Origin of the sequence: Nocardiopsis listeri NBRC 13360 (assembly GCF_001570765.1) — a bacterium.
Lineage (GTDB): Bacteria > Actinomycetota > Actinomycetes > Streptosporangiales > Streptosporangiaceae > Nocardiopsis > Nocardiopsis listeri.
The window spans coordinates 1-53543 of record NZ_BCSH01000007.1; the positions used below are offsets into that span (position 1 = coordinate 1).

The following is a 53543-nucleotide window of genomic DNA, read 5'->3' on the forward strand; positions in this document are numbered from 1 at the left end:
CTAGGGGGTTTCTCCGTAGGCGGCGCGGAAGCTGCGGGAGAAGTGTCCGGTGGACATCAGGGCCTGGCGGGCCAGGGCGGGTACGTCCAGGGGCTGGGCGTAGTCGCGGTCCATGCGGTCGCGGGCGCGGCGTAGGCGTACCAGGTCGTCCAGGTCGGGGCGTTTCACGTTGTCAGTTTCGCACGGGGGTGCGACATCGATCCGTGGGGGCGCGGGGTGGTGTTCAGGGTGTGCTCTTGCGGCCGTGGGTGGCGGTGTAGGTGGTTTCCAGCCAGGGGGCCAGGTCGTCGAGTAGGCGGTGGAGCGGGGTGGGGTCGGGGGTAGGGCGGGTGGCGGTTCGTAGGGCCAGGCGCATCAGGTCGGTCTGGTGGGGGTGGTGGTGGGAGAACAGGTCGGTGGCCAGGTGCAGGTCGCTGGTCCAGCCACCCCAGGTGGGCATGGTGAGGGTGAATCCGGTGCGGACCAGACGTCGTCCGACGCGGCGGGCCAGGACGCTCAGGTCGGTGTCGGTGCGGGCCTGGGTCAGGGCGTGGCGCCAGCGGGGCAGGACGCGGTGCAGGTCACCGTTGGTCTGGCGGGCCAGCAGGGTGGTGGGCCGGTAGGCGGGTAGGTGGTGGGCCAGGTCGGGGCCGGTCAGTGGTGTGCACAGGCAGGCCACGAAGAAGCCGCCGTCTTGCGCGGTCAGGGGGCGCAGGATCTGGTCGGTGTGTTCCAGGAGGATGTCGCCGCCGTCGATGGTGGGGAAGGCGGCGTTCAACTCCGCCATCAGGGCGCTGGCCAGCGCGTGGTCCTGGGGGGTGGGTGGGGTGTGCAGCAGGGCCAGGGCGTCCAGGTCCGAGACCGCGGGGGTGGCGGTGCCGCGGGGGATGCCGCCGTACAGGTAGGCGCTGTGCAGGCGGGGCCCGAAGGTGTGGGGCAGGTGGGTGCGCAGCGCTTCGATGAGCGGGGCGAAGGCGGGTGGGACGTGGGTGAGGGAGCCTTCGCGGGCGATGGTGCCGTCGGGGTTGAGGCCGGTGGGTGGGGGCGCGCTCACGGGGTGGGCTCCAGGCGGTGCCAGGCCCACAGGTTGGGTTCGGTGTAGTGGCCGTGGTCGGTGGTGGTGTCGATGGTGACGGGGGTCAGGGCGCCGTCGATGATGTGTTCTCCGCTGCCGGGGAGGTCTTTGCCGGCCCATTGTCGCCATTGGTGCAGGGTGCCGGTGACGTGCATGGATTCTTGACATGGGTGGAGGATGTGGGCGCCCAGGCGGTGGTGGGTGCGGATCCAGGGGTCGAAGTGGGTGCCGTCGGGGCGTTTCCAGTTGGCGTATTCGGCCATGGGGATGAGCGGGTAGTGGTGTTTGAGGGTGGGGCGCAGGGGTGCGGCCAGCGCGGTGAGGCCGTGGGATGCGGCGTTGGTGCGTAGGGCTTTGGCCATGTGTGCGCTGAGGCGTTGGCCCTGGTGGGTGGGGGTGATGGCGATGTACAGGGCCACGGCGATGGTGGGGGTGCGTTGGTGGGTGTGGTCGTCGAAGGCTTGTCGTAGGGCCCAGGCGTAGCCGCCTTGGGGCAGGTCGTGTTCGCTGTGGTGCCAGGCGAGGGGGACGCTGTGGGCTCGGGCGATGACCTGGCCGTTCTCGACCAGGGCGAGTTGGTGCTCGCCGAAGGTGGCGGGCAGGTGGGGCCATAGGCGGGTGGAGTCCTGGTCGTGGAACATCACCTGGGGGCCGGGGTTGAGGTGGGGGTGGTCCAGGGCGGGGATCAGGTCGGGTCGCCTGGCCAGGGTGTGGATGGGCATGGGGGCATCCTGGCAGAGGCGCGGGTGGTGGGGCACGGTGTTTTGGCCGGTGGTGGGCGGTGGGGTGGTGCTGGCACCACTTCGGGGGGTGGGCGGAGGTGGAGGTGTGAGCGGGTGGTGACGTCATGGTGGTTCCCGGCGGCCGGATCTAGCGTTTGAGGGGTCGGGGAGGACCCGGCGATTTTCGGTTTCGTCGAGGAGAGTCATGATCGCGGTGGATCCCCCTTCCTGCGGTGTCGTTGAGGGCCCCTTGCGTTATGGGCGTGGTGTGCGACGTGGTGTGCGGGTGCTGGCCTTCGATGAGAGTGGGCCGGGGCGCATCGTGGAGGAGTTGGGGGATGCGGCCGAGGCCGATCATGTGGCGGTGGTGGTGCCGGGTAACGACAACGACCTGAGTAACTACTTCGATCAGGCGAGGTCGACGCGGCCGCGGGCGAACGCGGCGATCCTGTTGGAGGAGATGCGTCGTCAGGCTCCCACCGAACGGGTGGCGGTGGTGGTGTGGGTGGGGTATCGGACCCCGCGGGGGTTCGGTGAGGCGGTGATGCGGGCTCCGGCCGAGCGGGGTGCGCGTGATCTGGTGCGGTTGACCCGGTTCTTGCCGTCTTCGGCGCGGGTGACGTTGGTGGGGCACAGTTACGGTGCGGTGGTGTGCGGGTTGGCGTTGTCGCGGGCTCGGGTGGATGAGTGCGTGGTGTTGGGCAGTCCGGGGTTGGGGGTGCGTGACCGGGCCGCGCTGGGGTTCTCGGGGAATCTGTGGGCGGCTTTGGGACCCAAGGATTGGATCCGGTTCTTTCCGCGCGGGTATGTGGGCGGGGTGGGGCATGGGCCTTCGCCGTTGCGATCGGGTTTTGGGGCGCGGGTGTTCGCCACCGGCGACATTCCCGGGCACTGCTCCTATTACCGGTCCGGGAGTGAGTCGGTGCGCAACATCGCACGGATCGCGGTGGGCCGCTATGAGCGGGTGAGTGTGGTGGGTGGGTGCCCCGGGCAGGTGCCGGCCGTTGAGGTGCCCGGTTCGGTGGTGGCCTGATGGACACGGACACGGCGATCTTGGCGCGGGGGCTGCGCAAGGACTACCGGGGCGGCAGGGTGGCCTTGGACGGGGTGGATCTGCGGGTGGGTGCGGGGACCGTGCACGGGTTGTTGGGGCCCAACGGTGCCGGTAAGACCACGATGGTGCGGGTGTTGGCGACCTTGTTGTCCTTCGATTCCGGGCGCGCGTGGGTGGCGGGGGCCGATGTGGTGGCCCGGCCCTGGGTGGTGCGTGAGCGGATCGGATTCGTGGGCCAGTACGCGGCGGTGGACGAGGTGTTGAGCGCGCGCCGCAACCTGGAGATGTTCGGGCGTTTGTACCACTTGGGGCGGCGACGTTCGCGCTCGCGCGCCCAAGAGCTGTTGGAGCGGTTCGATCTGGTGGGGGCGGCCGATCGGCCGGTGCGCACCTTTTCGGGTGGGATGCGTCGTCGGTTGGATCTGGCGGCGGGGCTGGTGTTGGACCCGCGGGTGCTGTTCTTGGACGAGCCGACCACGGGGTTGGACCCGCGGAGCCGCGGTCAGGTGTGGTCGATGGTGCGTGGGTTGGTGGCGGGTGGCACCACGGTGTTGTTGACGACCCAGTACCTGGAGGAGGCCGACCGGTTGGCCGATCGGATCTCGGTGATGGACACCGGAAGGGTGATCGCCCAGGGCACGCCGGGAGAGTTGAAGGAGCGTGTGGGCGGGGGCCGGGTGGAGGTGGTGGTGGGTCGCACCGAGGAGTTGGGGGTGGTGGCCCAGGTGTTGGAGCGTATGGCCGGTGCGCCACCGTCGGTGGATGTGGACGCGTTGTGCGTGCGGGCGCCGCTGGCGGGAGGGGGCGGAGCGTTGACCAAGGTGGTGCGGGCCTTGGACGAGGCGGGGTTGGACGTGGAGGACATCGCGTTGCGTAAGCCCACGTTGGACGAGGTGTTCTTGGCCTTGACCGGTCAGGAGGGCGATGGTTCGGGTGATGTGGGTGGAAGGGGTTCGTGGTGAGTGGGGGCGAGTGGGCTCTGGGAGCGGTTGGTGGGGCGCGGTCGTGGTCGCGACGCCTGGGGTGGGTGGTGGCCGACTCGGCGGTGGTGGCGCGCCGTTATCTGGCGCATCTGGTGCGCAAACCCGATGAGCTCGTGGGCACGTTGATGATCCCGGTGTTGGCGGTGTTGCTGTTCGGGTTCGTCTTCGGTGAGGCGATGGGCGCGGCCATGGGGTTGGGTGGTGATGGGTACCGGGATTTCCTCATGCCGGGGTTGTTCGCGTTGACGATGGCGTTCGGGATCGGTAACACCACGATCGCGGTGGTCTCGGATGTGGGGCGTGGGGTGGTGGACCGGTTTCGGACGTTGCCGATGGCGCCCTCGGCGTTGTTGGTGGGCCGGTCGATGGCCGATGTGGTGGCGGCGCTGGTGGATCTGGTGGTGCTGGTGGGGATGGGGTTGTTGATCGGGTGGCGTTGGCACCTGGGTGTGGGTGCGGCGCTGGCGGCGTTGGGGTTGTTGTTGCTGTTGCGGGTGGCTTTCACGTGGGTCGGGATCTGGTTGGGGTTGATGGTGCGCAGCCCTGAGTCGGCGATGAAGTTCTTCTCTTTGGTGTTCCCGTTGGCGATGGTGGCGGAGACGTTCGTGCCCGCGGAGATGGTGCCGGTGTGGGTGGCTCCGGTGGCGGAGTGGAATCCGTTGTCGGCGACGGTGTTGGCGTGCCGGGAGTTGTTCGGGAACACGGCGGTGGCCGGTCAGGGGTGGGTGGCGCAGAACGCGGTGTTGATGGCGCTGGTGTGGCCGTTGGTGTTGTTGGCGGTGTTCGTGCCGTTGTCGGTGGTGCGTTATCGCCGGTTGAGCCGTTGACGTCCTGGGGTGGGGCGGGTGTGAGGGGGCCACTCGCCCCGTTTTCGTGTGCGGGATGTTCAGTGGTGGGTGGTGTTGTGCAGGTATTGGGTGAAGGTGGTGCGACCCACGACGTGTTCGGGGCTCAGGTGGTTTCCGGCGCGGAAGGCGGCGAAGATGCGGCCCGGGGCGCGTAGCGGCAGGCGGGGTTTGTTCAGACGGTGGGCGCGCAGGTAGGTGTCGGCCAGGTCGGCGAAGGGTTCGATGCGGGGTCCGCCCATGTCGTCGACGCGTCCGGCGGGTTCTTCTTGGGTCAGGCGGGCCAGGCGTAGGGCCACTTCGGTGGGGTCGACGGGTTGGACGTCCACGTCGGGGTAGGGCATGGCGGGCAGGCGTGCCATGCGTTGGCACAGGTCGTTGATGAGTGTGTGGAATTGGGTGGTGCGCAGGATGGTCACGCCCAGGTCGCTTGCCTGTAGGGCCTGTTCGACGGTGTGTTTGGTCTTGTAGTAGCCCAAGGGGATGCGGTCGACGCCGACGATGGAGATGTAGATCAGATGGTGCACGCGTGCTTTGCGGGCCGCGCCGATGAGGTGGGTGGCGGCTCGCAGGTCGCCTCCGGCGGGGGTGGAGGCCAGGTGCAGCAGGGTGTGGACGCCGTCCAGGGCTTGGTCGAGTCCGGTGCCTTGGCGTAGGTCGACGGTGTGGGCGTGGGGGTCGTTGGGATCGGGGTGGCGGCTGAGGGTGCGAACGTGGTCATCGCTTTGGCGTAGCAGGTCGGTGACGTGGGTGCCCAGGGCGCCTGTGGCTCCGGTGACCAGGATCGTGCGCATGCTCCACCTCCGAGGCCGGTGAGGGATTCACGTTAACACCGCTTTGGGTGGTTTTCGTGGGTTTTCAGGGGGGTGTCGAAAGTGTCGGGCAGGGCCCTTCCCAGGGTGGTGGCCCGAGGCAGGAGCGGCCCCGGTAGGAGGGAGGGGCGCAGGTGGTGACCGGCCGGTGTGGGATGTCCGGTTAGAGTGCTGGACATCGTCGGCGCAGACGGTGCCGTCACAGCGTGGTGAGGAGTGTGTCCATGTCCGCTCTCGTGCAGGAGTTGACGGCCGCCTTGGGCCAGGGGTCGGTGGTCACCGATCCACAGGTGATGGCCGGGTACGCGCACGATGAGGCCGAGTGGGCGCCCCACGGTGGCCCGGTGGCGGTGGTGCGCCCCCGTGAGACGGCGGACGTGGCGCGGGTGGTGCGCTCTTGTGTGGAGCACGGGGTTCCGGTGGTGGCGCGCGGCGCCGGTACGGGGCTTTCGGGTGCGGCCAACGCCGGCCAGGGGTGGGTGGTGGTCTCCTTCGAGCGCATGGATCGGGTGTTGGAGGTCGACGCGGTCCAGCAGAGCGTCACGGTGCAGCCGGGGGTGGTCAACGACGACCTGCGCGAGCGGGTGGCCGCCGACGGGTTGTGGTATCCGCCGGACCCGGCTTCGGCTCCGTGGTCGACCATCGGTGGGAACGTGGCCACCAACGCGGGCGGGTTGTGCTGTGTCAAGTACGGGGTGACCCGTGACTATGTGCTGGGCATGGAGGTGGTGACCGGGAGCGGTGAGGTGGTGCGGTTGGGGCGCACCACCGCCAAGGGTGTGACCGGTTATGACCTGGCCGGGCTCATGGTGGGTTCGGAGGGCACGTTGGGTCTGGTCACCGAGGTGACTTTGCGCCTGGTGCCGTTGCGCACCGGGGTGGAGCACACGGTGGTGGGCTACTTCGACTCGTTGGTGGATGCGGGACGGGCGGTCGCGGCGGTTTCGGCGGCCGGCATCGTGCCTTCGGCGATGGAGTTGATCGACCGGTTCTGTCTACGGGCGGTGGATGAGTGGAAGAACATGGGGCTCTCGGCCGAGGGTGAGGTGTTGTTGTTGGCCCGCAGTGACCTGCCCGGTGAGTCGGGCCAGGTCGAGGCCGACCGCATCCTGGAGTGTTTCGAAAAGGAGCGTGCGGTGTACGCGGTGCGTTCCACCGATGCCGAGGAGGCCGAGGCGTTGTTCTCGGCGCGCAGGTTGGCCTATCCGGCGTTGGAGCGGTTGGGTCCGTTGTTGACCGAGGACGTGTGCGTGCCCAAGGCGCGTGTGCCGCAGATGTTGGCGGCCATCGAGCGGGCCGCGGAGCGTTTCGACACCCACATCGGCAACATCGCCCACGCCGGCGACGGTAACCTGCACCCCTTGTTCATCGTTCCGGCCGGGGACGAGGCCGCCAAGGAGCGGGCCAAGCAGGCCTTCGAGGCGATCGTTGACGAGGCCTTGGCGATGGGTGGCACGGTCACCGGTGAACACGGGGTGGGGTTGCTCAAGATGCGTGGGGCCGCCCAGGAGTTGGGGCCCCAGGTGGTGGAGATGCATCGGGCGGTCAAGGCGGCGTTGGACCCGCACGGTGTCCTGAACCCGGGCAAGGTGTTCGCCTGAACCTTTTTGTCGTGCGGGGGTCGTTCTCGATGAGGACGGCCCCCCCTTTTTCGTTCGGGTCAGGTGTGGGTGAGGTGCTCGTGCAGGTGGGCGGCGGCGGTGAGCATCGCCCGGGAGCGGCCCAACAGGTCGTGGGAGCGCTGCTCCAGGGCCTGGTTCAGGGCGGTGGTGTCGCCGCTGTGGCGTAGTTGCTCCAGAACGGGGCCGATGTCGGGTAGCGGGTAGCCGACCTGGCGGAGCAGGTGGACGATACGGGCCAGTCGCACGTCGGCGGGGGTGTAGGTGCGGTACCCGGTGGTGTGGTCGCGTCGGGGGGTGAGCAGGCCGGCCTGCTCCCACACGCGCAGGGCCGAGGTGCGCACCCCCAGGTGAGCGGCGACCTCGCCGATGCGCAGGTCACCGGAGGGTGGAGTGGGGGCGTTCTCGGTGTGGTGGGCGATGGCGGCCAGGGCCTGGCCGGCCTGGTCCAGGGTTTGCCGGTGTCGGTGCAGGTCGGCGTGGGCGGCGTCGATGAGCTCCAGGGCGCGGTCGGTGTCCTGTGCGAGTACGGCGTGCATGATCTGGCGGGAGGTGTGACTGCCGAAGGCCGCGTACAGTGCCCGGTAGGTGAGCAGGGCGCGGCGGTGGTGGGCGGTGAAGACGCGGTAGCCGGAGGCGGTGCGTGGGGTGGGTGGTAGCAGGCCTTCGTCGGCGTGGTTGCGGACCTGTTGGGTGGAGATGCCCGCGGCGCGGGCCAGGTCGATGGGGCGCAGGCGGGCCGGCTCGTCCACGCGGTTCCTTCCGGAGAGGGGTGTGGGTGACGGGGTCAGGATAGGGCGGCCGGGGCGGGCCGGTGGTGTTGTTCGGGTCGGGGTGGTGGGGTGCGTGGATTGGAGGGAACCGGGGAGGGTGTGGGGCGCGTCTCACCGGTAGGAGAGTCGCGCTGAGAGGATGTGCCCCATGTCCGGTGGCGTTTTGGCCCTGTTGGCCATCGCGGTCGTGATCATCATCGCGATCTCGGTGATGAGTGCCGCGGCCGAGCGTGAGCGGGCCGGGACCTTGCGGGTGTGGGCCGATGGGCGCGGGTGGGGTTATGACCGTGAGCGGCCCGAGTTGGCCGACCGGTTCGCCGGTGCGCCCTTTCGGCGGGCCCCTTCCAACGCCAGGGCGGTGCATGTGCTCTCCGCCGAGCATCGGGGGCATCGGGTGTTGGCCTATGAGTACGTCTACACCGCTTGTGGCCGGGACGGGCGTTCGGCTCCCAGCACGCATCGTTTCCCGGTGGTGGTCGTTTCCACGCCGCACACCCCGGTGTTGCAGGTGCGCGCCGAGGCGGGGCCGGCCCTGCCGGGTGCGGGGCGGGTGCGGGTGGGTGGGCCCGCCTTCGATGAGGTCTTCGAGGTGCGTTGTGCGGACGAGGCGTTCGCGCGGGCGTTGCTGGATGAGCGGGTGCGCGCCTGGTTGTTGGAGGCGCCCGAGGAGCGGGCGGGGTTCCGTTTCACCGGTGAGCATCTTCTGACCTGGGGTGAGGGCCTGTTGGAGGCGGAGGCCGCGGTGGCCATGGCCGATCGGCTGATCGACCTGTTGGAGCACGTTCCCGCCGGGGTGTGGGAGGGCTCTCGGGGTTGAGTGGCGGGCGAATGGGGGTCGGGCGCGCTCGGTGGGGGCCGCCAGGTGGGTTGGTCACTCCAGCGCAGCGGCTCGGGTAGGTGGACGGTGTCGTTGGGGACCATGACGGCGGCCGGGGCGTGGGGCGGTAGCGGATGACGGTCAGAGCGGCGTTGGCCACCGGTGTGGAGATCCACCGCCATGGTGGTGCGTCCATGGCGTGGGCGAGCAGGTGGCAGATGAGGTAGGCGTGGGTGATGAGTACTTCGCGTCGTGGGACTTGCCCTGGGATCGGTCCGGTGAAGCGTTCCAGGACGCGGGTGGCCTCCTAAGAAGTGGACAAGGGTGGGGACGTGTACGGGTGTGGTCCGGTTCTCGGTGTGGAGGTGCTGATGGGTGTGAGGAAGAAGGGGTGGGCGGGTAGGGCGGACGATGTGGCAGCGGGCCCTGCTTCGGGCCCGAGCGAACACGACGTTCAGCAAGGGGGAGACCATGGCTGGAGAGCTCAACGGCCGGACGGTGGCGATCTTGGCCGCCGATGGGGTCGAACAGGTGGAGTTGGTGGAGCCTCGTCGGGCCTTGACCGAGGCGGGGGCCCGAGTGGAGTTGGTGTCGCTGAAGGCGGGATCGATCCAGGCGATGAACGGTGACATCGAGCCGGCCGACCGGTTCGATGTGGACCGTGAGGTGGCCGGTGTGGGGGTGGACGACTACGACGCCCTGGTGGTGCCCGGGGGGACGGTCAACCCCGACAACCTGCGTTCGGACAGTGACGCAGTGTCGTTCGTGCGTGACTTCGTTGCCGGTGGTAAGCCGGTGGCGGCGATCTGTCACGGGCCCTGGCTCCTGGTGGAGGCCGATGTGGTGCGTGGGCGCACCGTGACCTCCTACCCCAGTATCCGTACCGACATCCGTAACGCCGGGGGCACGGTGGTGGAGGAGGAGGTGGTCACCGATCACGGTGTCACCACCAGCCGTGACCCCGATGATCTGCCGGCGTTCTGTGCGCGGATCGTGCGCGAGTTCGCGGGCGGATGATGGGTGCGGCCCTTGGCCCGGTGCGGGGGCCGGGCCAAGGGCCCCTCGCGTGGTGGGGTGCGGACACGTCGGTGTTCCACCGCCGGCTGTAGGGCTTCGTTGAGTGTGGGCGATCGGTGAGTGGCCAGGCACTGGACGCGGGCCAGGATGGCTCGGCGCAGCGGGCTGTCCAAATCCGCGATCGGGCGGATCTGGCAGGCGTGCAACCTGCGCACACCCCCACCAGATAAGTGGGACTCGGACGCGGGAGGTAGGCCCCACCCACCAGGTGGGCGCCTACCCCCAAGCCCGTGAGGCTTCGACCACGGGTAGTTGACACCGTCCCACTCCTCCTGGCTTGACCAGGTCGAGAGGATCTTCGCCACCTCACCAGCGACCTGCTGCAACGCTCGAATCAGGCGTCTCCGTGGTCAGGGCAGCAGGGCGCGCAGCCTGGCCGCGTGGTCGTCGAGTTCGGTGCGTTCGGCCTCCTGCCACAGGGCGTGCACCGAGAAGGCATCGCCCTCGTAGCGCGGAAAGACGTGCAGGTGCGTGTGGAAGACCTCCTGGCCGGCCGCCTCGCCGTCGGCCAGGAACAGGTTGACGCCCTCGCAACGCATCGGTCCGCCGGTACCCGGGTCCGTGTCCCCTGGGTTCAGGGCGTTGCGGCGCAGGGCGTCTCCCACGCGGCGGGCCACGCTCCACAGCCGTCCGCCCAGCTCGTCACCGATCTCGCCCAAGCCCACCAAATGCTCGCGTGGAACCACCAGCACATGTCCTGGTGTGACCGGGTACAGGTCCATGAACGCCAACACCAGGTCGTCGGAGTGGACGAGGCTATGCGCGGCCGCGCCCTCGCGGATCAGACAGAACACGCACGCGTCCATGGGCACCTCCTTTTACCGGGGAGGAATCAGCATGGCACGGCGTGCGGCGAGCGTCATGCAGTTTTCCCAGCCGTGGATCGGGTCGTGCCGCCTTCGGTGAAATGCCCGCGAGCCGGTCACGGTGAGTCCGGGTTCGCGGGCGGCCTCGGTGGCGGTGTGGACGGCGTGGTCGGTGCGCTCGGTCTGGTGGCAGGGGCTCATGTACGTGGTCATCGCGGGGTCGTCCACGTCGACGGGTGTGTGCGGTGACCTCGTGCGGTGTGGCAAAGGATGGTGGGGCCGCCCGATCGGATCGGGCGGCCCCACCGTCTTGGGGACGTTATTCGGCTTCGGGTTCGTCGGGGTGGCGACGCAGGTGCAGTACCGCGGTGATGAGGCCGCCCCAGAGCACGGTGATGGAGATGACCATCATGACGATGGCGCTGGTGGACATCAGTGGTCCCCTTCCTTGTCAGGGGTGTGGTCGGTGGCCGGTTCGGTGCCGACCTGCTCGGGCTCTTCCAGTTGCACCGGGGCCTGGTCGTCCTTGTCCCGGGTGCGGGCGGCGTCGTCGCGGGCGATGGCGTCGGCCCTCTTCCAGGGGAAGCAGGCCATGATGATGCCGAAGACGATGGCACCGATGGCCACGCCCCATCCGGCGGCCAGGAGGAACCCTGTCGGGTAGCCCTCGTAGTTCTCGGTGAGTTCGATGCGCAGGCTGTCCCACATCATGATGCCGAGCAGGATGGGGGTGACCGCGCCCAGGGTGACGCGCCACCAGGTGCCCAGGTGGATGGAGGAGACGGCGTTGACGTGGGCTTGGAAGAGCTTGAGTCGGCGCACCCCCCAGGCGATGAAGACGACCAGGACCAGGCCGGCCAGTGCGATGCCGTACTGGTTGATGAAGCGGTCGAAGACGTCGAGGAAGTGCAGTCCCTCGTGGGTGGGGAAGAGCAGGATCGAGGCCAGGGCGGTGGCGCCACCGACCAGGGCCACGGTCTGGGTGCGGCCCAGCCCGGTGCGGTCTTGGACGGCGGAGACGATGACCTGGACGATGCTGATCAGTGAGGTGACGCCGGCGATGGACAGGCAGGCGAAGAACAGTACGCCGAACAGTGGGCCGCCGAAGGGCAGGCTGGAGATGATCTGTGGGAAGGCGACGAAGGCCAGTCCGATGCCGGAGGTGGCGACTTCGTCGACGGCGGTGCCTGCTGCGGCGGCCATGAATCCCAGGGCGGCGAAGACGCCGATGCCGGCCAGGAGTTCGAAGGAGGCGTTGGCGAACCCGGCGACCATGGCCGAACCGGTCAGGTCGGACTTGCGTTTGAGGTAGGAGGCGTAGGTGACCATGATGGCGAAGCCGATGGACAGTGAGAAGAACACGTGTCCGTAGGCGGCGATCCACACCTTGCCGGTGAGCATGGCCGACCAGTCGGGGGTGAAGAACGCGTTCAGGCCGGTGGCCGCGCCGTCCAAGGTCAGGGCCTGGATGACCATGATGCCGAACAGGAGCACCAGGAGGGGGATGGTGATCCTGTTGATGATCTCGATGCCGCGGCGCACACCGATGATGAGGATGGTCAGGGCGACCAGCCACACGCCGATGAGTGGCCAGGCGACCCCGGAGACGTAGCCCGAGACCGGTCCGGGTTCGGGGTTCATCTGGAGGAAGTCGTTGAAGAAGAACCCGTCGGGGTCGTTGCCCCAGGCCTGGGTGATGGAGAACCAGGTGTAGCGGATCGACCAGGCGATGATGACGGCGTAGTAGATGGCCACGACGAAGCAGATGGCCACCTGCCACCAGCCCAGGGCTTCGGCGGGGCGCCGGATTCGTCGGTAGGACAGGGGGGCCGAGGAGCGGTAGCGGTGGCCGATGCCGTATTCGAGGATGAGGAGTGGGATACCCGCGGTGAGCATCGCGATCAGGTAGGGCAGGAGGAAGGCTCCGCCCCCATTCTCATAGGCGACGTAGGGGAATCGCCAGATGTTGCCCAGTCCGATGGCCGATCCGATCGCGGCCATGAGGAATCCCGCTCGCGTTCCCCATTGCTCGCGAGGCTGTTGCCCCATGTTCAGGTCTCCTAAATCATCCCGTAGTTCGCGACCCGCACGGTAGCAGGATTTGGCCACCTTGGCATCGTTGGGGCTGGTCTGGTGGCTGGATGTTGTTTCTGTGGGGATTTTTGGTGCCGTTTTGTCTTGGGGTGGCGTGGGGGTGGGGGCAAGGGGAGCTAACCGGGTGTGTTCAGGGCGGCTGTGCTCGTGGCCTTCGCTCGCCAGGGGCAGGCGGGGGCGCGCACGGGGTGTGGGGTGCGTGCCCCGAGGATCACCAGCGCATGTGGACCTGTTCGGCGAAGCCGTTCAGGTCGCTCACGGTCAGGGGGGGTGCCGTCGTCGGTGCGTACGGTGCCCCGGTAATGGCCGAAGCATTGGTGGGTGTCGCTGACGATCAGGCCGGTGTCGGTGCGGTCGACGCGTTCGTGGAAGGGGGTGAATACCACGTCGACCTTGTCGGAGGCGGGGGTGTACAGGCGCCAGGGGGCGAGGAAGTCGTCGGGGTCGTAGTCCCAGACGAGTTCTTCACCGATCTTGGTGAGGCGGCCGTCCACGCACAGGGCGTTCTCGGTCAGGCCGGTGCCCTTGGTCCATTGGCCGCCGAACTGTAGGCCCAGGGTGTGGCCGTTGGTGTGTCCGGCGGCGGCGCCCCAGTTCCAGTTGATGTCGTAGGCCAGCGGCCGCGGCCGTGGTCCAGTACGCCGAAGGCGTCGGTGAAGTCGTAGGTGTGCTCGCCCAGTCGAACGGTGCCCGAGGCGGGCAGGGCGGTGTTCTTGGAGGTGTACTGGAAGCGGGTGGGGCTCCAGGGGATGACCACGCTCATGGATTCGTGGCCCGGGGGTGGGCTGATGAGCAGGTCGGCGTGCAGGGGCCCGTGGTCGGTGGTGCAGGAGAAGCGCAGCCGGGTGCCGGTGGGGGTGTCGTCGATGTGGGCGCGGATGGGACCCAAGGCGGCGGTGGGGCCGGCGCCCAGACTGTGGGGGACGCGCACCCCGTGGCCCAGGGGGCGCAGCGCGGTGCGCGAGACCTCCACGGGCGCGGTGGGGTTCGCGTGGTCGAGCAGGTAGACCGAGGTCAGGCCCAGGTAGTCGATGTCGGCGACGGTGATGGCGACCAGGTGGGTGGGGGTGCTCACGCACCAGTACTCCCAGCGTTTGGTGCGTGACCAGCCGGGGATGTGGGTGCGGTGCAGTGGGGTGCGCGACCAGCCCACCGCCCCGGGGTTCAGGCGCCCCTGAGGGGTGCACAGGTCCACGGGTGAGGTGATCTCGCGTTCGTGTGTGGGCATGACCGTCAAGCCTACGGTGTGCGGCCATGGGTGTGGTGGGGTGGGTGGGGCCGGGGCCGTCGGGGCGGCACGGTGAGGGCTCAGGCGGGTTCGTCGATGCCCACCGGGGTCGGGCGGGCACCGATCGCATCGGTGTTACGTCCGAACTCCTGGGCGAGCTCGGCCGGGGGGCGTGCCGTGAGCGGCGTGTCGGGCCGGTAGGTGTTGGGGGTGGTGTTGTCTGTTGTGGACAGAGCGGACAGAGACGGTGTTCGAGAGGGGCGGGACACTCAGGGAATGGGACAATGCGGGCCATGTCGGTTCGTGAACTCGTGATCTTGGGCAGTTCCAGTGCGGTGCCCACCCGTCGTCGCAACCACAACGGGTACTTCCTGCGTTGGGGAGATCAGGGGGTGCTGTTCGACCCCGGTGAGGGCACCCAGCGACAGATGCGCATGGTGGGGCTCGCGGCCTCCGACATCACCCGGATCTGTGTGACCCACTTCCATGGCGACCACAGTCTGGGGTTGCCGGGCATCGTGCAGCGCATCGCCCGTGACCAGGTGTCGCACACGGTAAGGGCCGCCTACCCGAGTGCGGGCCAGGAGTACTGGGAGCGGTTGCGCCACGCCACCTCCTTCGTGGACACCGACGTGATCGTTCCCCAGCCGGTGGGCGGCTCGGGCGGCTGTGTACCTGGCGAGGACGAGCCCTTCACCATCACGGCGTTGCCGCTGCGCCACTCGGTGCCGGCCTATGGGTACCGGTTGGTCGAACCGGACGGGTGGCGGATGCTGCCCGAGCGGTTGGCGCACTTGGGGGTGCGCGGGCCCGACATCGCCCGTTTGCAACGTCAGGGGAGCATCGAGGTGCGGGGGCGTACGGTGGAGTTGGCCGAGTGCGCCCGACCCCGCCCCGGGCAGGTGTTCGCGTTCGTGATGGACACCGGCGAGTGCGAGCAGGCCGTGGAACTGGCGCGGGGCGCGGACATGCTGGTGATCGAGTCGACCTACCTGGACGAGCACGAGGAATGGGCCGAGCGGTACGGGCACCTGACGGCCCGGCAGGCGGGGCGGATCGCGGCGCGGGCGGGGGTGCGTCTGTTGGTGCTCACCCACTTGTCGGAGAGGTATGAGCAGGACCAGGACGGGTTGTTCGTGGCCCAGGCCGCCGAGGAGTTCGATGGGTCGGTGGTGTTGGCCGCGGACCTGGACCGGATCGCGTTGCCGGCCCGACGTTGAGCCGTGGGGGCCTGGAGCTGGGTGTTGACGTTCTCGCGTGTGCGCCCGAGGTGAGGTCGGTGTTGGTGCGCTGAGGTCGGGTCGGGTTCAGTGCCGGTCCAGGGCCCGAGAGTGTGGTGGGTCGCCTTCGTCGGTCGGTGTGGTGGTCGGTTCGTCGGGATCGCTCGCCGCGGTGGTGGTCGGGGTGGGGGGCACCGCGGTCTGAGCGATGAACGCCCCGGTCACGATCACCATCGCGCCCAGCAACTGCATGGTGTTGAGCGCCTCACCGAGCAGGATCCAGGCCAGCACGATGGCGGTGACCACCTCCAGGTAGGCCACACCTCCGGCGACCTGCGGGGACAGGCGCTTGATCGCCGAGACCCCGAGGAAGTAGGCGATGGCGGTGCACACCAAGGCCAGCCACGAGGCGAGGGCCCACCCGGGCAGGGTGAGAGAGCCCAAGGGCAGAGGGGCGCCCAGCAGATGCCAGGGCAGGGTCCAAGGGCGGGACAGAAGGCCCAACACCACACCGGCGATCAGCGCACCGAAGGCGATGACCGCCAACGGGTCGGTGTCCTCTCCCATGGCATCGCCCAACAGGAAGAACGCCGCCTGGGCGGCGGCCGCACCCAACGCCAGACCCACCCCGATGGCGTCCAGGCGCATACCGGCCCACACCTCCAACAGCAGGCCCAGCCCGGCCACCGCCGACACCACACCGATGACGGCGGCGGGGGAGACCCGGTTGCGGCGCACCACACGCACCCAGAGCAGTACCAGGACCGGGCCCAGGAACTCCAGCAGCAGGGCGACACCGACGGGGATGCGGGCGATGGCGGCGAAGTACAGGGCCTGGACTCCGGCCATGGGGAAGAGGCCATAGGCCAGCAACAACAGGGGGCGGCGCGGGACCAGACGCCAGTGGCGCAGGGCCACCGGCAGCAGGATCAGTGCGGCGCCGGCCACCCGTAGCCAGGTGACATGGAGCGGGTCCATGCCGGCGTCCAACAGGGGGCGGGCGAAGACCCCCGAACCGCCGAAGGCCAGAGCCGAGGCGAGGGCGAAGGCCAGCCCGGAGGGGCGGTGGCGGGTGGGGAGGGCGGACACGCGGGGACACTCCAGGAGCAAGGTGGGATGAGGGGACGACCGGGAGTGGATTCGAGGTCGCCTCGAGCTTAGAGGAGAGCCTTGGGCGTGGCCGATGGCAGGTGCGCCCGGTCGGTCTCATCGACGAGGTGTCCTAGGTCGAATGCGGGCCGTTGGAGTGATGTGGCCGCGTCCGGCACGGGATCGTTCGCAGGCCGGGCGTTGGGGGCGGGGTGATTCAGGTCCAGGGCAGGGGGACCGGCACCGGTATCGAGCCTTCCTCCAGGGAGCGGGCGCCGGCCACCCCCACCAGGGACGCGGCCACGGCCTCGCGCACCCCCACCGGTGGTGGCGCACCCTCTTCCACGGTCGCGCGCAGCCCTTGGAGGACGAGCACCGTGCCCTCCTGTCCTCGTTCCACGGCGACGTCGTCCACGAGTACCGGAGGGGCGATGTGTTCGTCCTCCCGGGTGTGCCCGTCCGCGCGCGCCCATCCCGGGTGACGCACCCGCACCGACCAGGCGCTCTCGCCGAGGCTTCGCCCCGCTTCGGCGGCTGCGCGTGTGCCGTGCACCGAGATCCGGCTCCAGTGCGAGTCCGGTTCTCCCTGAAGGAAGCCGTTGCGGGTCAGGGCCAGCGCCCCGGTGGACAGGCGCACCGCCATCACCGAGGCCTGTCTGGGAGAGGCGGTGTGCACGGTGAAGGCGGTGACCTGCACCGGCAGGGCTTCGGTGATCGCCAGGATGGGCGATAGCGAGTGCGTGCAGTAGGCGCTCGGAGCGATACGGCCACGCCAGTGTCCGGGGTCCCCGATCAGGTCTTGGACCGTTCGGGGGGCCATGGCGTGCAGATAGTCCGCTTCGATGAGGTCGATCTCGCCCAACGTGCCCTCTTGGGCCAGTGTGCGTAGGAGTCGCGTGTGCGGGTGCAGGACGTAGTTCTCCGCGAAGGAGTAGGTGGCCGTGCTCGCCTGGGCGGTGGCCAGGAGTTCGGCTCCCTCCCGGGCGTCGACGCAGGCCGCGGTCTCTGAGAGTACGTGGACGCCATGTTCGAGGAAGGTGATGGCCAGGGGTGCGTGGGAGTCGAAGTCGTTGGTGAGCAGGACCGCGTCCAGATCCTGGTGGAGCAGGTCGCGCCAGTGCGCGACCAGGGTCAGGGTGGGCAGTTGCGCGCCGGCGTTTCGCGCCGTGGCGGGGTCCACGTCGCAGCCCGCGACCACTTCGATGCCGATTCGTTTCGCCCATCGGGCCATGTGCAGTCCCTGGCGAAGGCCCACCACTCCCATACGCATGGGTCGATGATCCCCGTACCGGTGGCGTGGGGCCACCGGTTTTCCAAGGCGGGGCGCGGGAGATGGGATTCGTTCACCGGGTGGGGCCTGGTCGCGAGCCGATGGTTTCAGGCACGTGTGGTCGGCAACTCCAGCAGGGTCTGGCCGGGGATGGAGGCGTCGGGGCGGCGATAGCGTGCCAGGCAGCGGCGGCAGTCGACCCCGGTGGCGGCGGCGCGCAGGCGCAGTGGGTCCACGGCGGCGTGGCATCCGGTGGCCGGTACCGACACCCCTGCCCACAGATGGCTGGTGAGGGTGTGCACGATCTCGCCGGAGCCGATGGTGACGCCCTTGGCGCCGGTCAGGCCGGCGCGGTGGCGGTTCAAGACCGCCATCAGGTGTTCGACGTCGGTCCGTCCCGCCTGTGGGGTGGGGCCGTTGGGCCCGAAGACGGTGTTGTCCATGGTCGGAAGGATGCCCGTCAAGTGGGGCGGGAACACCTCGACAGGCCGTGCCCGTGGACAATGGGGTTCAGTCGAACAGAGCGCGCAGCAGGCGGGGCTCCTGTTGGGTGAGCCAGTCGTTGCGTCGGTCCCAGCGGGCCCAGCCGCCGAAGCGTTCCAGGTCGCGGATGAACAGGGTGTTGCCGCTCTCGACCATGGTGCGCACGAAGGCACGGGAGACTTCGTTGTTGGTGATCGCTGATGAGGCTGGTGCGCACCCCGCAGTCGATGGCGCCTTCGCCCTGTTCGATTTCCCCCGTCCAGAGCCGGGCATAGTCTCAATTCCCACCGTGGTGGAGGCGCTGTACGTTGAAGACGGAGACTACTTCGACAAACACGCGCTGATCTTCGATGCCGTCCAGAACCTGGCGTTGGACCCGCAGAGGTCGCTAGACCTGATCGGTTCCATCGCCGACGAGCACGACAAGCGAGCCTGAACATGTTGCTGGAGTTCCGTAAGTCCTCCTACTCCACCAGCGGTGACAACTGCGTGGAGATCGCCCCCATCCTCAACTTCCGTAAGTCCTCCCATTCGTCTGGGCATGAGAACTGTGTGGAGGTCGCGGGCCTGCCCACGGGTGCCGCCATTCGTGACTCCAAGTACCCCGAACTGGGTTTCCTCCCTGTCGGGGCCGGTGAGTGGGACTCCTTCACCCGTCTGGTCGCCGCCGAAGCTCCCGACGCCTGACCCGAGCGTTTCCCGGTGGTGGGCCGTTTCCCGGTCCGCCACCGATCGGCGACACAGCGCCCGATCCGGTGTTCCACCAGATCCGGGGCGTGGCACGATCGGCTGATGACCGACTTCCTCACCCGAGAACAGCTCGCCCGCCGTACCTCCGCCGCCGTGCAGGCCGCAGTCGGAGCCGGACGCGACCTCGGACTCACGGTGACCGAACCCCGACTCCTCCACGACCTGTTCTCCGTGGTCGTGCACCTGGCGCCCTCCCCCGTCGTGGCCCGGATCCCCACCGTCCTGCCGCAATCCACGAGCCTGGAATCCCTGGCCGCACGCCAAAGCGCGGAACTGGACGTGACCCGGTGGCTGGACGAACAGGGCGTCCCCGTGCTCCCGCCCAGCCCCCTCGTGCCACGCCGACCCGTCCAGCGTGACGGGTTCTCGATGACGTTCTGGCAGTACGTCCAGGAGAACCGTGACAAGGAACCCGACTACGCGGTCAACTCCGAGAGCACCGCGAACCTGCACGCCGCCCTGCGCGACTACCCGGGGCGGCTGACGTTCCTGGGCGCGGCCGATCCGCACTCGCTCTCGGCCGGCCTGGATCAGCTGGAGAAGAGCCCCGACCTCATCTCCCCTCAGGACTTGGACCGCGCCCGTCGTGAGTGGCGGGTCCTGGAGCCCGTCGCCGGCTCACGCGCGGAGTTCGAGAAGGCGTTTCCGGGCATCGACCTACAGCCCGTCCATGGTGACTCCCCGCCCGCGAACATCTTCGCAGCGGTGGACGGGGATCGCTACGCCGACTTCGAGCTGGTCTCGCTGGGCCCGGTGGAGTGGGACCTGGCCGCGTTGGGACCGGAGCTGGAGGCCTCCTACAACCGTGGCGCGCGACGTAACGGGCAACGTGAGCTCGATGAGGACGTGCTGTCCTTCGTCAACGCGGTGGGGGCACTGCGAGTGATCGCCACCCTCGAACTCGTCCCGAAGCTGCCTCTGCTGGCGCAGTACCTGAACCCGGCCGTCGACCAGTGGCGAGCCACACCGTTCACCACCGGCCTGCCAAGGCCGGCCGACTGACTCCGGTGGGCTGATTCGGGTGGATGGGTGCCCGCCGGACGTCCCCCTGCCGATCTGTGTCGGGATGCTACCCGGTTTGAGGGTTTTCCTTATGAATCCTGGCCATTTCAGGAAAAAGTCCAAATAGGAACTTCAGGGATACCGTTGAAGGTATGGATTTCGACATCGAAGATGCCACCCGAGCCCTCGACGTCAACGCCGTCATGGACCTGTTGCCACAACGGCCACGGCTGCTGGCCTTGGGCGAGCCCGCCCACCGCCAAGGCACGCTGCTGAACCTGCGCAACGACCTCTTCCGAGAGCTCGCCGAACAGTACGGCTACCGCACGATCGCGATCGAGAGCGATTGTCTGAGGGGCCTGGTCGTGGACGAGTACGTCACCGGTGGCCCGGGCACCCTGGAGGAGGTGCTGGAGCGCGGATTCAGCCACCAATGGGGCGCCGACCAGGGCAACCGTGACCTGGTGCGCTGGATGCGTTCCCACAACGAGGGCCGGCCCGCCCACGAACAGGTTCGCTTCGTCGGCTTCGACGGCCCGTTGGAGATCACCGGTGCCCAGAGCCCACGCCAGGCCCTGATCGCGCTGCACGGGTTCCTCTCCACCCACGTGGAATCGGGGCTGTTGCCCTGCACCGCACACACCCTGCACGACCTGCTGGGCGCCGACGAACAGTGGACCGAACCCGAGGCCATGATGGACCCCACCCGATCTGTGGGACGCTCCGCCGAGGCCGACCGACTGCGACTGATCGCCCACGACCTGGTGGCGCTGTTGGAGGAGGACGCCCCGCACCTGATCGCGAAGACCTCGCAAGAGGACATGGAGCGGGCGCGCCTGTACGGGCGTACCGCCACCGGTCTGCTGCGCTACCACCACTGCATGGCCGACACCTCACCGGCCCGCATGTCCCGGTTACTGAGCGTGCGCGACGCGATGATGGCCCACAACCTCCTGGCCACCGCCGAACGCGCGGCGACGATGGTCCACGCCCACAACGCCCACCTGCAAAGGCACCAGAGCAGCATGGACATGTGGCAGGGGCGGGTGCGATGGTGGAGCGCCGGAGCGCTGCTGAACGCCCGCCTGGGCCAGGAGTACGCCTTCCTGCACACGGCACTGGGCACCCTGTCGGGCCAGGGCGTGGACACTCCACCGCCGCACACCATCGAAGGGCTGCTGCATGAGCTGGAGGGCGACCATCACCTGGTCGATCCCCGGCCCCTGGCCCGGGCCTTGGAGGGCGCCCCGCTCCGACCTCGTGAGTCGCCCTGGTTCGGATACGCCCCACTGGCCCCGGCCCACTTGGCCGGAATCGACGGCCTGGTGTTCGTCAAGCACGTGGCCTAGAGGCACTGACCACAGAGGTCGAGTACATCTAGGACCCGAACCGTTCGAGTACCGTTCGCGCCGTCTCCAGTTGGACGTCCCTGACCTGGGCGAAGAGTGCGAAATCCCGGGGGTGTTCCTCGATCAGGTCCTCTTGCTCCGCCGCCTCCGCCTCGCGCCAGACCTCGACCACCGAGGCGTCCTCCTTACAGGCCACGTCCGCCGTGGCCACCTCTCTCTCCTGCGTTGACGGATCGTCCTCCCCTTCCGCCCAACGCTCCTCGGCCCAGGCCTCGGGCGGAGTGGGATAGTCCAAGCCCCGCTCCGCCATGCACGCGCTCCAGGCGGAGAAGGCGTCGACCACCGGGGGCGCGCTTCGGGAGGTCTCGAAGCTCGCGTGGATGTAGGAGTTCAACAGGTCGTAGTCCATGTCGGGGACACCCGCCGTGATGTCCCCGGCCGCCTCTTCGAGGCACCCGGTTTCGCCCTCGCTCCCGTGGGCCGCTCGGTGCTCGGTGGCCAGGAGGGTGAGCCGCTCTTGCCGCGTCTCCTCCACGAGGACCTCGTCCGCCGCCCCCGGCGGGGCGCCGTAACCGTACTGTCGGGCCACCTCCATCTCGATCACTCCGTATCGACGTCGGTGCGCGGGGTCGGTCCCCTCCTCCTCGGGGGCGGGGAGCACCTGCCAGTCCATGCCGTGTCTTCGCATGCAGTCGCGCACGAGCAGGTCCTCGGCGTAGTCGAGTGTTCGCATTTGGAAGGGGGAGAGCGTGTACTCGTCGAAGGGCAGGGTCAGCGACCGCACCCTCTGATCGGCGGGAAGGTAGCGGTCCCCGCCTTCCCCATCCTGTACGCCGCAGGCGGCGAGTCCGAGGGCAAGGCACAGCGACCCGGCCACCGAAAGAAGTCTGTTCATCGGTTTGTTCGGGCTTGGAGACCCGGTCCTTCAGGTCCGGGAGGAAACGCCCTATTCCTTCCATCGGTTCTTCATCGGCATGGTGCCGGGAAGGCCGCGCCCGACTTCCCCGGCACGCTGATCACCAGACCTTGATCGAGCTGATCTTGTTGTCGAATCCGTTGTCGGTCAGATCCTTGTCGGAGGAGTTCTTCTGGGCGTAGTAGGACGCCCCCTTGTATTCTGCGTGCTCGTAGAAGGAGGCGTTGCTGGACTTCTGGTTCTTCATGGAACTGGCGTTGTCATTGACGCTACGGCAACCCGACCCGCTCCAGCAGTTGCCGGCCAGGTTGCGGTCGCTGCCGGAGGTCCGCCAGGACCCGCCCTTGTAGTCGTCGTGCTCGTAGAGGTAGATGTAGGTGGCCTGCGCCTCGACCATGGGGACGCTCGCGGCCGAGGCCGTCGGGGCCGTACCGAGCACACCGGCGACGGCGACGGCGGCCACCATCGCTGCGGTGGCGAACAGTCGCTTGTTGGCAGACATGGATTCCCTCTCTCGGTTGGAGACGCCAATAGTTACCACGGCCGGAATGTCCCGGTCGCGCTTCGCGGCGCCCCCAACGACATTAGGCGAGGAGTTCGATCATGAAAAGGAAAAGCCTTGGCCACATTAGGCCGTCGTCGGCATGACATTCCGGGATTCAGAGCCCATATTGGAGCAATTGCGGATAAAAATTAATGCCCAACAGCATTACTGAATTCGCTGGTCGCCATGATTGGGCAGAGGAGACAGCAACGGGTGTGGTCGCCGTTCACCCGCGCCGGGGCCACGCGGTCCGACCTCCTCGGGCGGACCCGGGCGCGCCGCGCCCGCGGGGGTCGTCCACAGGCGACTTCGTTCCTCTTCCCCCGCCCGCCTCGAAAACCTAGCGTGAAGGGGTGAGCGAAACTCCCAGTACCCCCTCGCCCCACCCCTTCGACGTCGACAGCTTCCTGGCCCGGCCACTGGTGGCCCGCGTGGCCACCACCAACGCCTCGGGTGCGCCCACCGTCAGACCGGTCTGGTTCCTGTGGGAGGAAGGGGTGTTGCGGTGGATCACCGGTGAGTACTCGGTCATGGTCAAACACCTGGAACGCGACCCACGCACCGCCGTGGTGATCGACACCTGTGACCTGCGACGTCAGGAGTACCTACAGGTGATCATGCGGGGCAGAGCCGAAGTGGTGCCCTTCGACCGGGCCCTGGCCAGACGCAAACTCCGTCGCTACCTGGGCGAGGAGGAGAGCACCTGGCATCCGGACTTCCAGCACTTCGCCGACGACGCCCGCCTGGTGCGCCTGGTCCCCGAACGCACCGTGGTCAAGGACCTGTCCAAGACCCTGCCCTGACCGTGCGTATCGGACGCGGACCGGCCGCACCAGAATCGGTCCTGGTGCGGCCGGTCCGCTACCGGGCAGGACGGTCGCGATGACTCTGGTCGACGATCCTGCGAAGCGCGGCGAGATGGTTTTCGATGGCCGCGCGCCCGGTGTCGGTCAGTCGCAGACTGGTGCGCGGGTACTTGCCCACGTAGCCCTTGTGCACCTCTACGTATTCGTGCGTCTCCAGCTTCCCGATCTGCTTGGACAGGGCCGACTTGGACAACCCCGCACCCTCGCGCACGAAGGAGAAGTCCGCCCAGTCGCTGGAGGCGAGCAACGCCAGGATCTTCAACCGTGTGGCGTCGGCCAGCAACGGGTCGATCTCCACGGACCTAACCTCGCTTTTCCGGCCTGGTCATCCACCACTTGGCGAAGGGCGGACCCGCCAGGGCGAGCAGCAGGCCCACCACGGCCCCCGAGATCGGATAGGTCTGGCCCAGCAGGCTCGAAACGGCCGTGTTGATCGAGATGAACAGCGCCAGCACCACGAGGATGAGCACGAGCGAGAGCGTTCGTCGTCGACGGCCGGCGATGCCGGTCAGCCGTGCGCGATTACCGGTGAGCCATCCCCATCGAGCGGACCTGTTGAGCACCGCGGCCAGCAGGCCCACCACGACCAACCCCCAGGAGAGGTAGGTGCCCATCTCCGGACTCATGAGCCAAAAGAGCACCGACGCGGCGAACACCGCGATGCCGGCCACGGCCCAAGGACCGCGCTTGTGCACCAGTGCGGCGGAGGCCTCCCGCTTCGCCTCGTCGACTTCCTTCAGGTTCCGCTCCGCGTCGGAGGGGTCGATGTGATTCATGTTGTCCTCCACTCACCTAGTTTCCTTGAAGGAAACAGTAAGGTCCGGGGCGCTCCCCGCGCAACCCTTGTGGCGACCCCGATCGCGCCTTCGGTGGAGTCGGGCAGGTGGGGGCGCTCATGGCTCCTGGGTCGAACCACAGGTCAAAGCCCCGCTTCGATCACCCCCGGACAGCCGGCCGGCGCCACGAAAATACGCGTGCGGGAGGGGGCGGCGACTGCCAACATGAGCCGGGCGCACGCCCCACCACCCGGAAGGACACACGTGCCCGCTCCCGACCCGAACCGGCTCCACCCCACCACCCGACCCGACCTGACCAACGTGGTCTTCCTGCGAGCCCAGATCACCTCGGAGCTGATCGAGGTGGGCGAGTACACCTACTACGACGACCAGGGCAGCGGGGTTCCCTTCCAAGACGCCTGCGTGCTGTACAACCACGGCCCCCAACGATTGGTGATCGGCCGCTACAGCGCCATCGCCCCGCAGGTCACCTTCCTGATGCCGGCCGGAAACCACCCCATGATCGGTCCTTCCACCTACCCGTTCACGATGTTCGGCGGCGAGTGGGGCGAGCGCACCCTGGACACCTACCTGTCGATTCCGGCCTCGCCCGACACCCGGATCGGCAACGACGTGTGGATCGGCCGAGGCGCCACCATCATGCCGGGGGTGAGCATCGGCGACGGCGCGATCGTCGCCGCGCGCAGCGTGGTGGTCAAAGATGTCGAACCCTACGCCCTGGTGGGAGGCAACCCCGCACGCCACCTGCGCTCGCGCTTTGACGAACAGGACGTGGCCCTGCTGTTGGAGGCCCGCTGGTGGGACTGGCCGGTGGAAGCGGTCACCGAACACGCCGCGCAGATCATGGGCGGAACCCCCGCCGAGCTGGCGCGGATCGCCCGCCAGGTCCGGGCGGGCTGATTACGCCCCTACTCGCCGGTGGCCCCGTCGATGCGCTCCCGCAGCAGGTCGGCGTGGCCGTTGTGGCGGGCGTACTCCTCGATCATGTGCACCAGCACCCACCGGTGCGAGCAATCCTCACCGTGACGTTGCCGCTTACCGATGGCCTCCAGCCGAAGTGCCGCCGAGACCTCGCGCGCGTGGGCGACCTCGGCGTGCCACAGGGCGAAGGCCTCCTCCACCGAGGCGGTCTCCACCTGGGAAAAGTCGGCGTGGGGGTCATCAGCGCTCTTGATGGGGTCGGGCACCTCACTGCCCTCCAGGGTGTAGCGGAACCAGGCCCACTCCACCGAGGCCATGTGCCGCACCAGGCCCAGCAAGGACAGATCCGAGGGAGGCACCGAACGTTCGCGCAGTTGCGCCCGGCTCAGACCTTGACACTTGACCTCCAGGGTCTGGCGGTGCCAGTCCAGCCAGTTGGCGAGCATGAGGCGTTCGTCGGCGATGAAGGGCGGGTCTGCTCGTGGATCTTTCATGGGCCACGACCCTAAAGCCCCGCATCCGCCCGGGCCACGGGTTTTCCACCCGCCCCGGTCAAGGGCCAAAGACCCTGTGGGAGCGCTACCGATGGCCCAATAGGATCATCATTCATGAAGACAAGAGAACTCGGCCCCCTCGGCCCTGTCGGCGTCGTGGGTTTCGGCGCCTGGCAGATCGGTGACGCCTGGGGCCAGGTCAGCGAAACCGATGCCATGGACGCCCTGCGAACGGCCGTGCAGGAGGGTGTCACCTTCATCGACACCGCCGACGTCTATGGCGATGGGCGTAGCGAGCGCCTGGTGGGCCGATTGCTCCAGGAGCACCCCCACCTGAGGGTGGCGACCAAGATGGGCCGACGCATGGCCCAAGAGACCGCCCACTACAACCCCGGCAACTTCCGCGCCTGGAACGACGACTCGCGCCGCAACCTGGGCGTGGACACCATCGACCTGGTGCAGCTGCACTGCCCGCCCAGCGCCGTTATCGACTCCGACCAGGTCTTCGACGACCTGGACGCCATGGTCACCGAGGGCCGCATGCGCGCCTACGGGGTGTCGGTGGAGACCTGCGAGCAGGCCCTGGCCGCCATCGCCCGCCCGGGCGTGGCCAGCGTGCAGATCATCCTCAATGCCTTCCGACTCAAGCCGTTGGAGAAGGTCCTGCCCGCCGCCAAGGCCGCCGGGGTGGGCGTGATCGCCCGCGTCCCGCTGGCCAGCGGCCTGCTCACCGGCGGGTACACCCCCACCAGCAGCTTCGGAGAGGACGACCACCGCAACTTCAACCGTCAAGGCCAGGCCTTCGACCAGGGCGAGACCTTCTCCGGCGTCGACTTCGCCACCGGTCTGGCGGCCGTGGAACGCCTGCGCCCCCTGGTACCCGACGGCGCCACCATGGCACAGTTCGCGTTGCGCTGGATCCTGGACCAGGAAGGGGTGAGCACCGTGATCCCCGGGGCCCGCAACGCCGACCAGGCCCGCGGTAACGCCGCCGCCGCACAGCTGCCGCCGTTGGACGCAACGACCCATCAGCGGGTGCGCGAGGTCTACGACGAGCTCATCCGCCCCCAGGTGCACGAGCGCTGGTGAGCACACCCGGTGCACCCACCCGAGTCGGATCGGGTGCACCGGGCAGGTCCCCCGGACCGAGCCCCAAGGCTTGAGCCAGCTGCATTCGTGCCAGGGACGCGCCTGTGCGGGCCACGTCGTGGCCTTGCCCGGGCGCTGTACCCGGGGCGGCCCTGGGTCCCCCTTCCTCGAAGGAGCGCCCACCGCGCCGCATCGAGGCGCCCATCCGCTCCAACAGCTTCGGATCCAGTTCGCCCTGGTCGGGGTCGGCAGTCGGTGGAAGAGGATCTTGGCCCGAGCGTGGCGAGGGGATCAACCCCTTCAGCGCCCCTCGCCCCTCAGCGGGGGCCTCGATGGGAGGCGGCGCTTGGGGGTGCACGATCTCGCCTGGAACGTCGCGGCAGGGCCCCTGACACAGCAGGCAGCGCCCACCGGGGTGGTTGCGTACCCCCGGGTGCTCGGGACAGGTTTTGTCGGCCTTGCCCAGAGCGTCGAGTATGAACTCCGAGGGCCGATCGAACAGGTCGCTATCGTCCTGGCCTTGGCCGGAGTCGGGCCAAGGCTCGGGCGCAACGCCCCAGTCCACGCCCGTGTTCCAGGGCCGGTGCACTCCTCGCCCCAAATGCCCGTCCAGGAACGCCTGCGCGCTGCTCAGGTTCCCCATGCGTCGCATCAGGGCTCCGAAGGGGCGACCCAGGTCGCCTATCCCGGACAAGAGCACACGCACCTGCTCCAGTGGCAGCCCGGCCTTCAGTAGCCGCTCCGCCCTACGTTGCAGAGCCGACCGGTCCGTCTGAGGGCGCAGCAGCGACCGGTCGGGGATACGCGCCAACAGATCCCACAGCCCATCGTTGCGTTTTTCGAGCTTTTCAGGCGAGGTGGTCTTTTCGGGCGACTCTGGGGCGGTAGAGGTTTCAAACTCGGACGGACCCCCTTCTCCCCTGTTGCTTGTCCGGTGTTCCCTTCTAGTAGTTGACCCACCGCTGTCCGACTGTCGATCGGGTGACTGTCCAAAATCGTCAAGTCCGAGCTGTGGGGTGTCGTAGGCGGTCACCTCCGTGACCAGACGCCGGCCACGACGCTTCTTCTCTCGGAACAGGTAGGCGTAATCGGCGAGTTCGTTGAAGGCCCTCAGGTAAGCCTCGCGACCCTGGGCGCGATCTCCCCGCGCCCGACGGGCCCTGCGCCACAGACCCTCGGCGGTCACATCGGCGTTGAAGGCGTCGGTGTTGGACAACGCGCCGATCAAGATCATTTTTGCCAGGGGGCTCAAGCGCTCGTCCCGGATCAGCGCATTGGGAATCCGGGTGTAGTTCGACCTGATTTTGCTGCGTATGACCTTCATCGTTCACCCCCGACCGGAGCGAAGGTGAAGAGGTTTCGCGTAAGCGCCTGTGAGTGGGGGCGGGAGAAGTTACACTTCAACACGCACCGCCTTCCTGCGTCTGAGGAGTCGGTGAGCCGCATCCCTGCTTGTGGCAGGGATCGGTCAGGGGCTGCCCACCGGTGCTGCTAACACCAGGGCGGCCCCGAACTCTTTTTCGGGTGTGCCAACTCATGTACGGATAGCCGAGGAGTATCGTACGAACACCAGTTCGTACGACCTCGACGTGAAGAACTTTGGCACACCCTCGCAAGGCACGCGGGGCTTTTCCCTGAAAAACTCCTCCCCATCGATTTTTCGCACCCAAAAAACACCCGTTTCCCGCAAAAGGGAAACCTTCCGCGATCCGACAAGAGCGGAGCAAATCGACAAAAAGCCCCGCAGGCCCATCAGGGCCCACGGGGCTTTCACGACAAACCGAACGCTAGATGAGGCCCTGGGCCAGCATCGCGTCGGCGACCATCTCGAACCCGGCCAGGTTGGCGCCCAACACGTAGTCGCCCTTGGCGCCGTGCCGCTCGGCGGCCTCCTCACACCGGTCGTGGATCCCGGCCATGGTCTCGGCCAGCTCCGACTCGGCGTGGTCGAAGGACCACGAGGTACGGCGCGCGTTCTGACGCATCTCCAGCACACTGGTGGCCACACCACCGGCGTTGGCCGCCTTACCCGGGGCGAAGAACACCTTCGCCTCACGAAATACCTGCACCGCCTCAGGCGTGGTGGGCATGTTCGCGCCCTCCGACACCGCCAGCACACCGTTGTTCACCAGCGTCTTGGCGGCGGTGGCGTCCAACTCGTTCTGGGTGGCGCACGGCAGGGCCACGTGGCAGGGCACGTCCCACACACTGCCGCCCTCCACGTACTTGGCACCCGGGCGACGGTCGGCGTAGACGCTGATGCGCTCACGGTCGACCTCCTTGATCTGCTTGAGCAGATCAAGGTCCAGCCCGGCCTCATCGACCACGTAGCCGGCCGAGTCCGAGCAGGCCACCACGGTCGCGCCCAACTGCTGGGCCTTTTCCACCGCGTAGATGGCGACGTTGCCCGAACCGGACACCACCACCTTGAGTCCGTCCAACCCGCGCCCGTTGCGCTCCAGCATGCGCTGGGTGAACATGACCGTCCCGTACCCCGTGGCCTCGGTACGCACGGCCGAGCCGCCCCAGTCCATACCCTTGCCGGTGATGACCCCGGCCTCCCAGCGGTTGCTCAGCCGCCGGTACTGCCCGAACATGTAGCCGATCTCACGGGCACCCACACCGATGTCACCGGCGGGGATGTCGGTGTACTCGCCCAGGTGACGGTGCAGTTCGGTCATGAACGACTGGCAGAACCGCTCGATCTCGTTGTCGGAGCGACCCTTGGGGTCGAAGTCGCTGCCGCCCTTGCCGCCGCCGATGCCCATGCCGGTCAGAGCGTTCTTGAAGATCTGCTCGAAGCCCAGGAACTTGACCACGCCCAGGTTCACACTGGGGTGGAAGCGCAGACCGCCCTTGTAGGGGCCAAGGGCGCTGTTGAACTCCACCCGGAAACCCCGGTTGACGTGGATGCGGCCCTGGTCATCGCGCCAGGGTACGCGGAAGATGATCTGACGCTCGGGCTCGCACAGGCGCTCCAGGACACGCTCGGTGGCATAGCGCGGGTACATGGACAGCGCCGGAGACAGACACTCCAGCACCTCCAACACCGCCTGCTGGAACTCCGGCTCGTCGGGGTTGCGGCGTGCCACGTGCTCGAAGGCACTACGGACACCCGGGTGGTGGTCCTCCCGGGCACCATGGGAAAACGGCATGCGAGTACGTTCCCTTCTCAACATTGGAACGGGCGCCCCGCACGCCGTTGTACCGGGAACCTCTTCATCCATCGAAATCTAGGTGGGATACCGCCTCAAAGGGCCCATACAGGCGGTAACCGCCCCCTATGCTTCCAGTGTATTACCTTGATATGAACATACCCCTCTGGCCTGGCTCGAAGGACGCACCGACTCCTTCGGCCCCGCCTCCAGGCACGCCCAGGGCCGGTCACGACACCCTCGTACAGTGTCCCCGCACAGGGTCGACGCCCCTGGGTATACCCATCCTGAGCACCCCATTGCGTCACACCACTCACTCGGGCCCCACCCACATCCTCGCAGGCCGGGACACCGGTGCAAAGAGCCGATAACGTGACCGTGCCCGGGCCCCGCGATGAACCACGGGTGGCCGCGTAACCCGCCGTGAGTCGGCCCGACGCCAAGGAGCGCCCACCATGCCCGGTGACCAGGACCACCCACTCCAGGGCGGCATGATGAGACCCAACGACCCTGCGAGTCGGCGGCACCACCGCAGGTGGTGGTGCCGCCCGTTCGCATGGCCGCGCCAGAGCAGGGGGTTCGGGACGGAAAACCCGTTGGTCACCGGGGATCGCACCACCACAATGGCCCCATGGTCGATCGACACTTCTCCCACCCGGACCTGGCCGAGCTCTATGACCACTTCAACCACTGGCGGGTCTCCCCACAGGACGACTTCTACCTCGATCTCGTGCTGAACGCCCGCTCCGTACTGGACGTGGGATGCGGGACCGGCAAGATCCAACGAGTGGCCCGGGAGCGTGGGCACACCGGCCGCCTGGTGGGATTGGACCCGGCCGAGGCGATGCTGGAGGTCGGCCGCCGGGACCGGGATGACATCGAGTGGACCCTGGGCGACCTGGTCGCGGGCCCCTACGACGGGGAGAGCGAGCCGTTGGGGGAGGGCACGTTCGACCTGGTGATCATGTCCGGTCACGCCTTCCAGGTGTTCACCACCGACGAGGAGGTGCGCGCCAACCTGGCCGCCGTGCGCAGCGTGCTGTCCGAGGATGGCCGGTTCGTGTTCGAGACCCGCAACCCGGCCGTGCGCGGTTGGGATGCTTGGAGTCCCGAGCGTGTGCGCACGGTGGACGGTCCCGGCGGACTCAAGGCGACCTGTGTGCACCGGCTGCGCGAGGTGGAGGGCGACCTGGTCACCTTCACCTCCGACTACAGCGTCCAGGGGTGGGCCGAACCGGAGGTTGCCCGCAGCACCCTGCGTTTCCTGGACGCCGAGCGTCTGAACGCCTTCCTGGCCGAGGCCGGACTGAGTGTGAGCGCCCAGTACGGGTACTGGGACCGCACCCCGCTCACACCCGCCAGCCCGGAGATCATCACCTTCGCCCGCCCCGCCTGAGCCACGGTGCGCCGACGGCAACTCAGGGGGCGAAGGGCCCACCCGGGGCGAAGACGCGCTCGGCGAACCGTGTACCGATCCTCCGGTGGGCTGGGGTGTCGGGGTGCAGGCCGTCGGGCAGGGGCAGTTCGGCGAAGTCTGCCTTCCCGTACAGCTCGCGTCCGTCCAGGTAGTGCAGGTTCGCATCGTGTGCGGCGCGTTGGGCCACGACCCGTTCCAATTCCCGACGGATGTTGGTGAGGGTGAGCCGGGTGGGGTCGCTCGGATCTCCGGTGGCCTTGAAGGCGACCCGGCCCTCCTTGAGGGCATCCATGTCCATCGCCCCCGGCCCCGGGGTGTGTTCGTGCATGGGGCAATACAGCGGGGAGACCACCAGCAGCGGAGTGTCAGGGTGGCCCTGGCGCAGGGTGTCGAGGAACCCGTGCACGGCCGGGCCCAGCGCGCGCATCCGCATCAGGTCGGCGTTGGCCAGGTTGATGCCGATCTTGACGCTGACCAGGTCGGCCGGAACCTCGCGCATGGCCGAGGCGGTGAAGGAGTCCAGCAGGGCGCTGCCGCCCAGCCCCAGGTTGACCAGGTCCGCCGCGCCTTGGTCGGCGGCGATCGCCGGCCAGATGGCGGTGGGGTTGGTGGCGTTGGAGCCATGGCTGATCGAGCTGCCGTGGTGCAGCCACACCCGGCCCCCGGAAACGGCGAGGGGTTCGACGGGGGCGTCGGTGCGCAAAGCCACCAGTTCGGTGGTCTCGTCGTGCGGCAACCAGATCCGCACGTCCTTGAGGCGCTCTTCCAGGCCTTCGAAGCGCACGGTACCGGGGTCGCCTCGAACGGGGGTGAACGTCCCGGTGTTCACGTCGATCCGCAGGACGTCGCCTCCACTGATGGTGCCCTGTGCGGTGAGTTCACCGTCCACGCGCAGGTCGTAGATCCCGTCCGGGCGGGGTGGTGCGCCCGCGTAGTGGCGTTTGGTGGGGATGGCGTCCAACTCGATCACGGTGGCGCGGGTGCGCATCGCCAGGTGCACCCCGGAGGGTTGGGACTCGGCCATGGCCAGTTGGGGGTCGGTGTTGCGGGCGCGGGCCGGGGCGGGCAGCCGGTGGGGGAGCAGGCCGCGGTCGGTGCGTTCGATCTCCAGGGCGCCGCGGATCAGTTCCGGGGTCAAGGGTGTGACGGTCGGGTACGTGCTCATGGGGTGGACCTTGCGTGGATGGGGCAGACTTCCAACGAACGTGACCTGTCCGGCGTCGCGGAAGGGAGGGTGCACGTGTTCTTTTTCTACAACAGCCGTTGGGGTTGTGTGGGGTCCCTGCTGGTCTCGGCCGCTCTGACCCTGCTGGTGTTGTTCCTGCTGGGCTGGATCTGACCCGCTCCTGAGGCCCCGGCGCGACCCCTCAGGCGGCGTCGATGTGACGCTGGATGCCGTCCAACAAGGTCTCCAGCCCGAACTGGAGTGTCTCCCAGGCCTCCCGTTCCAGATAGGGCTCGGTGGAGTCCTCGTTGTCGAAGGCGCCCTGAGTGGTCATCAGCGTCAGGGTCGGGAAGCGCTCGGCGAAGTCGGGCACCAACTCCTCCAGTTGTTCGGAGCGGGCGTACCACCACTCGTCCTCGGGTACCCCGGTCACCGCTTGGGACTGGCGGGCCTCGGCGGCGGTGCGGACCATGCCGCGGACCAGGTTGAGCAGGCTTCCGAAGGTGCTGCTGATGGTCTTGGGCGCCATTCCGGCCGTGTGCAACAGCGTGGCCAGCGATTCGAAGAGTCGGTACTCGTTGGGACCCAGGACGGGGCGCGCCTGGGAGATCTCCAGGGTCCAGGGGTGGCGCAGGTAGAAGTCCCACAGCAGGCCCGCCCAGGCCCGGGTGCGCTCTCGCCAACCTTGGTCCCGGGAGGCGTCGGACTCCTGCTCGACCTCATCGGCCAGCTCGGCGAAGGCCTGGTCGTACATCAGGTCGATGAGCTCGTTCTTGCTGGCCACGTAGGTGTAGAGCGACATGGCGGTGCGGCCCAGTCGCTCGCCCACCGCGCGCATGGACAGCGCCTGCAGCCCTAGGACGTCGGCGATGTCGATGGCGGTGTGCACGACCAGGTCCACGTTCAGTTCCGGTTTGGGGCCGGGGGCGGTGCGCTCGCCCTGCTCGTGTTCGCGCCACAGCAGTGCCATGGAACGGCGCGGGTCGCCCTGGCCGGCGTAGACCACCACTTGCATCTCCTTAGCGGATAAACTAATGTGCTCCGACTGTCAGTTTAGCGCATAAGGCATCGATGGAACACGGGCACCAGGGGAGCAGCTTGACCAACGAAGCGACCACACCGGCCGACACCCACGACACCATCCAGGTCCGTGGGGCCAGGGAGAACAACCTCGACAACGTCTCGGTGGACATCCCCAAGAGGAGACTGAGCGTCTTCACCGGACTGTCCGGTTCGGGCAAGTCCTCGCTGGTCTTCGGCACCATCGCCGCCGAGTCCCAGCGGCTCATCAACGAGACCTACACGGCTTTCCTGCAATCGTTCATGCCCAGCACCGGCCGACCCGACGTGGACTCGCTGCGCAACCTCAGCGCGGCCATCATCGTCGACCAGGAACGCATGGGCGCCAACTCACGCTCGACCGTGGGAACGGCCACCGACGCCCACGCCATGCTGCGCATCGTCTACAGCCGGGCGGGCACCCCGCGCCTGGAACCCTCCAGCGTGTTCAGCTTCAACAACGCCGAGGGCATGTGCCTCGAATGTGAGGGGCTGGGGCGCACCGACCAGATCGACCTGGAAGAGCTCTACGACCGGAAACTGTCCCTGAACGAGGGCGCCATCACCGTCCCCGGTTACACGGTGGACAGCTGGTACTGGCAGGTGTTCGTGCACTCGGGGTTGCTGGACGCCGACAAACGCCTGGACGACTACGGCGACCAGGAATGGAACACCTTCCTGTACGAGCCCCTGACCAAGGTCAAGGTCGGTAAGAACTCCTTCTCCTACGAGGGCCTGGTCCCCAAGATCAAGCGGACCTACCTGGCCAAGGACCGCGACAAGATGCAGCCGGCCCTGCGCACCTTCGTGGAACGGGCCGTGGCCACCTCCACCTGCCCCGAGTGCGCCGGCACCAGACTCAACGCCGCCGCCCGCGAGGTCAAGGTGGCCGGGCACACCATCACCGAGTGCGCCTCGATGCAGATCGACGACCTGGCCGCGTTCGTACGCACCATCGACGACGCGTCCGTCAAACCGTTGGTGGACACCCTGGCCCACACCCTGGACTCCCTGGTGGAGGTAGGGCTCGGCTACCTGAGCCTGGACCGGGAGTCGGGCACCCTGTCCGGCGGTGAGGCCCAACGGGTCAAGATGGTCCGCCACCTGGGTTCCAGCCTGAGCGACATCACCTACGTCTTCGACGAACCCACCGTGGGACTGCACCCGCACGACATCGAGCGGATGAACAACCTGCTCCTGGGCCTGCGCGACAAGGGCAACACGGTGCTGGTGGTCGAACACAAACCCGAGACCATCGCCATCGCCGACCACGTGGTGGATCTGGGCCCGGGCGCCGGTCCGCACGGTGGCGCGGTGACCTACACCGGTGACGTGGCCGGGCTGCGCGCCTCGGACACCCTCACCGGTCGCCACCTGGACCACCGGATTCGTCTCAAGGACGAGGTGCGCACCGCCACCGGGCACCTGCCCATCCGTGGCGCGAACACCCACAACCTGCGGGATGTGTCCGTGGACGTGCCCCTGGGTGTGCTCACCGTGGTCACCGGGGTGGCCGGTTCGGGAAAGAGTTCGCTCATCCACAGCAACCTGCCCGGACGTGAGGGTGTGGTGGTGGTCGACCAGTCGGCCATTCGTGGATCGCGCCGCTCCAACCCCGCCACCTACACCGGGCTGCTCGACCCCATCCGCAGCGCCTTCGCCCGGGCCAACCAGGTCAAGGCATCGCTGTTCAGCGCCAACTCCGAGGGGGCCTGCCCCGAGTGCAAGGGCGCCGGGGTCATCTACACCGACCTGGCGATGATGGCCGGGGTGGCCTCCACCTGCGAGAAGTGTCAGGGGCGCCGGTTCAAGGACGAGGTGCTCCAGTACACGTTGCGCGGCAAGGACATCAGCCAGGTCCTGGCCATGTCGGTGGAGACCGCACGTGAGTTCTTCACCTCCGGTAACGCCCGAACCATCCTGGGCCGGCTGCACGACGTCGGGCTGGGCTATCTGGGTCTGGGGCAGCCGCTGACCACCCTGTCGGGCGGTGAGCGCCAGCGGCTGAAACTGGCGATCTCCATGGCCAAGCAAGGGGCGGTGTACGTGCTGGACGAGCCCACCACAGGGCTGCACCTGGCCGACGTGGACCGGTTGCTGGCGCTACTGGACCGGCTGGTCCAGGACGGCAACACGGTGGTGGTGATCGAACACCACCAGGCGGTCATGGCGCACGCCGACCACATCATCGACCTGGGCCCGGGCGCCGGGCACCATGGTGGACGGGTCGTGTTCGAGGGTTCTCCGGAGCGGTTGGTGGAGCAGGGCCAGACCCTGACCGCCCGCCACCTGCGCGACTACCTGGAACGTTAGCGGTCGGGTGACGGACGGGCCCGTCCCCGAGAACCATGGTCTCCGGGGCGGACCCGTGCCTTCCCGGGAGGGTCGGCGCCACCGCTTGGTCAGCGGGGGCGGTCGTAGACCAGGGTGTGCCGCCAGAACAGGCCGCGGTGGACGCGCGCCCCGGGCAGGTGCCGGGCGGCCGCGGCCCGGACCCGGGCCAGTGTGTGCGACGGTTCGGCGGTGGGCGCGCGCATGTGCGGTGGCGCGGCGGTGGCCACCTCGGGATGCTTGAACAGGCCGACCAGCGGGTTGAGCACCACCGATACCAGACCGGTGATCAGGTCGGCGACGCCCTGTTCGCGGTGGTGGCCGACCACCACCAGACGACCTCCCGGCGCCAGGGCCCTCCGAAGCTGGGGAAGGGTCTGTTCCAGGGGCAGGTGGTGCAGGACCGCCACGAGGGTGATGGCCTCCCACCGGGTGGTGGGGTCGCGCCGCTCCCATCCGGCCTGGGCGATGGTCACGCCCGGGGTGCGCGCGAAGCGTTCACGGGCGAGCGCGGCGGTGTCGGGGTCGGGTTCCAGGCCGCTGACCTCGGGGACCCGCTGGCGCAGTCGCTCGATCAGGTTGCCGGTGCCGCACCCCACGTCCAGGACACGGGTGGCCCTTGAGGCCACCACTCGGCGCACCACCCAGGGCCCGTACCAGTCGTTGTGGCTCCACGGGTGGCGCGCGTTGAACCGGGCCATGCGGTCGAGGAGGGGCATGCCGGTCACGATAGTGGTCCCCTCAGCCCTTCAGGAGTGTGGTCAGGCCCAGGCCGAGCCAGGCGGCGCCGATGCCCAGGAACAGGTGTGCCGCGACGAAGACCAACGCGCGCCTCCGGGCGCCGGTGCGCGCCAGCCGCACGGTCTCGTGGGCGAAGGTGGAGTAGGTGGTCAACGCCCCGCAGAACCCGGTGCCCAGGAGTGCCAGTGCCTCGGAAGGCAGGGGCAGGGCCAGCAGTGAACCCAGGATGAGGCTGCCGACCACGTTCACCCCCAGCGTGCCCCAAGGGAAGGCCCGACCCAGGCGGTGTTGGAGGGTCAGGTCCACCAGGAAACGCGTGGGGGCGCCCACGGCCGCGCCCAAGGCCACCATCAGGGCGCTCACGGGTTCCTCCCGGTGTCGTGGGTGAGGAGTCGGTGGGCCAGCGCGGAGGCGGCCCAGGCCGCGGTGAGCGCGCCGACCAGTGTCAAGGAGAGGTAGGCCAGCGCCACCTGCGGGGCGCCTCGATCCAGGGCGGTGACCACGTCCGCGGCGTAGGCGGAGAAAGTGGTGTATCCGCCCAGGAAGCCCACACCCCAGAACGGGCGCACGTAGGGGTTGTGGGGCCACCCGTGCGCGATCAGTTCCATCAGCAGGCCGATGAGCAGGCTGCCGGTGACGTTGACGGCCAGGATCGTCCAGGAGACCCCCGAGGCGGCGGGCGGCCACAGGGTGTCCAGGCCGTGGCGGGTCAGCGCGCCCAAGGCCCCGCCGAGGGCGACGAAGGCGAGCACGGACCGAAGGCGGGCCGGTGCGGGTGGGGTCATGATCCCCATCCTCCACCCGGAGAGCACCTGGTGGCGTCGGCGGACCCCGAGATCCGTGGCTCCTGCCCGAGCCGGGGGCGAGGGTCCGCTTCAGGGAGGGGATCAGGGCCATCCCCGATGGTTTTCCGGCCGCCCGGGTAGGATTCTGGCCATGCGGTCAAAAAACGAGCCAGGCGGTCAGAAGCGGTCCTTCATCGAGAGGGCCCGCAGGGCACAGATCATCGACGCGGCGGTGCGCACCATCGCCGAGGTCGGTTACCCGAACGCCTCCCTGGCTCGGATCGCACGGACGGCGCAGGTGAGCAAAGGCGTCATCTCCTACCACTTCGACGGCAAGGACGAGCTGATGGACCAGGTGGTGATAAGCGTCTACACCCAGATCGGGGAGGAGGTCGCGCCCCGGGTCCTGGCCGAGCAGAACATGGAACGTGCGCTGCGCACCCACGTGCGCGGCGTGGCCGAGTACGCGCTGGCCCATCGCGAGCGCATGACGGCACTGTCCCAGATCTTCCGGCACTTCCGTGACGCCCAGGGCGCCCCCCGCTTCGATGGGTCCCAACCCGAGGCGATCTACCAGCCCATGGAAGAGCTCTACCGAGCCGGGCAGCGCAGCGGGGAGTTCCGCGACTTCGACGTGCGGGTGATGGCGGTCAGCCAGCAGGCGACCATCGACGCCATGTTCGAGTACTGGCGGACACACCCCGACCACGACCTGCTCGCACACGCCGACGAACTGGGCGAACTCCTGGTCCGTGCGATTCGAGCCCCATGACCGTCACACCATAGTGACGAGGTCCCCATGACACAGAACATCAGCCCATCCACCACCGAGGCGGCCGACCGACCGGCCCGCCCCCGACTGTTCTACGTCGACCACCTCAGGGTGGTCTTGACGGTCCTGGTCGTGTTGCACCACGCGGCCATCACCTACGGCAACATCCCGGTGTGGTACCTGACCGAGCCGGCCCAAGACCCCTCCGGGGTGGCGCTGGACCTGTTCGTGCTCTTCAACCAGACGTTCTTCATGGGGATGTTCTTCCTCATCGCCGGGTACTTCGTGCCGGGTTCGATCGATCGGCGCGGGCGGCGCGGGTTCACGCGCGAACGCCTGGTCCGGTTGGGTGTTCCCCTGCTGCTGTTCCTGGTTTTGTTGCGGCCCTTGGCCATGATCCCGGCGTTCGCACAGGTGTTGGCCGCCGAACCCGACCTTCCGCTGTGGCTGCTGTACCTGCTCACCATCGACCCGGGCCCGATGTGGTTCGTGGAGGTGCTGTTGGTGATGAGCCTGGTCTATGTGCTGGTGCGCGGTGTGCGTGAGCGTCGTTCCCAGCCCGCCCCGGTCGTGGCACGGGTTCGGGAGCGGGGGCCGGTGCGCTGGCTGGTTCCGGTTCTGGTGTTCGCGGTGGGACTGGCCCTGGTCACCTTCGCCTGGCGGTGGGCCTTCCCCGCGCCGTACTGGCCGGTGGTGGGGTTGCCCAGCCCCGGTTACCTGCCCCAGTACGTGGCCATGTTCATCGTGGGCGCGCTCGCCTACCGAGGTGACTGGTTGCACCGGTTGCCGGACCGGGCCGGGGTGGTCGGCGGGATCGCCGCGATGGTGGCACTGCCCGTCACGATCATGTTCGTGACCGCTGCCCCGGGCACCGGTGCGTCCTTGGTGCATCTGGTGGCGGAGAACCTGTTCTCGGTGGGTTTGGTGCTGGCGCTGCTGGTCTTCTTCCGTCGGTTCCTGGCCCGGGACAACCATGTGTGGCGGTTCCTGGGTGAGAACGCCTTCGCGGTGTACGTGCTGCACGCGGTGGTGTTGGTGTTGGTGGCCATGGCGCTGGGCGGCTGGCAGGCCCCGGCGGTGGTCAAGTTCGTCGGCCTGGCCGCGTTGAGCGTGCCGCTGACCTGGGCGTTGGCCGCCGGTGTGCGGGCGATTCCGGGGGTCGATCGGGTGCTGTGAGCACGACATGACGGGAGGTGCCGTTCCCATCCGCCCGGAGCGGAGGGGAGCGGCCCTGCTCCGGTTCAGGGGCCCGGGCGCAGGTGCAGCTCGGTGATGGTCGCGTCGCGAGGCAGCTCCAGCACGTCCACGATCGCGCGGGCAAGGGTGGTGGGCCGGATGCAGTCCTGGGGGTCGTAGGACCGATCGAAGTCCGCGCGCACCCGCCGCAGGGTTTCGGTGGCGGTGTCCCCCCGGGGTGGATCCCGGTGACCCGTACTCCGTGTTCGGCCTCCTCGGCGCGCAACGCGTCGGCCAGCTCGCTCAGCCCCGCCTTGCTCGCGGTGAAGGCCGACCAGCGCGGCACCCCTTGCAGACCGGGGGCGGCGTTGACCAGGACCACATGGCCCTTGGCGGCGCGCAGCGCGGGCAGTAGCAGGCGGGTGAGTTCGGCGGCCGCGATCAGGTTGACCGACAGCACCCGGTGCCACAGGGCGGCGGGGGAGTCGGCCACCGTCGCCACCGGGGAGAGCCCCGCGCAGTGCACGAAGGCCGACAGCTCCCCGACCTCGCCGAGTAGTGGTCCCAATGCCCGGGGCAGGCTCTGGGGATGTTCGAGGTCGGCGTGGACGGTCCGCACCCCCGGCCGGGTCCGGGCCAGGTCGGCCAGACGGTCCGGGTCGCGGCCCAGCGCCGCCACATGGCGTTCGCGGCGCAGGAGTTCGTCGACCAGGGCGGTACCGATTCCACCGGTGGCTCCGCTCACCAGGACCGTGGGGGTGGGGGCTCGCATGGTGGGCATTGTCGCAGAGCGTGGCGTTAGGCTCGACGGAGTTTTCCAGCCAGGGAAAGGACCGCTGTGACCAGCGCCAAGGAACGAATGCTCGCAGGTGAGCCCTACCGGGTCGACGCCGAGTTGGCGGCCGAGGCCGTCCGGTGCCACAAGCTCATGGACGTCTTCAACGCCACCGCCTCCGACGACCACGAGGGGCGCGCCCAGGCGTTGGCCGACCTGCTCGGCGAAGTGGGTGAGAACGCCGCCGTGCGCCCGCCCCTGTACGTGGACTACGGCCACCGCATCACCCTGGGCGAGGGGGTGTTCGTCAACTTCGGCGCGATGATGCTGGACGTGGCGCCGATCCGGATCGGCGCCCACACCCAGATGGGTCCCAACGTCCAACTGCTCACCCCCACCCACCCTCTCGATCCCGCCGAGCGCAAGGCCGGTTGGGAGTCCGCCGAGCCCATCACCATCGGTGAGAACGTGTGGTTGGGCGGCGGCGTGATCGTCTGCCCCGGTGTGACCATCGGCGACAACACCGTGGTGGGCGCCGGAGCGGTGGTCACCAAGGATCTGCCCGCCAACGTGGTCGCCGTCGGCAACCCCGCCAGGGTGATCAAACCGCTGTGAAAAGGGTGATCCGTCCCCCGGTGTGGCGCCACCGGGGGACGGGGTCGGAGGCGGCGGGGCTCAGCCCGCCACGTGCACGGGGTCGCCGCCATCGGCGGAGGCGGGTTCCTGGGCGAACTGGGTGCGGTACAGCTCGTTGTAGCGACCACCGCGGGCGAGCAGTTCGGTGTGGGTTCCCCGTTCCGCGATCCGGCCGCCCTCCACCACCAGGATCGCGTCGGCGGCACGGATGGTGGACAGCCGGTGGGCGATCACCAGGGCGGTGCGTCCCCGCAGGGCCTCGCTCAGGGCGGCCTGGACCGCGGCCTCGGAGGTGGAGTCCAGCGCCGAGGTGGCCTCGTCGAGGATGACGATCTCCGGGTCGGTCAGCAGTAGTCGGGCGATGGTCAGGCGTTGGCGTTCACCGCCGGAGAAGCGGTATCCGCGCTCGCCCACCACCGTGTCCAGACCGTCGGGCAGGGCGGCGACGAGGGTGTCCAGTCGTGCGCGGCGCAGCGCGTCCCAGACCTGTTCCTCGGTGGCCTGCGGTGCGCCCAGGGTGAGGTTGAGGCGGATGGACTCGTGGAACAGGTGCCCGTCCTGGGTGACCATGCCCAAGGTGGCGCGGATGGAGTCGAAGGTCAGGTCGCGTACGTCGGTGTCTCCCAGGCGTACCGAACCGGCGTCCACGTCGTACAGGCGTGGGGTGAGTTGGGCGATGGTGGACTTGCCCGCGCCGGAGGAGCCGACCAGTGCCACGGTCTGACCGGGTTCGACGTGGAAGGACACCCCGTGCAGGACGGGCCCGTGATCGGCCGGATCCAAGGTGGCGACCTCCTCCAGGGAGGCCAGGGAGACCTTGTCGGCGGTGGGGTAGGCGAAGGTGACGTCGTCGAACTCCAGTGACACCGGGCCGGCCGGCAGGGGGTGGGCGTCGGGCTTTTCGTCCACCAGCGGCTTGAGATCGAGTACCTCGAAGACACGGCTGAAGCTGACCAGGGCGCTCATGACCTCCACGCGTGCGCCGGCCAGTGCGGTGAGGGGTGCGTACAGGCGGGTCAGGAGCATGCCCATGGACACCACGGTTCCGGCGTCCAGACGACCGCTGAGCGCGTAGAAGCCGCCCAGTCCGTAGACCAGGGCCAGGGCGATGGCCGAGACCAGGGTCAGGGCGGTGAAGAAGACCTCCTGGACCATGGCGGTGCGCACGCCGATGTCGCGAACCCGTGAGGCCCGGCGGGCGAACTCCGCGGACTCCTCTGCGGGTCGCCCGAAGAGCTTGACCAGGGTGGCGCCGGGCGCGGAGAAGCGTTCGGTCATCTGGGTGCCCATGGCGGAGTTGTGCAGGGCGCGTTCGCGTTCGATCCGGGCCAGGCGTGCGCCCATGCGGCGGGCGGGGATGACGAAGACGGGCAGCAACAGCAGCGACAGCAGGGTGATCTGCCAGGACAGGGTGATCATCACGGCCAGGGCCAGGATGAGGGTGACCAGGTTGCTCATCACCCCGGAGAGCACGTCGCTGAAGGCGCGTTGGGCTCCGATGACGTCGTTGTTGAGGCGGCTGACCAGGGCGCCGGTACGGGTGCGGGTGAAGAAGGCGACCGGCATGCGTTGGACGTGGTCGTAGACGGTGGTGCGCAGGTCCAGGATGAGTCCTTCGCCCACGCGGGAGGAGAGCCAACGCACGATCAGGGCCAGGATCGCCTCGGCGACGGCCACGGCGGCGATGAGGCCGGCCAGGAGCAGGACGGGGCGCAGGGCGCCGCCGTCGATGATGGCGTTGACCACGAGTCCGGCCAGTAGTGGTGTGGCCACGGCCAGGGCCGCGGTGACCACGCTCAGGACCAGGAACCAGATGAGGGGTCGGGTATGGGGGCGGGCGAAGCCGGCGATCCTGCGTAGGACGGGCAGGGAGAAGGGCCGTTGGTCCTCCTTGGCGTGCATGGCGTGGTAGATGGAGTTCCACGCGGCCATTTCCATGCTCATGGGTTCACCGATCGATCGTGGGTCCGGGCTCCCCTGAACCGTAGAACCTCAACAATGGTTGAGGTCAATCTATGCATCTGACATTCCTTATTGCTCCCTTTACTTCTTTATTCAGGGAGGGTTAGGGTCGTTTCAGGATGAACAGGGGAGTCCGAGTGGAGACGATCTACCGCAACGAAGAGACGGCCCGAAGGATCCGGGACCGCTACGAACGGGAACTGGAGCGGTGGCCGATACCGGCCGAGCGGTGCCACCTGCCCACACGGGAGGGCGAGACCTTCGTCCTGGTCACCGGCCCCGAACAGGCGCCGCCACTGGTGCTGCTGCACGGGTCGGGGGCCAACGCCACCACCTGGCGCGCGGACATCGCGCTCTGGTCGGAGCACTTTCGGGTGCATGCGGTGGACCTGGTCGGCGAACCCGGGCTGAGCGCCCCCTCCCGCCCGGACCTGACCACGGAGTCGAGCGCGTTGTGGCTCGACGACGTGCTGTCCGGGCTGGGCCTGGAACGCGTGGCCCTGGCGGGGATGTCGCTGGGTGGGTGGACGGCGTTGGACTACGCGATCCGTCGCCCGGGACGTGTTTCGCGGCTGGTGTTGGTCTGCCCCGGGGGAGTGGGCGCCCAGCGCCGGTGGCGGATCCTGGGAGCCGGGCTACTGATGTTGTTCGGTCGGTATGGCCGGGTGAGCGCCACCCGCTACCTGACGGGACTGGACGATCCTGCGGACCGGGCGGTGCTCGAAGCGGTGCTGGACAACTTCGCCGGGTTCCGGCCTCGCACCGAGCAACTACCGATTTTCACCCCCCAGGCGCTAGGTGCCCTGAACATGCCGGTGTTCGTGATCGTGGGCGAGCGGGACCGGATGTTCGATTCGGCCGGTACCGCCCGCCGCATGCGCGCCCTGGTGCCGAACGCCCGTGTGCGGGTGCTACCCGGTGTGGGTCACGCCGTCCTGGACCAGACCGAACCGGTGCTGGAGTTCCTGCGCGCCTGAGCCCGGACGGTCTCGCCGCCCCGGCTCGCCCGGGCCGTGCCCCTCAGATGAGGATGACGATCTTTCCGCGTGTACGTCCGCGCTCGGCGTGCGCGTGGGCGTCGGCGATCGCCTTCAAGGGGTAGGTCTGTTCGATGCTGGGTGTGTAGTGGCCTTGCCGGCCCAGTTCCGCGGCCTCGGACAGGAGATCGGAGTCGTTCTCGGCGTTGACCACGTGTGTGCCCAGACGTTGCCCGCCCGCGTGGTCGGCGACCGTGGCGACGCGAGTCGGGTCGCCCGTGATCGCGACGATGTCCTCCAGCGAGCCGGAGGCCGCGGTGTCGAGCGCGATGTCGACGCCGTGCGGGGCGAGAGCGGTGAGACGTTGCGCGAGGCCGGGGCCATAGGTGGTGGGAACGGCGCCCAGGGAGGTGAGGAACTCGTGGTTGCGTTCGCTCGCCGTCCCGATCACGGTGGCGCCTCGTGCCGCGGCGATCTCGACCCCCGCGCTGCCCACGCCTCCGGCGGCGCCCTCGATGAGAAGGGTGCGCCCCGTGAGGGGTCCGAGCGCGTTCAGTCCACGCATCGCGGTCACGGAGGCCAGAGCGGCTCCGGCGGCCTGCTCATCGGTCCAGTTGGCGGGGGTGTGTGCCCAAGCAGAGAGGATGACCAGCTCGGCGCTCGCCCCGGTGATACCGCCCAGCCCGAAGACGCGGTCGCCGATGCTCACCTCTCGCACTCCGTCACCGATCTCGTCGACCACACCGGCGGCGTCGCGTCCGGGAATGGCGGGCGGCTCCAGGGGAAGCATCTCGCGCAGGGCCCCGGTGCGCAGCTTCCAGTCGATGGGGTTGACACTGGCCGCCGCGACACGGACACGGATCTCACCGGGTCCAGGGTGGGGGTCGGGGGCCTGCTCGATCACCAGGTTCTCCACTCCGCCGTATTCGTGGAAGCGTGCTGCGCGCATGATGTCCGCCTTACCTTGATGGTTCTCGACGAGGTGTTCGTTCGATCGCCGTTACCCTAGAACCTGACGTTGACGTGAGGTGCAAATCGGCGAGCCGGGACCGTCTCCCGGCCGGAGGAGGACAGGTGCGGATCGGTGAGGTCGCCGAGCAGGCGGGGGTGAGCGTGAGGGCTCTGCGCTACTACGAGGAACAGCATCTGCTCGTCGCCGACCGCGCCGCCGGTGGCCGGCGGAGGTATCCCGAATCCGCCGTCGAACGCGTCAGGTTGATTCAGCGGCTGTACGCCGCGGGCCTGGCGAGTGCCACCGTCCGAGAGGTACTGCCGTGCGTGGACTCGGGTGAGACCGAGGCTTCCCCCGCCCTGTTGGAGCGGTTGGTGGACGAACGCGCGCTCATCGACCAGCGGATCACCGACCTGCTCTCCGTGCGTGACCGGCTCGACGAAGTCATCGGTGTGGCACGAAACCCAGACCTGGGCTGTGCTCATGACGACACTCGCCCCGGAGGTCGGCCCGGGACCATATGGAAGCGGTCCCACGAGGGGCGTTGATCGGGGGTTTTTCGGGCGGCGCAGACTACGAGATTCAGCGGCGCCCCCGAAAGGACCTCCGCCTTGGTGGTCGGCCCCGAGCGCCGGGGCGCTCGTCTCACCGCGCCCGTTCTCGGTGCCGTCAGACGGCGGCTTCGGCCGGTGCCATCGTGACTGTCAGCGAACCGGTGAATTGACCGGAAAGTGACCAAGGAACTTTCCTTCTTCTGCGGGGGTAAGTATCCCTGGGTTCATGAGCGAGAGCAGACAGATCACCTGGGAGGGCTTCTTTAACGCCCGTGACCTCGGTGGTCTTCCCACCCGCCACGGCCAGACCACCCGCCCCGGGGCCTTTATCAGATCCGCTGACCTGCGTTTCGTCACCGCCGAGGGGTGGCGGGAAGCCTGTGTCGCCGGTGTACGCACTGTCGTGGACCTGCGCAACCCGGAAGAGATTCGGCCGACTCCGAGTCACGACTTGACGAACCAAGGAGGCTCCGCCTCGTTCCCCGCAGAATCGGCCCCAACACCCCTCCCCCCGGAAGTGGGGCATCTGGAAGTGCCCTTGGACCACGTCGAAGACGTCGAGTTCTGGAAGGACATCAACGACAGGCAGCTGAACGGAAGCCCGCTCTACTTTCAGCCCTTCCTCGAACGCAAAGCCGAACGGTGCGCGGCGACGATCACCGCTCTGGCTGAGTCCGAGCCCGGTGGCGTCTTGTTCCACTGTGGGGCCGGACGCGATCGCACCGGCCTGGTCACTTTGCTGCTGCTCTCTCTGGCCGAGGTCGAGGCCGAGGCGATAGCCGATGACTACGAACTGTCCACCATCGCACTCCGCCCTCTCTTCGCTGCGATGGGTGAGAACGACCAAGGTCCGGTGATCGAGTCCTTGCTGGCCGACCGTGGTCTGACGCTACGAGGCAGCATCCTTGGCGTCATCGAGGACCTGGACGCGCGAACCTATCTCCTGGAAGCAGGAGTCGCCGAGGAAGACCTCACTCGACTGCGGGGCCGGTTCCTGGGCTGGGCGAACTTTTAAAAACCTTCGTTCTCGGAAGGCCATGCTGGACGAGCCCCAGAGCGCACTCCAGCTCTTCAGAAACCCCTTCAAAACCCATGGAGGCCGTCACCGTCGATCACCGCCCGGGGCACACCGGCGGGGTCAGCGCAGCGAGACGTAGTGGCGTTCCCGATCGAACTCCTCAGGGGCCGGGACGGTGGTGTTCCCGGTGGTGAGCACACGCGCGCTGATCTCTTCGGGGGCCAGCAGCAACATCCGGGCCAGGGCCGAGTTCGTTGCGGCCAGGACGCGTAGCGCCATCGGCAGGGTGAGGGCGAACAGGGCCCCGCCGACCATGTACACCACCAGGGTGGCCAACGCCGGGTTGTCCGGAAGCAGGTGGCTGCCCACGTCGGTGTAGCCGGGGATGAGGTGGAGCGACCATCCCCAGAGCGGGTAGAGCAGACCGCCCAGCGCCAGGGACCACCACAGCACCGCCAGGACGAATCCGACCAGGGCCAGGGGCAGGCCCACGATCGCGTGCAGGGCGTCCATCCAACTGCGCGCGCAGGTCAGGGGGTTGAGCAGGTGGCGTATGGGGCCCGCGTCCGCGGGGGACGGGCGGTAGGGCAGGCGCACCACGGCTCGTCCGTGCAGGTCGGACAGGCGCATGCGTTCCAGGTGCGCGGGCCCCCGGGCCGAGAGCAGGGTGCCCGAGAGCAGGAACAGCCCCACGAAGAGCACCGAGGTGCCGGCGCCGACGACGAGGCCGGTCAGGACCAGGCTGAAGGAGACCACCGCCAAGGGCAGGCCCAGTAGCAGGTAGCGGGTGTCACGGACCATGCGCACGAAGGGGGGCGTTCTCATGGTCTCGACGCTACGCGCGGCGGCGCTCGGTGTCAGGGTGGTCAGGGTGAGTAAGCGTGGTGGGGCCGGTACCACCGGGCGTGGGCACCCGGGCGGTTGCGGTGGGTCCCCTCCACACAGTCATCGGGTGCCGAGCAGGTCGTCCAAGCCGGTCGACTGCAGGCCGTTGAGCACCAGGATCACGCCGACGATGCCGATGATCCAGGACATCGCCTCGCGGGAGCCGGAATCGATCTTCTCGCGCCAGTGGTCCAGGCGCGGGCGCAGGCGTTCACCGAAGAGCCGGTGGCCCACATAGAGCAGAACGGGCGGCAGCACCATCATCAGGTTGTAGCCGGCCAGCATCGGCGCCCAGGTGGTGGCGGTGAGCCCGGCGGTGCCCATGATGCCGATCGCGCCCAGGTAGGGGAAGGCGGTACCGGCCTCCAGCAGGCCGGTGGCCAGGCCCAGGCCGATCATGGTGGTGGTGCGCAGGGTGGCGGGGCGACGCGGGGCGCGTTTCCTGGTGGGCATCACCCAGGAATAGGCGAACAGGGCTCCACCGAGGGCCACCATGAACCAGCCCGTCGCGGGACTGTCGGTCAGGTGGGACAGGTGGGACAGCGCGGCTCCCAGGCCGAGCATGATCGCGCAGCCCAGCACGAAGTAGAACAGGGCGACCGTGCCCAGGTAGGTGAAGAGCGGTCTGGCGATGTCGCGGGCTCCGCTGAGCAGTACGAAGAGTGAGACTCCCAGGGTGGTGGGGCTCAGGGTGTCCAGCAGCGCCAGGCCGGCGACCGGTATGAGTACGTCCAGGGGCGGCATGCTTCCTCCTTTTTCACACGGCTGTGATAAATAAAATAACACGTCTGTGCTAAAAAGGAAGTGTGCCGAAGATCGTCGACCATGAAGAACGTCGCCGCGCCCTGGCCGAGGCCCTGTGGAGGGTGATCGCCGAGTCCGGACCCCAGGCGGTCTCCATCCGCAGCGTCGCCGCCGAGGCGGGCCTGTCCACCGGCGCCCTGCGCCACTACTTCCAGACCCGCGAAGAGCTGCTCACCTACGCGATCGACCTGTCCGAGGAGCGGGTCACCGAACGCCTCGAAGAGCACGCCCGTTCCCTCGATCCCGAGATGTCCCTGGTGGACCGCGTAATGGGTTTCGTCGAACAGATGCTGCCCCTGGACCAGGCCCGACGGGCCGAGTACCGGGCCTGGCAGGCCACCGGCGATCCCGACTACCTCGATCCCAAGATCGAACACCGCTGGCATCAGCAGCGCAGGCTCTACCGGCGGCTGGTCGCCGCCCTGGGCGGGATCGAACCCCCCGAGGACCCCGGGCCGGCGCATCCCGACCCCTGGTTGGAGAGCTGGTCGGAGTTTCTGCACACCTTCATCGACGGGCTGTCCCTGCAGTTGATGACCAACCCCGAGCAGGTCGATCCGCAGATGGCCCTCGCCCGCCTACGGTCCTTCCTGGCCCACATCGCATCCGTCCGGCCACCTTCCGGGGAGGGGGACCGAGTACACACCACACCGTGACGAGAGGCATACTGTGGGACGGAACGGACACAAGGGGGAAGAGCGCGTGACCACCATCCCGAACGCCCAGGACGCGTTCGCCGCGGCGGGCCGAATCGACTTTCGGTCTGCGACGCAGGCCGACGTGCCCGCCCTGGTCGATCTGGTCAACTCCTGCTATCGCGGTGAGGGCTCCAAACAGGGCTGGACCACCGAGGCCGACCTGCTCGACGGCCAGCGAATGGACGCCCAAGGCATGGGCGAACTGCTCGCCCGCAGCAACACCCTGGTCCTGGTGGGAGAGACCCAGGACGGAATCGTCACCTGCTGTGAACTGCAGCGCGGGGTCAACGGGGCCTACTTCGGGATGTTCTCGGTCAGCCCGGACCTTCAGGGCGCCGGCCTGGGGCGCATCGTGCTGGCCCAGGCCGAGCAGATGGCCGTGCGCGAGTGGGGCAGCCGACTGATGCGGATGAAGGTGCTCAAGCAACGCCCCGAGCTCATCGCCTGGTACGAGCGGCGCGGCTACACCAACACCGGCAAGACCGAACCCTTCCCCTACGGGAACGAGGAGTTCGGGTTGCCCAAGCGCGACGACCTGGCCTTCGTCGAGCTCACCCGCGAACTGCCTCTTTGAGCCGGTCCCCGAACGGATTCAGTCCTGTTCCAGGTTGGCCGACATCCGCTCCAGCACGTCGACGGTGGCGCGGTACTCCTGATCGCTGATCCCGGCGGTCAGCCGGGCGCGGGTGCTCCGGACACGTTCCAACAACGCATCGTGGGCGCGCGTGCCCTCCTCGGTGAGTTCCACCGAGACCAGGCCGCCGACCCAGCCGCGTCGTCGCAGTGCCTCCACCGCCGGCCCGACGGTCTCCTCGCCCTCCTCCAGGAATGGGAGGAGCCGCTGGTCCAACTCCAACAGGGTGGCGGGTTCGCGGTGCAGTGAGCTGAGCACCTGCCATTGGCGGCGCACCAGCGAGTCCGCGGCCAGCACCCGGTCCAGGTCGCTCTCGATGAGCCGGTCCAGGTGTTTGAGCCAGTAACCGATCGGCAAATCGGACATGTTTCCTCCGGTGGGGACGACGGTGCCCGCGAAGACGATTCCTCGACGCTATACCGCCACAGTAGGGCGCGGCCGGCATTCCTTCACGGTGTCGTACCCGTTCGTTGGCCTGCGAGCATGCCCCCTACGTTCGCTTCCTTGCGCTTCCTGTGTGGTGACGCCACCGCGCCCCGAGCCCCCGGGCCCAAGATCATCGCTCACGTGTGCAACGACCATGGGGGCCGGGGCAAGGACTTCGCGCCGGCGTTGTCCCGTCGCCGGCCGGAACCGGAACGGGACTACCGCTCTTGGCACCGCGGTCGGGTCGGGCCGCCGAAGGTCTCCTCGGACACCCGGCACAGGACGGCGCCGCGAGGGACGACGAACACCCCGTCGGGGTGCTCGCTCCAGCGCCTCCACCCCTGGGATATCTCCTCCAGATCGGTACGGGTGGCGAACCCCTCGTCCACGGCCTGACGGGCCAGATCCGACTCCAGGATCCGCCGCGACCACATGCGCCCCCACCAGGCGCGACGGTCGGGGGCCGAGTGGTTCCACACCTCGGACACGTAGGTGATGTCCTCGAACCCGGCGGCGCGCGCCCAGGCGTGCATGCGCCGCCCGGCCTCGGGCTCGCCGCCGTTGGCGCGCGCCACCGCCTGGTACAGGTCCATCCACGCGTCCAGTTCGGGCAGCAACGGATACCAGTACATGCCCGAATAGTCGCTGTCACAGGCCGCCACGATTCCACCGGGGCGGGTCACCCTGCCCATCTCGGCCAGGGCACGCACCGGGTCGGCCACGTGCTGTAGGACCTGGTGGGCGTGGACCAGGTCGAAGGAGTCGTCGGGCAGATCCAGCTCGTGGACGTCGCCGACACGGAAGTCGATGCCCGTGACGTCCTCCTTCTCGGCCAGGGCACGGGCCTGGTCGACGGCCTCGGCGGAGGCGTCCACTGCGGTGACCGAACCGGGCGCCACACGTCGAGCCAGGTCCAGGGTGATGCTTCCCGGACCACAGCCCACGTCCAGCAGGGAACGCCCCGGGAGCATCTCGGCCAGCGCGTAACCGGCGGAGTTCTCGGCGTCGCGCCAAAGGTAGGAGCCGGTCACCGTGGGGTGTTGGCCATGGGTGTAACGAGCCATCGCGTGCCGTCCTTCGTCGCAACTGCGGGGGAGGTTCCCCACCCCTCCAGGTCTGGTGGAGACGACCATCTCCACCAGAGGTGCTCAGGCGTGGTCCTCCCCGACCAGGGCGCGGACGAAGTCCAGCATTCTGCTCGTCTCCTCCAGACCTCCGACCAAGACCACACGTAGACGGGACCGTTCGGGGTCGTACACCACCTGGGACTGGGCCGGGGTTCCACTCCCGGAGGCCCCGGTGGTGGCGGAGGTGATCAGCGTGCTGATCCGATCGGCCATCGTGCGGTCCACCTCCTCCACCTGCATGACCGTGGACACCTCCGCGCGGGGGCCGCCGTTGCCGGTCTCGTCCTGTTCGGGATCCCCGCCGGTGAACTCGGTCAGGTCCTTGCGGTGGATCCGATACTGCTTACCGATTCGGGTGGCCGCCAGCCGTCCTTCGCGCACGTAGGCGCGCACGGTCTTCACGTGCAGACCCAACAGCTCCGCGACCTGGTCCACTGAGTAGTACTGCTGGGCCACACCAACCTCCCCGAACATCCCTGAACCACCTCGACGTTACCCCTAACCGGCGTTGGAAGGGCGGTTTGGGGAAGCTCCGGGGTTCAGGCGGCTTCGGTCGGGGTGGTGCGCCGCCATCGGATCCGTCCGGTCAGGCGCAGCCACACCACCAAGAAGGCCCACAACACCGTGGGGATCTGGACCCAGTCGGTGTAGCCCAGCGAGCCGGGACGGTAGAGCACCCCCAGAACGACCCCGAGCGCCAGGCTCGCCACGGCCACCGGCCAGGGGGAGCCCTCACCCAGGAAACGCAGGAGCCGGCTGTAACCCCACAGCAGCAGGAAGGCGATGGCGGCCACCGCGAGCGCCAACGGCCACACCTCGCCCAATCCCCGGGTGACCCCGGCGAAGGCGAACAGGGCCGGCACCATCAGCAGGCACAGGGCCAGGACGGGGGCGAGTACGGCGGACGCCGCCGCGCAGGCCAGGGGTCCCCACAGGTTGTCGCGGTTCGGCCGGGGTCGGGGGAAATCACCGGGGCCGCCGCTCTCAGAGGTCACACCCCATTGGTGCCCAAAGAGAGCCGTCTCAGCCCCGCCGCGGCGTCGAAGGTGCCAAGGCGCCGGTCAGGACCACAAAGCGCAGTCTCCGCACAGCCCGCCCTCGGGGATGCGGTGGTACAGGCAACAGGTGGTGCGTCGAAAACCCGCACGGCCCCGCTCCTCGGTCCCGACGTAGGTTCCGGTGCCCTTCAGGCAGGGACCTGACAGCAGTGTGCGCACCACCCGTTCGGCGCTTTCGTGGTGTTCGGGGCGGGCGCTCCCCAGGGAACGGGCGGCGCCGGCCAGGGCCGCCGCGGTGTTGCCGCGCAACAACCCCGGCGCGATACCGCCCACCCGTCCCAGCGCGGCGGCGACCCCTTCCAGACCCGTCACCGTTTCTTCGACCGGGCCCCGGGCGATCTCCCGTGGGGACCGTGAGGCCAAGGGCCCGGCATGGATCTCGGTGGTGCGCACGACCATCGGCCCGCCCGGACGCACGAACAACCGCCACGGGTCCAGGCGCACCCCGTGGCACAGGGCCGCGGCCAGTACCGGGGACAGCAGCCGTGAGGCCAGGCCCTGGTGGAACAGGGAGGCGCCCACCCGCCACTCCACGTCCTCGGTCCCGCCACCGAAGGGCGCGGCCAGCCGGCCCCGTACGGCCTCCACCTCTGCTATCAGGAGCTCTTGGGACAGTCCACCGCCCAGCGCCGCCACCCACCCCTGTTCGGGGCCGTGCGTCTCCAACGCGAAGAACATGTTGATCCCGGCGATGTCCTCAAGGACCGGGGCCAAGAGGGAATCCGGTCCCTCGAGGTCCCCGGCGATGTCGCGCTCGCGCTCCACGTGCTCCCCTTTCCCACCATTGTCCGACGCCCTGACGGCGATGCCCTGGGTATGGTCCCGCATCCGGCCGGGTAGTGCTGGCACCACCGGTCACTCTCGTGCTGAGGACCTCGTGCCGTGGGGGTCCGCGAACCTAGATTGGTCCTTGTGAGCGGCACGGGGACGAAGCGGACGGGCACGGGCGGTACGGCGAGGCCGGGCGCCGCCATCACCGTGCCCTTCCTCCACGAGACCCGCAGCGACACCTGGCGGGTCCGCCTGGTCGAGGTCCTGCACCTGATGACCTCCTTGGCCTTGGCGCTGTTCTACCTGGTCCCGGCGGTGTTGCTGGTGACCGCGGCGACCTGGCTGGGGTTGCGGCTCTACGTTCCCCTGGGCGGCTTCCCCCCGGAACTCGTCCCGGGCCACCTGCTGGTGGACGTCGTGCTGTTCATGGTGGTGTTCCCCGCCATGGCCATCGTGCTGTCCCGGCTGGCCTGCTACACCCAGCGCTCCCGACTGGCCAACGTGTTCGGCATCGTGGAGACCAGACCTCCCGACCCACTGGCCGATTCCGGCCGCTGGGCGCGCGGCCTGGCCACCGTGTTCGGCCCCGAGGCGTGGTCGATGGTGGTCTACAGCACCGTCGCCGGGCTGCATGGTCTCCTGGCCGGTGGACTGGTGGCGGTGCTGGTGGTGTGCGGGGGAGCCGCCGCGTTGGGTTCCCTGTTCGGGATCGTGTACGTGCTGGCTCGGGGCGCCACCCCGGTCGACCTGCTCGGCCCACTCGTGCTGGTGTTGTCGGGCCCGGTCGCGGTCCTGGTGGGTCTGCGCATCGCACGCCTGGTGGTCTCCTCCGAGGTCCTACTGCTGCGCACCCTGCTCTTCGACGCACCCGAGGTGCGCATGCGGCGCCGTCTGCTGCACGTCCAGGACAGCCGCCAACGCATGGTCGACGTGGCCGAGGCCGAGCGCCGACGCATCGAACGCGACCTGCACGACGGTGCCCAACAGCGCC

General features: G+C 68.5%; 60 protein-coding genes and 3 pseudogenes (1 of these 63 running past the window's edge). 26 read left to right on the plus strand and 37 right to left on the minus strand.

Annotation, left to right across the window (positions count from 1 at the left end; translation table 11 throughout):
- The 3 genes and pseudogenes from NLI01S_RS02510 to NLI01S_RS02520 all read right to left on the minus strand — a co-directional run.
- Positions 1 to 114, minus strand: a pseudogene (locus NLI01S_RS02510) (AraC family transcriptional regulator); the annotation flags it as partial.
- Between the two features lie 109 nt (positions 115 to 223).
- The gene (locus tag NLI01S_RS02515) at positions 224 to 1033 is read right to left on the minus strand and encodes a nucleotidyltransferase (protein ID WP_067598476.1); all 810 of its coding nucleotides are present in this window, start codon (positions 1031 to 1033) and stop codon (positions 224 to 226) included.
- The gene (locus NLI01S_RS02520) at positions 1030 to 1776 is read right to left on the minus strand and encodes a hypothetical protein (RefSeq protein ID WP_067598479.1); all 747 of its coding nucleotides are present in this window, start codon (positions 1774 to 1776) and stop codon (positions 1030 to 1032) included. Before NLI01S_RS02520 ends, NLI01S_RS02515 begins: the two co-directional genes overlap by 4 nt.
- 205 nt (positions 1777 to 1981) lie before the next feature.
- On the opposite strand from NLI01S_RS02520, the gene NLI01S_RS02525 reads away from it, so the two are divergent.
- Genes NLI01S_RS02525 through NLI01S_RS02535 form a run of 3 tightly spaced genes read left to right on the plus strand, consistent with a single transcriptional unit; the run spans position 1982 to position 4640 of the window.
- Complete coding sequence (locus tag NLI01S_RS02525) at positions 1982 to 2809, plus strand: alpha/beta hydrolase (protein WP_067598482.1); 828 nt, start codon at positions 1982 to 1984, stop codon at positions 2807 to 2809.
- The gene (locus NLI01S_RS02530) at positions 2809 to 3792 is read left to right on the plus strand and encodes an ATP-binding cassette domain-containing protein (protein ID WP_067598485.1); all 984 of its coding nucleotides are present in this window, start codon (positions 2809 to 2811) and stop codon (positions 3790 to 3792) included. The genes NLI01S_RS02525 and NLI01S_RS02530 overlap by 1 nt, the downstream gene beginning before the upstream one ends.
- Complete coding sequence (locus NLI01S_RS02535; protein ID WP_067598898.1) at positions 3789 to 4640, plus strand: ABC transporter permease; 852 nt, start codon at positions 3789 to 3791, stop codon at positions 4638 to 4640. Before NLI01S_RS02530 ends, NLI01S_RS02535 begins: the two co-directional genes overlap by 4 nt.
- A 59-nt stretch (positions 4641 to 4699) precedes the next feature.
- Here NLI01S_RS02535 and NLI01S_RS02540 read toward each other — a convergent pair whose 3' ends face one another.
- Positions 4700 to 5452: an SDR family oxidoreductase gene (locus NLI01S_RS02540; protein ID WP_067598488.1), complete on the minus strand. Its 753-nt coding sequence runs from the start codon at positions 5450 to 5452 to the stop codon at positions 4700 to 4702.
- Between the two features lie 242 nt (positions 5453 to 5694).
- Between NLI01S_RS02540 and NLI01S_RS02545 the strand changes: the two genes are divergently transcribed.
- Positions 5695 to 7071, plus strand: coding sequence for an FAD-binding oxidoreductase (locus NLI01S_RS02545; protein ID WP_067598491.1), 1377 nt, complete (start codon positions 5695 to 5697; stop codon positions 7069 to 7071).
- 59 nt (positions 7072 to 7130) lie between these two features.
- Here the strand turns inward: NLI01S_RS02545 and NLI01S_RS02550 are convergent, their stop codons facing one another.
- Positions 7131 to 7841, minus strand: a complete 711-nt coding sequence (locus tag NLI01S_RS02550) for a MerR family transcriptional regulator (RefSeq protein WP_067598494.1) — start codon at positions 7839 to 7841, stop codon at positions 7131 to 7133.
- 169 nt (positions 7842 to 8010) lie between these two features.
- Between NLI01S_RS02550 and NLI01S_RS02555 the strand changes: the two genes are divergently transcribed.
- Together NLI01S_RS02555 and NLI01S_RS02560 are read left to right on the plus strand one after the other, a co-directional pair.
- Entirely contained in the window at positions 8011 to 8679 is a 669-nt protein-coding gene (locus NLI01S_RS02555) for a hypothetical protein (RefSeq protein ID WP_067598497.1), read from the plus strand.
- A gap of 471 nt (positions 8680 to 9150) precedes the next feature.
- Positions 9151 to 9696, plus strand: a complete 546-nt coding sequence (locus tag NLI01S_RS02560) for a type 1 glutamine amidotransferase domain-containing protein (RefSeq protein ID WP_067598901.1) — start codon at positions 9151 to 9153, stop codon at positions 9694 to 9696.
- A gap of 410 nt (positions 9697 to 10106) precedes the next feature.
- Here NLI01S_RS02560 and NLI01S_RS02565 read toward each other — a convergent pair whose 3' ends face one another.
- The 6 genes and pseudogenes from NLI01S_RS02565 to NLI01S_RS02585 all read right to left on the minus strand — a co-directional run bounded on the left by NLI01S_RS02565 (position 10107) and on the right by NLI01S_RS02585 (position 14153).
- On the minus strand, positions 10107 to 10562 hold the full coding sequence (locus NLI01S_RS02565; protein ID WP_067598500.1) for an HIT family protein: 456 nt from the start codon (positions 10560 to 10562) through the stop codon (positions 10107 to 10109).
- Positions 10563 to 10574: 12 nt separating this feature from the next.
- Positions 10575 to 10790: a hypothetical protein gene (locus NLI01S_RS02570; RefSeq protein ID WP_067598503.1), complete on the minus strand. Its 216-nt coding sequence runs from the start codon at positions 10788 to 10790 to the stop codon at positions 10575 to 10577.
- 91 nt (positions 10791 to 10881) lie between these two features.
- Positions 10882 to 10995 (minus strand): methionine/alanine import family NSS transporter small subunit, encoded by a 114-nt coding sequence (locus tag NLI01S_RS25000; RefSeq protein WP_084392259.1) that lies wholly within the window; start codon positions 10993 to 10995, stop codon positions 10882 to 10884.
- Positions 10995 to 12611 (minus strand): sodium-dependent transporter, encoded by a 1617-nt coding sequence (locus NLI01S_RS02575; RefSeq protein ID WP_067598506.1) that lies wholly within the window; start codon positions 12609 to 12611, stop codon positions 10995 to 10997. The genes NLI01S_RS25000 and NLI01S_RS02575 overlap by 1 nt, the downstream gene beginning before the upstream one ends.
- 161 nt (positions 12612 to 12772) lie before the next feature.
- Positions 12773 to 13884: pseudogene (locus tag NLI01S_RS26780) on the minus strand (DUF2804 domain-containing protein).
- An 80-nt stretch (positions 13885 to 13964) separates the two neighbouring features.
- Positions 13965 to 14153 (minus strand): hypothetical protein, encoded by a 189-nt coding sequence (locus NLI01S_RS02585; RefSeq protein ID WP_067598509.1) that lies wholly within the window; start codon positions 14151 to 14153, stop codon positions 13965 to 13967.
- A 24-nt stretch (positions 14154 to 14177) separates the two neighbouring features.
- On the opposite strand from NLI01S_RS02585, the gene NLI01S_RS02590 reads away from it, so the two are divergent.
- Positions 14178 to 15104 (plus strand): ribonuclease Z, encoded by a 927-nt coding sequence (locus NLI01S_RS02590; protein ID WP_067598904.1) that lies wholly within the window; start codon positions 14178 to 14180, stop codon positions 15102 to 15104.
- An 87-nt stretch (positions 15105 to 15191) separates the two neighbouring features.
- Here NLI01S_RS02590 and NLI01S_RS02595 read toward each other — a convergent pair whose 3' ends face one another.
- From NLI01S_RS02595 to NLI01S_RS25530, 4 genes are all read right to left on the minus strand, one after another.
- Positions 15192 to 16193 carry an EamA family transporter gene (locus tag NLI01S_RS02595; RefSeq protein ID WP_084392261.1) on the minus strand — a complete coding sequence of 334 codons (1002 nt, stop codon included), beginning with the start codon at positions 16191 to 16193 and terminating at the stop codon, positions 15192 to 15194.
- A gap of 217 nt (positions 16194 to 16410) precedes the next feature.
- On the minus strand, positions 16411 to 17463 hold the full coding sequence (locus NLI01S_RS02600) for a Gfo/Idh/MocA family protein (RefSeq protein WP_067598515.1): 1053 nt from the start codon (positions 17461 to 17463) through the stop codon (positions 16411 to 16413).
- A 107-nt stretch (positions 17464 to 17570) separates the two neighbouring features.
- Positions 17571 to 17906, minus strand: coding sequence for a hypothetical protein (locus tag NLI01S_RS02605; RefSeq protein ID WP_067598907.1), 336 nt, complete (start codon positions 17904 to 17906; stop codon positions 17571 to 17573).
- A 67-nt stretch (positions 17907 to 17973) separates the two neighbouring features.
- Complete coding sequence (locus NLI01S_RS25530) at positions 17974 to 18111, minus strand: hypothetical protein (RefSeq protein WP_157090922.1); 138 nt, start codon at positions 18109 to 18111, stop codon at positions 17974 to 17976.
- A gap of 10 nt (positions 18112 to 18121) precedes the next feature.
- Here NLI01S_RS25530 and NLI01S_RS02610 point away from each other — a divergent pair.
- The 4 genes and pseudogenes from NLI01S_RS02610 to NLI01S_RS02625 all read left to right on the plus strand — a co-directional run.
- Positions 18122 to 18382: pseudogene (locus NLI01S_RS02610) on the plus strand (Scr1 family TA system antitoxin-like transcriptional regulator); the annotation flags it as partial.
- Positions 18383 to 18384: 2 nt separating this feature from the next.
- On the plus strand, positions 18385 to 18633 hold the full coding sequence (locus NLI01S_RS02615; RefSeq protein ID WP_067598518.1) for a DUF397 domain-containing protein: 249 nt from the start codon (positions 18385 to 18387) through the stop codon (positions 18631 to 18633).
- Between the two features lie 105 nt (positions 18634 to 18738).
- Positions 18739 to 19698 (plus strand): phosphotransferase, encoded by a 960-nt coding sequence (locus tag NLI01S_RS02620; protein ID WP_067598521.1) that lies wholly within the window; start codon positions 18739 to 18741, stop codon positions 19696 to 19698.
- A gap of 152 nt (positions 19699 to 19850) precedes the next feature.
- Positions 19851 to 21047, plus strand: a complete 1197-nt coding sequence (locus tag NLI01S_RS02625; RefSeq protein WP_067598523.1) for an erythromycin esterase family protein — start codon at positions 19851 to 19853, stop codon at positions 21045 to 21047.
- Positions 21048 to 21075: 28 nt separating this feature from the next.
- Here the strand turns inward: NLI01S_RS02625 and NLI01S_RS02630 are convergent, their stop codons facing one another.
- Together NLI01S_RS02630 and NLI01S_RS02635 are read right to left on the minus strand one after the other, a co-directional pair.
- A complete protein-coding gene (locus NLI01S_RS02630; RefSeq protein ID WP_157090923.1) occupies positions 21076 to 21942 on the minus strand; it encodes a hypothetical protein in 867 nt (288 codons plus the stop codon).
- Between the two features lie 121 nt (positions 21943 to 22063).
- Positions 22064 to 22465, minus strand: a complete 402-nt coding sequence (locus NLI01S_RS02635; protein WP_067598529.1) for a peptidase inhibitor family I36 protein — start codon at positions 22463 to 22465, stop codon at positions 22064 to 22066.
- 395 nt (positions 22466 to 22860) lie between these two features.
- On the opposite strand from NLI01S_RS02635, the gene NLI01S_RS02640 reads away from it, so the two are divergent.
- Entirely contained in the window at positions 22861 to 23310 is a 450-nt protein-coding gene (locus NLI01S_RS02640) for a pyridoxamine 5'-phosphate oxidase family protein (protein ID WP_067598532.1), read from the plus strand.
- Positions 23311 to 23368: 58 nt separating this feature from the next.
- Here NLI01S_RS02640 and NLI01S_RS02645 read toward each other — a convergent pair whose 3' ends face one another.
- Positions 23369 to 23671 carry a winged helix-turn-helix domain-containing protein gene (locus tag NLI01S_RS02645; protein ID WP_067598535.1) on the minus strand — a complete coding sequence of 101 codons (303 nt, stop codon included), beginning with the start codon at positions 23669 to 23671 and terminating at the stop codon, positions 23369 to 23371.
- 4 nt (positions 23672 to 23675) lie between these two features.
- Positions 23676 to 24149, minus strand: coding sequence for a hypothetical protein (locus NLI01S_RS02650; protein ID WP_157090924.1), 474 nt, complete (start codon positions 24147 to 24149; stop codon positions 23676 to 23678).
- 264 nt (positions 24150 to 24413) lie between these two features.
- Between NLI01S_RS02650 and NLI01S_RS02655 the strand changes: the two genes are divergently transcribed.
- Entirely contained in the window at positions 24414 to 25070 is a 657-nt protein-coding gene (locus NLI01S_RS02655; protein ID WP_223809081.1) for a CatB-related O-acetyltransferase, read from the plus strand.
- Between the two features lie 8 nt (positions 25071 to 25078).
- Here NLI01S_RS02655 and NLI01S_RS02660 read toward each other — a convergent pair whose 3' ends face one another.
- Positions 25079 to 25585 (minus strand): DinB family protein, encoded by a 507-nt coding sequence (locus NLI01S_RS02660; RefSeq protein WP_067598543.1) that lies wholly within the window; start codon positions 25583 to 25585, stop codon positions 25079 to 25081.
- 114 nt (positions 25586 to 25699) lie between these two features.
- Here NLI01S_RS02660 and NLI01S_RS02665 point away from each other — a divergent pair, with 114 nt between their 5' ends.
- Positions 25700 to 26674: an aldo/keto reductase gene (locus tag NLI01S_RS02665; protein WP_067598547.1), complete on the plus strand. Its 975-nt coding sequence runs from the start codon at positions 25700 to 25702 to the stop codon at positions 26672 to 26674.
- On the opposite strand, the gene NLI01S_RS25535 is transcribed toward NLI01S_RS02665, so the two are convergent.
- Both NLI01S_RS25535 and gdhA read right to left on the minus strand, forming a co-directional pair.
- Entirely contained in the window at positions 26643 to 27908 is a 1266-nt protein-coding gene (locus NLI01S_RS25535; RefSeq protein ID WP_157090925.1) for a hypothetical protein, read from the minus strand. The two genes, NLI01S_RS02665 and NLI01S_RS25535, sit on opposite strands and share 32 nt — an antisense overlap.
- A gap of 553 nt (positions 27909 to 28461) precedes the next feature.
- Entirely contained in the window at positions 28462 to 29829 is a 1368-nt protein-coding gene (gene gdhA / locus NLI01S_RS02675) for an NADP-specific glutamate dehydrogenase (protein WP_067598557.1), read from the minus strand.
- 631 nt (positions 29830 to 30460) lie between these two features.
- Between gdhA and NLI01S_RS02680 the strand changes: the two genes are divergently transcribed.
- A complete protein-coding gene (locus NLI01S_RS02680; protein WP_067598560.1) occupies positions 30461 to 31225 on the plus strand; it encodes a class I SAM-dependent DNA methyltransferase in 765 nt (254 codons plus the stop codon).
- Positions 31226 to 31247: 22 nt separating this feature from the next.
- On the opposite strand, the gene NLI01S_RS02685 is transcribed toward NLI01S_RS02680, so the two are convergent.
- The gene (locus NLI01S_RS02685) at positions 31248 to 32411 is read right to left on the minus strand and encodes a GDSL-type esterase/lipase family protein (protein ID WP_067598562.1); all 1164 of its coding nucleotides are present in this window, start codon (positions 32409 to 32411) and stop codon (positions 31248 to 31250) included.
- An 18-nt stretch (positions 32412 to 32429) separates the two neighbouring features.
- Between NLI01S_RS02685 and NLI01S_RS25540 the strand changes: the two genes are divergently transcribed.
- Positions 32430 to 32585: a hypothetical protein gene (locus NLI01S_RS25540; protein ID WP_157090926.1), complete on the plus strand. Its 156-nt coding sequence runs from the start codon at positions 32430 to 32432 to the stop codon at positions 32583 to 32585.
- Between the two features lie 28 nt (positions 32586 to 32613).
- On the opposite strand, the gene NLI01S_RS02690 is transcribed toward NLI01S_RS25540, so the two are convergent.
- On the minus strand, positions 32614 to 33420 hold the full coding sequence (locus NLI01S_RS02690) for a TetR/AcrR family transcriptional regulator (protein ID WP_067598565.1): 807 nt from the start codon (positions 33418 to 33420) through the stop codon (positions 32614 to 32616).
- Positions 33421 to 33482: 62 nt separating this feature from the next.
- Between NLI01S_RS02690 and NLI01S_RS02695 the strand changes: the two genes are divergently transcribed.
- Positions 33483 to 35783, plus strand: a complete 2301-nt coding sequence (locus NLI01S_RS02695) for an ATP-binding cassette domain-containing protein (RefSeq protein ID WP_067598568.1) — start codon at positions 33483 to 33485, stop codon at positions 35781 to 35783.
- Between the two features lie 89 nt (positions 35784 to 35872).
- On the opposite strand, the gene NLI01S_RS02700 is transcribed toward NLI01S_RS02695, so the two are convergent.
- From NLI01S_RS02700 to NLI01S_RS02710, 3 genes are read right to left on the minus strand one after another with little or no spacing between them, the layout of a single operon-like run.
- Positions 35873 to 36520 carry a class I SAM-dependent methyltransferase gene (locus NLI01S_RS02700; RefSeq protein ID WP_067598910.1) on the minus strand — a complete coding sequence of 216 codons (648 nt, stop codon included), beginning with the start codon at positions 36518 to 36520 and terminating at the stop codon, positions 35873 to 35875.
- Between the two features lie 22 nt (positions 36521 to 36542).
- Positions 36543 to 36905: a fluoride efflux transporter FluC gene (locus NLI01S_RS02705; protein ID WP_067598571.1), complete on the minus strand. Its 363-nt coding sequence runs from the start codon at positions 36903 to 36905 to the stop codon at positions 36543 to 36545.
- Positions 36902 to 37327 (minus strand): fluoride efflux transporter FluC, encoded by a 426-nt coding sequence (locus NLI01S_RS02710; RefSeq protein ID WP_067598913.1) that lies wholly within the window; start codon positions 37325 to 37327, stop codon positions 36902 to 36904. Before NLI01S_RS02710 ends, NLI01S_RS02705 begins: the two co-directional genes overlap by 4 nt.
- 151 nt (positions 37328 to 37478) lie before the next feature.
- Here NLI01S_RS02710 and NLI01S_RS02715 point away from each other — a divergent pair, with 151 nt between their 5' ends.
- The gene (locus NLI01S_RS02715; protein WP_067598575.1) at positions 37479 to 38099 is read left to right on the plus strand and encodes a TetR/AcrR family transcriptional regulator; all 621 of its coding nucleotides are present in this window, start codon (positions 37479 to 37481) and stop codon (positions 38097 to 38099) included.
- A 27-nt stretch (positions 38100 to 38126) separates the two neighbouring features.
- Positions 38127 to 39275, plus strand: a complete 1149-nt coding sequence (locus NLI01S_RS02720; protein WP_067598578.1) for an acyltransferase family protein — start codon at positions 38127 to 38129, stop codon at positions 39273 to 39275.
- Here NLI01S_RS02720 and NLI01S_RS02725 read toward each other — a convergent pair.
- Positions 39181 to 40047, minus strand: coding sequence for an SDR family NAD(P)-dependent oxidoreductase (locus tag NLI01S_RS02725; RefSeq protein WP_307600324.1), 867 nt, complete (start codon positions 40045 to 40047; stop codon positions 39181 to 39183). The genes NLI01S_RS02720 and NLI01S_RS02725 overlap by 95 nt on opposite strands.
- 87 nt (positions 40048 to 40134) lie before the next feature.
- Between NLI01S_RS02725 and NLI01S_RS02730 the strand changes: the two genes are divergently transcribed.
- A complete protein-coding gene (locus tag NLI01S_RS02730) occupies positions 40135 to 40665 on the plus strand; it encodes a sugar O-acetyltransferase (protein ID WP_067598917.1) in 531 nt (176 codons plus the stop codon).
- A 60-nt stretch (positions 40666 to 40725) separates the two neighbouring features.
- Here the strand turns inward: NLI01S_RS02730 and NLI01S_RS02735 are convergent, their stop codons facing one another.
- Complete coding sequence (locus tag NLI01S_RS02735) at positions 40726 to 42630, minus strand: ABC transporter ATP-binding protein (protein WP_067598581.1); 1905 nt, start codon at positions 42628 to 42630, stop codon at positions 40726 to 40728.
- A gap of 155 nt (positions 42631 to 42785) precedes the next feature.
- Between NLI01S_RS02735 and NLI01S_RS02740 the strand changes: the two genes are divergently transcribed.
- On the plus strand, positions 42786 to 43625 hold the full coding sequence (locus NLI01S_RS02740) for an alpha/beta fold hydrolase (RefSeq protein ID WP_157090927.1): 840 nt from the start codon (positions 42786 to 42788) through the stop codon (positions 43623 to 43625).
- 43 nt (positions 43626 to 43668) lie between these two features.
- On the opposite strand, the gene NLI01S_RS02745 is transcribed toward NLI01S_RS02740, so the two are convergent.
- The gene (locus NLI01S_RS02745; protein WP_067598587.1) at positions 43669 to 44574 is read right to left on the minus strand and encodes an NADP-dependent oxidoreductase; all 906 of its coding nucleotides are present in this window, start codon (positions 44572 to 44574) and stop codon (positions 43669 to 43671) included.
- A gap of 125 nt (positions 44575 to 44699) precedes the next feature.
- On the opposite strand from NLI01S_RS02745, the gene NLI01S_RS02750 reads away from it, so the two are divergent.
- Together NLI01S_RS02750 and NLI01S_RS02755 are read left to right on the plus strand one after the other, a co-directional pair.
- The gene (locus NLI01S_RS02750) at positions 44700 to 45125 is read left to right on the plus strand and encodes a MerR family transcriptional regulator (RefSeq protein WP_067598591.1); all 426 of its coding nucleotides are present in this window, start codon (positions 44700 to 44702) and stop codon (positions 45123 to 45125) included.
- A gap of 232 nt (positions 45126 to 45357) precedes the next feature.
- Entirely contained in the window at positions 45358 to 46146 is a 789-nt protein-coding gene (locus NLI01S_RS02755) for a tyrosine-protein phosphatase (protein WP_067598595.1), read from the plus strand.
- 123 nt (positions 46147 to 46269) lie between these two features.
- Here NLI01S_RS02755 and NLI01S_RS02760 read toward each other — a convergent pair whose 3' ends face one another.
- Together NLI01S_RS02760 and NLI01S_RS02765 are read right to left on the minus strand one after the other, a co-directional pair.
- Positions 46270 to 46974 carry a sensor domain-containing protein gene (locus NLI01S_RS02760; RefSeq protein WP_067598598.1) on the minus strand — a complete coding sequence of 235 codons (705 nt, stop codon included), beginning with the start codon at positions 46972 to 46974 and terminating at the stop codon, positions 46270 to 46272.
- Between the two features lie 120 nt (positions 46975 to 47094).
- Complete coding sequence (locus NLI01S_RS02765; RefSeq protein ID WP_067598601.1) at positions 47095 to 47778, minus strand: GAP family protein; 684 nt, start codon at positions 47776 to 47778, stop codon at positions 47095 to 47097.
- A gap of 62 nt (positions 47779 to 47840) precedes the next feature.
- Between NLI01S_RS02765 and NLI01S_RS02770 the strand changes: the two genes are divergently transcribed.
- Positions 47841 to 48494 (plus strand): TetR/AcrR family transcriptional regulator, encoded by a 654-nt coding sequence (locus tag NLI01S_RS02770; RefSeq protein ID WP_067598604.1) that lies wholly within the window; start codon positions 47841 to 47843, stop codon positions 48492 to 48494.
- 46 nt (positions 48495 to 48540) lie between these two features.
- Entirely contained in the window at positions 48541 to 49110 is a 570-nt protein-coding gene (locus tag NLI01S_RS02775; protein WP_067598920.1) for a GNAT family N-acetyltransferase, read from the plus strand.
- 18 nt (positions 49111 to 49128) lie between these two features.
- Here the strand turns inward: NLI01S_RS02775 and NLI01S_RS02780 are convergent, their stop codons facing one another.
- The 5 genes from NLI01S_RS02780 to NLI01S_RS02800 all read right to left on the minus strand — a co-directional run bounded on the left by NLI01S_RS02780 (position 49129) and on the right by NLI01S_RS02800 (position 52546).
- On the minus strand, positions 49129 to 49536 hold the full coding sequence (locus tag NLI01S_RS02780; protein ID WP_067598607.1) for a MarR family winged helix-turn-helix transcriptional regulator: 408 nt from the start codon (positions 49534 to 49536) through the stop codon (positions 49129 to 49131).
- Positions 49537 to 49814: 278 nt separating this feature from the next.
- Positions 49815 to 50660, minus strand: coding sequence for a class I SAM-dependent methyltransferase (locus NLI01S_RS02785; protein WP_067598610.1), 846 nt, complete (start codon positions 50658 to 50660; stop codon positions 49815 to 49817).
- An 84-nt stretch (positions 50661 to 50744) separates the two neighbouring features.
- Positions 50745 to 51197 (minus strand): helix-turn-helix domain-containing protein, encoded by a 453-nt coding sequence (locus tag NLI01S_RS02790; RefSeq protein WP_223809082.1) that lies wholly within the window; start codon positions 51195 to 51197, stop codon positions 50745 to 50747.
- A 65-nt stretch (positions 51198 to 51262) separates the two neighbouring features.
- Entirely contained in the window at positions 51263 to 51718 is a 456-nt protein-coding gene (locus NLI01S_RS02795) for a hypothetical protein (protein ID WP_067598613.1), read from the minus strand.
- 66 nt (positions 51719 to 51784) lie between these two features.
- A complete protein-coding gene (locus tag NLI01S_RS02800) occupies positions 51785 to 52546 on the minus strand; it encodes a (2Fe-2S)-binding protein (protein WP_223809083.1) in 762 nt (253 codons plus the stop codon).
- A gap of 147 nt (positions 52547 to 52693) precedes the next feature.
- Between NLI01S_RS02800 and NLI01S_RS02805 the strand changes: the two genes are divergently transcribed.
- Positions 52694 to 53543: the 5' portion of a sensor histidine kinase gene (locus NLI01S_RS02805; protein ID WP_371850599.1), read on the plus strand. It continues 539 nt past the right edge of the window; only the first 850 of its 1389 coding nucleotides appear in the window; the start codon lies at positions 52694 to 52696; its stop codon lies beyond the right edge, outside the window.

Coding starts and splice junctions, on each gene's coding strand:
- NLI01S_RS02520 (WP_067598479.1), bottom strand. CDS start 1,776: ATGCCCATCCACACCCTGGCCAGGCGACCCGACCTGATCCCCGCCCTG.
- NLI01S_RS02525 (WP_067598482.1), top strand. CDS start 1,982: ATGATCGCGGTGGATCCCCCTTCCTGCGGTGTCGTTGAGGGCCCCTTG.
- NLI01S_RS02530 (WP_067598485.1), top strand. CDS start 2,809: ATGGACACGGACACGGCGATCTTGGCGCGGGGGCTGCGCAAGGACTAC.
- NLI01S_RS02540 (WP_067598488.1), bottom strand. CDS start 5,452: ATGCGCACGATCCTGGTCACCGGAGCCACAGGCGCCCTGGGCACCCAC.
- NLI01S_RS02545 (WP_067598491.1), top strand. CDS start 5,695: ATGTCCGCTCTCGTGCAGGAGTTGACGGCCGCCTTGGGCCAGGGGTCG.
- NLI01S_RS02555 (WP_067598497.1), top strand. CDS start 8,011: ATGTCCGGTGGCGTTTTGGCCCTGTTGGCCATCGCGGTCGTGATCATC.
- NLI01S_RS02560 (WP_067598901.1), top strand. CDS start 9,151: ATGGCTGGAGAGCTCAACGGCCGGACGGTGGCGATCTTGGCCGCCGAT.
- NLI01S_RS02565 (WP_067598500.1), bottom strand. CDS start 10,562: ATGGACGCGTGCGTGTTCTGTCTGATCCGCGAGGGCGCGGCCGCGCAT.
- NLI01S_RS25000 (WP_084392259.1), bottom strand. CDS start 10,995: ATGTCCACCAGCGCCATCGTCATGATGGTCATCTCCATCACCGTGCTC.
- NLI01S_RS02575 (WP_067598506.1), bottom strand. CDS start 12,611: ATGGGGCAACAGCCTCGCGAGCAATGGGGAACGCGAGCGGGATTCCTC.
- NLI01S_RS02590 (WP_067598904.1), top strand. CDS start 14,178: ATGTCGGTTCGTGAACTCGTGATCTTGGGCAGTTCCAGTGCGGTGCCC.
- NLI01S_RS02600 (WP_067598515.1), bottom strand. CDS start 17,463: ATGCGTATGGGAGTGGTGGGCCTTCGCCAGGGACTGCACATGGCCCGA.
- NLI01S_RS02605 (WP_067598907.1), bottom strand. CDS start 17,906: ATGGACAACACCGTCTTCGGGCCCAACGGCCCCACCCCACAGGCGGGA.
- NLI01S_RS02615 (WP_067598518.1), top strand. CDS start 18,385: ATGTTGCTGGAGTTCCGTAAGTCCTCCTACTCCACCAGCGGTGACAAC.
- NLI01S_RS02620 (WP_067598521.1), top strand. CDS start 18,739: ATGACCGACTTCCTCACCCGAGAACAGCTCGCCCGCCGTACCTCCGCC.
- NLI01S_RS02625 (WP_067598523.1), top strand. CDS start 19,851: ATGGATTTCGACATCGAAGATGCCACCCGAGCCCTCGACGTCAACGCC.
- NLI01S_RS02630 (WP_157090923.1), bottom strand. CDS start 21,942: ATGAACAGACTTCTTTCGGTGGCCGGGTCGCTGTGCCTTGCCCTCGGA.
- NLI01S_RS02635 (WP_067598529.1), bottom strand. CDS start 22,465: ATGTCTGCCAACAAGCGACTGTTCGCCACCGCAGCGATGGTGGCCGCC.
- NLI01S_RS02650 (WP_157090924.1), bottom strand. CDS start 24,149: ATGAATCACATCGACCCCTCCGACGCGGAGCGGAACCTGAAGGAAGTC.
- NLI01S_RS02660 (WP_067598543.1), bottom strand. CDS start 25,585: ATGAAAGATCCACGAGCAGACCCGCCCTTCATCGCCGACGAACGCCTC.
- NLI01S_RS02665 (WP_067598547.1), top strand. CDS start 25,700: ATGAAGACAAGAGAACTCGGCCCCCTCGGCCCTGTCGGCGTCGTGGGT.
- NLI01S_RS25535 (WP_157090925.1), bottom strand. CDS start 27,908: ATGATCTTGATCGGCGCGTTGTCCAACACCGACGCCTTCAACGCCGAT.
- gdhA (WP_067598557.1), bottom strand. CDS start 29,829: ATGCCGTTTTCCCATGGTGCCCGGGAGGACCACCACCCGGGTGTCCGT.
- NLI01S_RS02680 (WP_067598560.1), top strand. CDS start 30,461: ATGGTCGATCGACACTTCTCCCACCCGGACCTGGCCGAGCTCTATGAC.
- NLI01S_RS02685 (WP_067598562.1), bottom strand. CDS start 32,411: ATGAGCACGTACCCGACCGTCACACCCTTGACCCCGGAACTGATCCGC.
- NLI01S_RS25540 (WP_157090926.1), top strand. CDS start 32,430: ATGGGGCAGACTTCCAACGAACGTGACCTGTCCGGCGTCGCGGAAGGG.
- NLI01S_RS02695 (WP_067598568.1), top strand. CDS start 33,483: ATGGAACACGGGCACCAGGGGAGCAGCTTGACCAACGAAGCGACCACA.
- NLI01S_RS02700 (WP_067598910.1), bottom strand. CDS start 36,520: ATGCCCCTCCTCGACCGCATGGCCCGGTTCAACGCGCGCCACCCGTGG.
- NLI01S_RS02710 (WP_067598913.1), bottom strand. CDS start 37,327: ATGACCCCACCCGCACCGGCCCGCCTTCGGTCCGTGCTCGCCTTCGTC.
- NLI01S_RS02715 (WP_067598575.1), top strand. CDS start 37,479: ATGCGGTCAAAAAACGAGCCAGGCGGTCAGAAGCGGTCCTTCATCGAG.
- NLI01S_RS02720 (WP_067598578.1), top strand. CDS start 38,127: ATGACACAGAACATCAGCCCATCCACCACCGAGGCGGCCGACCGACCG.
- NLI01S_RS02725 (WP_307600324.1), bottom strand. CDS start 40,047: ATGCGAGCCCCCACCCCCACGGTCCTGGTGAGCGGAGCCACCGGTGGA.
- NLI01S_RS02730 (WP_067598917.1), top strand. CDS start 40,135: ATGCTCGCAGGTGAGCCCTACCGGGTCGACGCCGAGTTGGCGGCCGAG.
- NLI01S_RS02735 (WP_067598581.1), bottom strand. CDS start 42,630: ATGAGCATGGAAATGGCCGCGTGGAACTCCATCTACCACGCCATGCAC.
- NLI01S_RS02745 (WP_067598587.1), bottom strand. CDS start 44,574: ATGCGCGCAGCACGCTTCCACGAATACGGCGGAGTGGAGAACCTGGTG.
- NLI01S_RS02755 (WP_067598595.1), top strand. CDS start 45,358: ATGAGCGAGAGCAGACAGATCACCTGGGAGGGCTTCTTTAACGCCCGT.
- NLI01S_RS02760 (WP_067598598.1), bottom strand. CDS start 46,974: ATGAGAACGCCCCCCTTCGTGCGCATGGTCCGTGACACCCGCTACCTG.
- NLI01S_RS02765 (WP_067598601.1), bottom strand. CDS start 47,778: ATGCCGCCCCTGGACGTACTCATACCGGTCGCCGGCCTGGCGCTGCTG.
- NLI01S_RS02780 (WP_067598607.1), bottom strand. CDS start 49,536: ATGTCCGATTTGCCGATCGGTTACTGGCTCAAACACCTGGACCGGCTC.
- NLI01S_RS02785 (WP_067598610.1), bottom strand. CDS start 50,660: ATGGCTCGTTACACCCATGGCCAACACCCCACGGTGACCGGCTCCTAC.
- NLI01S_RS02790 (WP_223809082.1), bottom strand. CDS start 51,197: ATGTTCGGGGAGGTTGGTGTGGCCCAGCAGTACTACTCAGTGGACCAG.